Annotated in this window: 50 protein-coding genes, 3 tRNA genes and 3 pseudogenes (1 of these 56 only partly in view); 31 read left to right on the plus strand and 25 right to left on the minus strand. The window is 51.7% G+C overall.

Annotated elements, in window-relative coordinates; translation table 11 throughout:
- Positions 1–124 precede the first annotated feature (124 nt).
- On the minus strand, positions 125–1,129 hold the full coding sequence (amgK, locus tag HMPREF2954_RS00935; protein WP_045072200.1) for an N-acetylmuramate/N-acetylglucosamine kinase AmgK: 1,005 nt from the start codon (positions 1,127–1,129) through the stop codon (positions 125–127).
- A 69-nt stretch (positions 1,130–1,198) separates the two neighbouring features.
- Here amgK and HMPREF2954_RS00940 point away from each other — a divergent pair, with 69 nt between their 5' ends.
- The 5 genes from HMPREF2954_RS00940 to HMPREF2954_RS00965 all read left to right on the plus strand — a co-directional run bounded on the left by HMPREF2954_RS00940 (position 1,199) and on the right by HMPREF2954_RS00965 (position 7,813).
- On the plus strand, positions 1,199–3,607 hold the full coding sequence (locus tag HMPREF2954_RS00940; protein ID WP_197067768.1) for an LPS-assembly protein LptD: 2,409 nt from the start codon (positions 1,199–1,201) through the stop codon (positions 3,605–3,607).
- Positions 3,604–4,590 (plus strand): peptidylprolyl isomerase, encoded by a 987-nt coding sequence (locus HMPREF2954_RS00945; protein ID WP_070688963.1) that lies wholly within the window; start codon positions 3,604–3,606, stop codon positions 4,588–4,590. Before HMPREF2954_RS00940 ends, HMPREF2954_RS00945 begins: the two co-directional genes overlap by 4 nt.
- 716 nt (positions 4,591–5,306) lie before the next feature.
- On the plus strand, positions 5,307–5,807 hold the full coding sequence (locus HMPREF2954_RS00955) for a phosphatase PAP2 family protein (RefSeq protein ID WP_231574583.1): 501 nt from the start codon (positions 5,307–5,309) through the stop codon (positions 5,805–5,807).
- Positions 5,807–6,757 (plus strand): YheT family hydrolase, encoded by a 951-nt coding sequence (locus tag HMPREF2954_RS00960; protein WP_045072194.1) that lies wholly within the window; start codon positions 5,807–5,809, stop codon positions 6,755–6,757. Before HMPREF2954_RS00955 ends, HMPREF2954_RS00960 begins: the two co-directional genes overlap by 1 nt.
- An 81-nt stretch (positions 6,758–6,838) precedes the next feature.
- A complete protein-coding gene (locus tag HMPREF2954_RS00965; RefSeq protein ID WP_045072193.1) occupies positions 6,839–7,813 on the plus strand; it encodes a S49 family peptidase in 975 nt (324 codons plus the stop codon).
- 387 nt (positions 7,814–8,200) lie between these two features.
- On the opposite strand, the gene dnaJ is transcribed toward HMPREF2954_RS00965, so the two are convergent.
- Entirely contained in the window at positions 8,201–9,337 is a 1,137-nt protein-coding gene (dnaJ, locus tag HMPREF2954_RS00970; RefSeq protein ID WP_003761069.1) for a molecular chaperone DnaJ, read from the minus strand.
- Positions 9,338–9,538: 201 nt separating this feature from the next.
- Here dnaJ and leuS point away from each other — a divergent pair, with 201 nt between their 5' ends.
- The 7 genes and pseudogenes from leuS (at position 9,539) to HMPREF2954_RS00995 (ending at position 15,378) form a co-directional block, all read left to right on the plus strand.
- Positions 9,539–12,169 carry a leucine--tRNA ligase gene (gene leuS, locus HMPREF2954_RS00975; protein ID WP_045072208.1) on the plus strand — a complete coding sequence of 877 codons (2,631 nt, stop codon included), beginning with the start codon at positions 9,539–9,541 and terminating at the stop codon, positions 12,167–12,169.
- A 293-nt stretch (positions 12,170–12,462) separates the two neighbouring features.
- The gene (locus tag HMPREF2954_RS00980; RefSeq protein ID WP_045072191.1) at positions 12,463–13,254 is read left to right on the plus strand and encodes a DpnI domain-containing protein; all 792 of its coding nucleotides are present in this window, start codon (positions 12,463–12,465) and stop codon (positions 13,252–13,254) included.
- A pseudogene (locus HMPREF2954_RS13185) lies at positions 13,203–13,391 on the plus strand (DNA adenine methylase); the annotation flags it as partial. The gene HMPREF2954_RS00980 and the pseudogene HMPREF2954_RS13185, both read left to right, overlap by 52 nt.
- Positions 13,384–13,503, plus strand: a pseudogene (locus HMPREF2954_RS12085) (site-specific DNA-methyltransferase); the annotation flags it as partial. The pseudogenes HMPREF2954_RS13185 and HMPREF2954_RS12085, both read left to right, overlap by 8 nt.
- Before the next feature lie 170 nt (positions 13,504–13,673).
- The gene (locus HMPREF2954_RS00990) at positions 13,674–13,979 is read left to right on the plus strand and encodes a hypothetical protein (RefSeq protein ID WP_045072190.1); all 306 of its coding nucleotides are present in this window, start codon (positions 13,674–13,676) and stop codon (positions 13,977–13,979) included.
- 24 nt (positions 13,980–14,003) lie between these two features.
- Positions 14,004–14,317 (plus strand): annotated as a pseudogene (locus HMPREF2954_RS13190) (hypothetical protein); the annotation flags it as partial.
- 149 nt (positions 14,318–14,466) lie between these two features.
- Positions 14,467–15,378 (plus strand): helix-turn-helix transcriptional regulator, encoded by a 912-nt coding sequence (locus HMPREF2954_RS00995; RefSeq protein ID WP_045072189.1) that lies wholly within the window; start codon positions 14,467–14,469, stop codon positions 15,376–15,378.
- 427 nt (positions 15,379–15,805) lie between these two features.
- Here the strand turns inward: HMPREF2954_RS00995 and adhE are convergent, their stop codons facing one another.
- The 3 genes from adhE to gltS all read right to left on the minus strand — a co-directional run bounded on the left by adhE (position 15,806) and on the right by gltS (position 21,162).
- Positions 15,806–18,421, minus strand: a complete 2,616-nt coding sequence (gene adhE, locus HMPREF2954_RS01000) for a bifunctional acetaldehyde-CoA/alcohol dehydrogenase (RefSeq protein WP_070688964.1) — start codon at positions 18,419–18,421, stop codon at positions 15,806–15,808.
- 388 nt (positions 18,422–18,809) lie between these two features.
- Positions 18,810–19,817, minus strand: a complete 1,008-nt coding sequence (locus HMPREF2954_RS01005; RefSeq protein ID WP_045072186.1) for a lysozyme inhibitor LprI family protein — start codon at positions 19,815–19,817, stop codon at positions 18,810–18,812.
- A 124-nt stretch (positions 19,818–19,941) separates the two neighbouring features.
- Complete coding sequence (gene gltS, locus HMPREF2954_RS01010; protein WP_045072184.1) at positions 19,942–21,162, minus strand: sodium/glutamate symporter; 1,221 nt, start codon at positions 21,160–21,162, stop codon at positions 19,942–19,944.
- 408 nt (positions 21,163–21,570) lie between these two features.
- Between gltS and HMPREF2954_RS01015 the strand changes: the two genes are divergently transcribed.
- Positions 21,571–22,521 carry a bile acid:sodium symporter family protein gene (locus tag HMPREF2954_RS01015; protein WP_009312770.1) on the plus strand — a complete coding sequence of 317 codons (951 nt, stop codon included), beginning with the start codon at positions 21,571–21,573 and terminating at the stop codon, positions 22,519–22,521.
- Between the two features lie 221 nt (positions 22,522–22,742).
- Here the strand turns inward: HMPREF2954_RS01015 and HMPREF2954_RS01020 are convergent, their stop codons facing one another.
- Together HMPREF2954_RS01020 and rpmE are read right to left on the minus strand one after the other, a co-directional pair.
- Entirely contained in the window at positions 22,743–24,395 is a 1,653-nt protein-coding gene (locus tag HMPREF2954_RS01020; RefSeq protein WP_070688965.1) for an ArnT family glycosyltransferase, read from the minus strand.
- Positions 24,396–24,564: 169 nt separating this feature from the next.
- Entirely contained in the window at positions 24,565–24,780 is a 216-nt protein-coding gene (gene rpmE, locus HMPREF2954_RS01025; protein ID WP_003741450.1) for a 50S ribosomal protein L31, read from the minus strand.
- Between the two features lie 282 nt (positions 24,781–25,062).
- Here rpmE and HMPREF2954_RS01030 point away from each other — a divergent pair, with 282 nt between their 5' ends.
- Entirely contained in the window at positions 25,063–25,578 is a 516-nt protein-coding gene (locus tag HMPREF2954_RS01030; protein WP_045072178.1) for an acyltransferase, read from the plus strand.
- Between the two features lie 85 nt (positions 25,579–25,663).
- Here the strand turns inward: HMPREF2954_RS01030 and cysS are convergent, their stop codons facing one another.
- The 4 genes from cysS to HMPREF2954_RS01050 all read right to left on the minus strand — a co-directional run bounded on the left by cysS (position 25,664) and on the right by HMPREF2954_RS01050 (position 30,082).
- Complete coding sequence (gene cysS, locus HMPREF2954_RS01035) at positions 25,664–27,085, minus strand: cysteine--tRNA ligase (protein WP_070688966.1); 1,422 nt, start codon at positions 27,083–27,085, stop codon at positions 25,664–25,666.
- A gap of 197 nt (positions 27,086–27,282) precedes the next feature.
- A complete protein-coding gene (locus HMPREF2954_RS01040; RefSeq protein WP_070688967.1) occupies positions 27,283–27,957 on the minus strand; it encodes a hypothetical protein in 675 nt (224 codons plus the stop codon).
- Positions 27,958–28,040: 83 nt separating this feature from the next.
- Complete coding sequence (gene obgE, locus HMPREF2954_RS01045) at positions 28,041–29,189, minus strand: GTPase ObgE (RefSeq protein ID WP_045072176.1); 1,149 nt, start codon at positions 29,187–29,189, stop codon at positions 28,041–28,043.
- A 194-nt stretch (positions 29,190–29,383) separates the two neighbouring features.
- Entirely contained in the window at positions 29,384–30,082 is a 699-nt protein-coding gene (locus tag HMPREF2954_RS01050; RefSeq protein ID WP_003760389.1) for a thiol:disulfide interchange protein DsbA/DsbL, read from the minus strand.
- A 199-nt stretch (positions 30,083–30,281) separates the two neighbouring features.
- On the opposite strand from HMPREF2954_RS01050, the gene murJ reads away from it, so the two are divergent.
- Positions 30,282–31,823, plus strand: coding sequence for a murein biosynthesis integral membrane protein MurJ (gene murJ / locus HMPREF2954_RS01055; RefSeq protein ID WP_045072173.1), 1,542 nt, complete (start codon positions 30,282–30,284; stop codon positions 31,821–31,823).
- A 76-nt stretch (positions 31,824–31,899) separates the two neighbouring features.
- Here the strand turns inward: murJ and HMPREF2954_RS01060 are convergent, their stop codons facing one another.
- Positions 31,900–32,904, minus strand: a complete 1,005-nt coding sequence (locus HMPREF2954_RS01060; protein ID WP_045072171.1) for a quinone-dependent dihydroorotate dehydrogenase — start codon at positions 32,902–32,904, stop codon at positions 31,900–31,902.
- Positions 32,905–33,056: 152 nt separating this feature from the next.
- Between HMPREF2954_RS01060 and HMPREF2954_RS01065 the strand changes: the two genes are divergently transcribed.
- Positions 33,057–33,710 carry an HAD-IA family hydrolase gene (locus HMPREF2954_RS01065; RefSeq protein ID WP_197067769.1) on the plus strand — a complete coding sequence of 218 codons (654 nt, stop codon included), beginning with the start codon at positions 33,057–33,059 and terminating at the stop codon, positions 33,708–33,710.
- Positions 33,711–33,813: 103 nt separating this feature from the next.
- Here the strand turns inward: HMPREF2954_RS01065 and HMPREF2954_RS01070 are convergent, their stop codons facing one another.
- Entirely contained in the window at positions 33,814–34,644 is an 831-nt protein-coding gene (locus tag HMPREF2954_RS01070) for an ATP-grasp domain-containing protein (protein ID WP_045072167.1), read from the minus strand.
- Positions 34,645–34,902: 258 nt separating this feature from the next.
- Between HMPREF2954_RS01070 and HMPREF2954_RS01075 the strand changes: the two genes are divergently transcribed.
- From HMPREF2954_RS01075 to HMPREF2954_RS01095, 5 genes are all read left to right on the plus strand, one after another.
- The gene (locus HMPREF2954_RS01075; RefSeq protein ID WP_045072166.1) at positions 34,903–36,018 is read left to right on the plus strand and encodes an ABC transporter substrate-binding protein; all 1,116 of its coding nucleotides are present in this window, start codon (positions 34,903–34,905) and stop codon (positions 36,016–36,018) included.
- 593 nt (positions 36,019–36,611) lie between these two features.
- Positions 36,612–37,658: a FecCD family ABC transporter permease gene (locus tag HMPREF2954_RS01080; RefSeq protein WP_003755728.1), complete on the plus strand. Its 1,047-nt coding sequence runs from the start codon at positions 36,612–36,614 to the stop codon at positions 37,656–37,658.
- A 70-nt stretch (positions 37,659–37,728) separates the two neighbouring features.
- Entirely contained in the window at positions 37,729–38,952 is a 1,224-nt protein-coding gene (locus HMPREF2954_RS01085; protein WP_045072164.1) for an ABC transporter substrate-binding protein, read from the plus strand.
- Positions 38,953–38,964: 12 nt separating this feature from the next.
- The gene (locus HMPREF2954_RS01090) at positions 38,965–39,732 is read left to right on the plus strand and encodes an ABC transporter ATP-binding protein (protein ID WP_003779566.1); all 768 of its coding nucleotides are present in this window, start codon (positions 38,965–38,967) and stop codon (positions 39,730–39,732) included.
- A 166-nt stretch (positions 39,733–39,898) separates the two neighbouring features.
- A complete protein-coding gene (locus tag HMPREF2954_RS01095) occupies positions 39,899–40,330 on the plus strand; it encodes a plastocyanin/azurin family copper-binding protein (RefSeq protein WP_003743313.1) in 432 nt (143 codons plus the stop codon).
- A gap of 79 nt (positions 40,331–40,409) precedes the next feature.
- Here HMPREF2954_RS01095 and HMPREF2954_RS01100 read toward each other — a convergent pair whose 3' ends face one another.
- Entirely contained in the window at positions 40,410–41,306 is an 897-nt protein-coding gene (locus HMPREF2954_RS01100; protein WP_003743316.1) for a LysR family transcriptional regulator, read from the minus strand.
- 123 nt (positions 41,307–41,429) lie between these two features.
- Between HMPREF2954_RS01100 and HMPREF2954_RS01105 the strand changes: the two genes are divergently transcribed.
- Together HMPREF2954_RS01105 and HMPREF2954_RS01110 are read left to right on the plus strand one after the other, a co-directional pair.
- A complete protein-coding gene (locus tag HMPREF2954_RS01105) occupies positions 41,430–41,831 on the plus strand; it encodes a DoxX family protein (protein ID WP_045072157.1) in 402 nt (133 codons plus the stop codon).
- A 96-nt stretch (positions 41,832–41,927) separates the two neighbouring features.
- Entirely contained in the window at positions 41,928–42,533 is a 606-nt protein-coding gene (locus HMPREF2954_RS01110) for a nitroreductase family protein (RefSeq protein ID WP_045072156.1), read from the plus strand.
- Positions 42,534–42,614: 81 nt separating this feature from the next.
- Here HMPREF2954_RS01110 and HMPREF2954_RS01115 read toward each other — a convergent pair whose 3' ends face one another.
- Positions 42,615–42,887 (minus strand): oxidative damage protection protein, encoded by a 273-nt coding sequence (locus tag HMPREF2954_RS01115; protein WP_029609564.1) that lies wholly within the window; start codon positions 42,885–42,887, stop codon positions 42,615–42,617.
- 220 nt (positions 42,888–43,107) lie between these two features.
- Between HMPREF2954_RS01115 and HMPREF2954_RS01120 the strand changes: the two genes are divergently transcribed.
- The 3 genes from HMPREF2954_RS01120 to HMPREF2954_RS01130 all read left to right on the plus strand — a co-directional run bounded on the left by HMPREF2954_RS01120 (position 43,108) and on the right by HMPREF2954_RS01130 (position 45,898).
- Positions 43,108–43,183: transfer RNA gene (locus tag HMPREF2954_RS01120), tRNA-Phe, on the plus strand.
- Between the two features lie 428 nt (positions 43,184–43,611).
- Positions 43,612–44,349 (plus strand): Slam-dependent surface lipoprotein, encoded by a 738-nt coding sequence (locus tag HMPREF2954_RS01125; protein WP_070688968.1) that lies wholly within the window; start codon positions 43,612–43,614, stop codon positions 44,347–44,349.
- A 109-nt stretch (positions 44,350–44,458) separates the two neighbouring features.
- On the plus strand, positions 44,459–45,898 hold the full coding sequence (locus HMPREF2954_RS01130) for a surface lipoprotein assembly modifier (RefSeq protein ID WP_045072153.1): 1,440 nt from the start codon (positions 44,459–44,461) through the stop codon (positions 45,896–45,898).
- A gap of 138 nt (positions 45,899–46,036) precedes the next feature.
- Here HMPREF2954_RS01130 and HMPREF2954_RS01135 read toward each other — a convergent pair whose 3' ends face one another.
- The 6 genes from HMPREF2954_RS01135 to HMPREF2954_RS01160 all read right to left on the minus strand — a co-directional run bounded on the left by HMPREF2954_RS01135 (position 46,037) and on the right by HMPREF2954_RS01160 (position 49,736).
- On the minus strand, positions 46,037–46,666 hold the full coding sequence (locus HMPREF2954_RS01135) for a DUF421 domain-containing protein (RefSeq protein ID WP_045072151.1): 630 nt from the start codon (positions 46,664–46,666) through the stop codon (positions 46,037–46,039).
- A gap of 12 nt (positions 46,667–46,678) precedes the next feature.
- Positions 46,679–47,128, minus strand: coding sequence for a DUF3290 family protein (locus tag HMPREF2954_RS01140; protein WP_045072149.1), 450 nt, complete (start codon positions 47,126–47,128; stop codon positions 46,679–46,681).
- Between the two features lie 96 nt (positions 47,129–47,224).
- The gene (locus tag HMPREF2954_RS01145; protein WP_045072146.1) at positions 47,225–47,440 is read right to left on the minus strand and encodes a hypothetical protein; all 216 of its coding nucleotides are present in this window, start codon (positions 47,438–47,440) and stop codon (positions 47,225–47,227) included.
- The gene (locus HMPREF2954_RS01150; RefSeq protein WP_003765071.1) at positions 47,433–47,648 is read right to left on the minus strand and encodes a DUF4177 domain-containing protein; all 216 of its coding nucleotides are present in this window, start codon (positions 47,646–47,648) and stop codon (positions 47,433–47,435) included. The genes HMPREF2954_RS01145 and HMPREF2954_RS01150 overlap by 8 nt, the downstream gene beginning before the upstream one ends.
- A 71-nt stretch (positions 47,649–47,719) precedes the next feature.
- Positions 47,720–49,063, minus strand: coding sequence for an argininosuccinate synthase (gene argG / locus HMPREF2954_RS01155; RefSeq protein WP_009175217.1), 1,344 nt, complete (start codon positions 49,061–49,063; stop codon positions 47,720–47,722).
- Between the two features lie 148 nt (positions 49,064–49,211).
- The gene (locus HMPREF2954_RS01160; protein ID WP_045072142.1) at positions 49,212–49,736 is read right to left on the minus strand and encodes a hypothetical protein; all 525 of its coding nucleotides are present in this window, start codon (positions 49,734–49,736) and stop codon (positions 49,212–49,214) included.
- 68 nt (positions 49,737–49,804) lie between these two features.
- Between HMPREF2954_RS01160 and HMPREF2954_RS01165 the strand changes: the two genes are divergently transcribed.
- Positions 49,805–50,617: a competence/damage-inducible protein A gene (locus HMPREF2954_RS01165; protein WP_045072140.1), complete on the plus strand. Its 813-nt coding sequence runs from the start codon at positions 49,805–49,807 to the stop codon at positions 50,615–50,617.
- A gap of 68 nt (positions 50,618–50,685) precedes the next feature.
- Here the strand turns inward: HMPREF2954_RS01165 and HMPREF2954_RS01170 are convergent, their stop codons facing one another.
- The 4 genes from HMPREF2954_RS01170 to HMPREF2954_RS01185 all read right to left on the minus strand — a co-directional run bounded on the left by HMPREF2954_RS01170 (position 50,686) and on the right by HMPREF2954_RS01185 (position 53,447).
- Positions 50,686–51,660 carry a glycosyltransferase gene (locus tag HMPREF2954_RS01170; RefSeq protein WP_080613679.1) on the minus strand — a complete coding sequence of 325 codons (975 nt, stop codon included), beginning with the start codon at positions 51,658–51,660 and terminating at the stop codon, positions 50,686–50,688.
- Positions 51,661–51,965: 305 nt separating this feature from the next.
- Positions 51,966–52,041: transfer RNA gene (locus HMPREF2954_RS01175), tRNA-Ala, on the minus strand.
- 6 nt (positions 52,042–52,047) lie between these two features.
- Positions 52,048–52,124: transfer RNA gene (locus HMPREF2954_RS01180), tRNA-Met, on the minus strand.
- A 165-nt stretch (positions 52,125–52,289) separates the two neighbouring features.
- The gene (locus HMPREF2954_RS01185) at positions 52,290–53,447 is read right to left on the minus strand and encodes a class I SAM-dependent methyltransferase (protein WP_045072138.1); all 1,158 of its coding nucleotides are present in this window, start codon (positions 53,445–53,447) and stop codon (positions 52,290–52,292) included.
- 352 nt (positions 53,448–53,799) lie between these two features.
- On the opposite strand from HMPREF2954_RS01185, the gene mraZ reads away from it, so the two are divergent.
- From mraZ to penA, 4 genes are all read left to right on the plus strand, one after another.
- Positions 53,800–54,255, plus strand: coding sequence for a division/cell wall cluster transcriptional repressor MraZ (mraZ, locus tag HMPREF2954_RS01190; protein ID WP_003761336.1), 456 nt, complete (start codon positions 53,800–53,802; stop codon positions 54,253–54,255).
- On the plus strand, positions 54,252–55,205 hold the full coding sequence (rsmH, locus tag HMPREF2954_RS01195; protein ID WP_045072134.1) for a 16S rRNA (cytosine(1402)-N(4))-methyltransferase RsmH: 954 nt from the start codon (positions 54,252–54,254) through the stop codon (positions 55,203–55,205). The genes mraZ and rsmH overlap by 4 nt, the downstream gene beginning before the upstream one ends.
- 55 nt (positions 55,206–55,260) lie before the next feature.
- Positions 55,261–55,524, plus strand: coding sequence for a cell division protein FtsL (gene ftsL, locus HMPREF2954_RS01200; protein ID WP_003761340.1), 264 nt, complete (start codon positions 55,261–55,263; stop codon positions 55,522–55,524).
- An 81-nt stretch (positions 55,525–55,605) separates the two neighbouring features.
- A protein-coding gene (gene penA / locus HMPREF2954_RS01205; protein WP_003776222.1) for a peptidoglycan D,D-transpeptidase PBP2 crosses the window boundary here: on the plus strand, positions 55,606–57,144 show its 5' portion. 210 nt of this gene lie beyond the right edge of the window; 1,539 of the gene's 1,749 nt are visible here — the first part of the coding sequence; its start codon is at positions 55,606–55,608; the stop codon falls past the right edge of the window.

Here is a 57,144-nt window from a genome sequence, read left to right on the forward strand (position 1 = left end):
ACCGGCCTTTTTCTGTTATGGAAAGTTGCACTTCGAATGCGAATCCTCCGTCGTCTGAAACCCCATTTCAGGATTTTCAGACGACCTCTTTCATCATCAAGAATGGCACAAAGCCCTCTGTCTTTTAAAACGTAAACCCGGTTTCCAATTCATCATCGCCGACCAGTTCGACCAACAGCGCGTAAAGTGGAGCAAGCTCGGTGTAGCGGCGGGAGGTGCGGCGCAGGTAGTTGAGGAAGCGCGGGATTTCGGGGCGGTATTTGTCTTTGTCGTCGCGGTAGTACAGGCGGGCGAAGATGCCGGCAACTTTCAGATGGCGTTGTACGCCCATCCATTCAAACCAGCGGTAAAACTCGTCAAACGCTGCGGGTACGGGCAATCCGGCGGCGCGGGCTTTTTCCCAGTAACGGATGACCAAGTCCAAGACGAATTCTTCTTCCCATTCGATGAAGGCGTCGCGCAGGAGGGAAACCAAGTCGTAGGAAATCGGGCCGTAGAGTGCGTCTTGGAAATCGAGTACGCCGGGTCGGCCGGTGGTGAGCATGAGGTTGCGGACGATGAAGTCGCGGTGGACGTACACCTGCGGCTGGGCAAGCAGCGGCGGCAGCAGGGTGTCTATGGTTTGCTGCCAAAGCTGGCGTTGTTTGAAGTTGAGTTCGCGTCCGAGCTCTTTGGCGACGAACCATTCGGGGAAAAGGTTGATTTCGCGCAGCATGATGTCGCGGTCGTACTCGGGCAATTCGCCCGCGCGGCTGGCTTTTTGCAACCCGACCAGTTCGTCTATGGCTTCAAGCAGTAGGACTTTGTGTGCCTCCGCGCCTTGTTCTTGCTGCATGGCGGTCAGGAAAGTGGTGCTGCCCAAGTCGTTGAGCACCATAAATCCCTGCGCTTCGTCCACATGCAATACTTGGGGAACGTTAAGCATATTGAAAAGTTTTTGCACTTTTAGGTAAGGAGCGACGCTCATTTTATCGGGCGGCGCGTCCATGCAGATGACGGTCTTGCCGTCGGCAAAAGCAGCGCGGAAGTAGCGTCGGAAGTCGGCATCGGCGGCGGCGAAGCTCAATTCGAAGTTTTGTTCGGGATAGACGGCGCGAAGCCAATTTTGTAATTCGGTTTGTCGTTGCATAGCGGTGTCGCGGATTTTCAGGTTAAAATAACCGCTATTCTAACTGGCAAACCGATTTAAGGGGCGATTTTGGCTCGTTTATTTTCACTCAAACCATTGGTTTTGGCGTTAAGCGTCGGCTTCGGCGCGGGAGGGGCATATGCGCAAAATGCATCTTTGCCGCAACCTGCCGATTACGAGCCGGTAAGGGCCACCCCGCCTGCGGTTCAAAGCGGGGAAAACCGTCGTCCTGCCGATCAGGATAAATTGTCCTTGGGCGATACCTGCCTGTTTTGCCAGCATCAGGCTTCGGAAGCAAACAAGCAGCCTGAAATCAAACGCAGCGGCGAAGACCCCCTGCCGCAGGACTACACCCGCGTGATTGCGGACAAGGTTGCCGGACAGTCTAAAGTCGCCGTCCGCGCCGAAGGCGACGTCATCATCGAGCGCAATCAGGAAGTGTTGAACGCCGATTGGGCGGATTACGACCAAACCAGCGATACCGTCAGGGCGGGCGACCGCTTTACGCTGTATCAGGACGGCTCGACCGTCAGCGGCGATACTTTGGTGTACAACCTGAAAGACAATACCGGCTCGAGCGAATACGTCCGCGTCGATGCCGAAAAAGACGGCCGCCGCCTCCAAAGCGTCAGCGAAAAGGCGGAAATGAAAGGCAAAGGGCTGTACAAGCTCATCAATACCAAATTCAATACCTGCTCGCCCGGCGATGCGAGTTGGTTCATCAAAGCGAAAAGCATCGAAACCGATCAGGAAACGGGCATAGGCGTGGCAAAAGACGCATCGCTGGTGTTCGGCGGCGTTCCCGTACTTTATACGCCTTGGGCGGATTTCCCGCTCAACGGCCATCGCAAGAGCGGTCTGTTGGTGCCGACCTTGTCAACCGGTTCGGACGGTTTGGAACTCGCCCTTCCCTATTATTTCAACCTCGCCCCCAACTTGGACGCTACCTTCCGCCCCGGCATCATCAGCTCGCGCGGCGTGCAGCTTGGCGGACAGGTTCGCTATCTCGAGCCGAAATTTAACGGCGTCATCGACGGCGATTGGATGCCGCACGATAAAAAACGCCACGAAAACAACCGCTATCAAATCAAGTTTGACCACAACCACCAACTGACCGACAAACTCAGCGGCGGTATCAGCTTCAATCAGGTTTCAGACGACAATTACTACCGCGACTTCTACGGACGCGAGGACATTGCCAGCAACGTCAACCTCAACCGCCAACTGTGGCTGAACTACGGCGACAATATCTGGGGCGGCTCTTTTGACGGCGCGCTGAACGTACAAAAATACCAAACCCTTGCCAACCAAAACGGTTACAAAGACGAACCTTACGCCATCATGCCGCGTCTGACCGGACGTTGGCAGAAAACCATGGGCAAAGCGAATATCAACGTATTCAGCCAGTTCACCCGTTTCGTACACGACAGCAAACAAGACGGCAGCCGTACCGTGCTGTATCCCAGCGTCCGCTGGGATTTCAACAACCAATGGGGCTATATCCGTCCGAAAATCGGCGTACACGCGACTTATTACGACTTAGGCTCGTTCGGCAACCAATCCGGCCGCCGCGTCAGCCGCGTATTGCCGATATTCAACGTCGATACCGGCATAACCTTCGAGCGCAACGCCAATTTGTTCGGCAAAGCCTATCTGCAAACCCTCGAACCGCGCCTGTTCTACAACTACATCCCGACCAAGTCGCAAAACGACTTACCTAATTTCGACACCTCGGAAAACAGCTTCTCTTACAACCAGCTTTTCCGTGAAAATCTGTACGTCGGCAACGACCGCATCAACTCCGCCAACAGCCTGACTGCCGCCGCGCAAACCCGTTTTCTCAATCCGAACAACGGTGCCGAGCTATTCCGCGCTGGTATCGGACAAAAGTTTTATTTCAAAAACGACAACGTATTGCTGGACGGCAACGTCAGCCGCTACGAACGCAGCCAATCCGACTGGGTCGGCTTCGCACACGGCAAACTGAGTGACAGCTTTCATGTAGGTTTCGATCTGCACTACAACCAAAATCAAAGCCGTGCCGAAAGCTATGCCGCGACCGTCCGCTACAATCCCGAGCCGGGCAAAGTGTTGAGCGCGCGTTACAAATACGGGCGCAACGAACGCATTTACCTGCAATCCGACGGCAACTATTTCTACGATAAAATCCGCCAAGTCGATTTGGCGGCACAATGGCCTATCCGTAAAAACCTTTACGCAGTTGCACGTTACAACTACGAAATTCAAGCCAAGAAACCTCTTGAAATGCTGGTAGGAGCTGAATATAAAAGCAATTGCGGCTGCTGGAGCGCAAGCCTTGTCGGACAACGCTACGTGACCGGCGAAAACAGCCGCAAAAACGCCGTATTCTTCAATCTCCAACTCAAAGACCTGAGCAATCTCGACAACAATCCATTTGAAAAACTGCGCTTGGCCATTCCCGGCTACAGCAAAACCAACGAGGTAGTTACCCCATGAACGTCAAACCCCTGATTCTTGCCGCCGCACTCGGTCTGGCATTGAACGCACACGCAGCCCCTAAGGCCAAAACAGTAAAAAAATCCGTCAAACCCGTCGCTGTTCAGACGACCGATACCGAAACCCGTTCTGACGGCGTACATCTGAGCGACGGCATTGCCGCCATCGCCGACAACGAAGTGATTACCCGCCGCCAACTGGCGCAGGCAGTCGAACGGGCGCGCCGAACCATCCCTAAAGGCACACAAATCGGCGATAACGAATTGCGCGAACAAGTTCTGGCGCAACTCATCAACCAATCCTTGATTGTCCAAGCGGGCAAACGCAAGAATATTCAAGCAGATAACGCAGAAGTCGAGGCGGTCGTTGCCGCCAATCCTTCACTGAAAACCCCGTCTGCATCTACCCGCCGTGAAATTGCGGACAGTATTATCGCGGAAAAAGTGCACCAGCAGGCAATCATGCAGCACAGCCGCGTCAGCGATGCCGAAGTTGCACGTACCATCGAACAGGCGAAACAGCAAGGCATCGCCCTGCCCGAAGGCGAGCCGCTGCGCCAATACAATGCGCAACACATTCTGATTAAAGCCGACAACGACAACGCGGCGGCAGGCGCGGAAAGTACCATCCGCAAGATCTATGCACAAGCCCGCAGCGGCGCGGACTTCGCCGGTTTGGCGCGCCAATACTCGCAAGACGGCAGCGCGAGCAGCGGCGGTGATTTGGGCTGGTTCGCCGACGGCATGATGGTTGCGCCGTTTGAAGAAGCCGTCCACAAACTCAAACCCGGCCAAGTCAGCCCACCCGTACGCACACAATTCGGCTGGCACATCATTAAGCTGAACGATGTCCGTGACGCCGGCACGCCCGAAGAGCGTCAACACAACACCATACGTCAATATCTGTCGCGCCAAAAAGTCGAACAGGCGGAAATCAACCTGCTGCGCGAACTGCACGAAGGTGCGCACATCGACATACGCTAAGGCGGATGCAGACGTCGTCTGAAAGTTTTTCAGACGACGTTTTGTTTTGCAGCAAGCGGCATCCATCCGAAATCAAACCGACCCTAATAATATAGCGAGGGAAAGAAAAAACCGTTTTCGTCGTTACCGTCGCATCCAATAAAATATGAATGATAGTTGCCGATTAAAAAGGTCGTCTGAAAAACAAAATGTTTTTCAGACGACCTTTTACGGAACGGCATACGGACGGATTACCAATCCGCTCCGCCTGCCCACAGTATGCCGATGGCGGCGACGGATGCCAGGCCGACAGCCACAATCGCCTCTAAAAACAATACTGACACAGACATAATAACCTCCGAATGTTGAATGAAATTATTATCGGAACCATCCGCCTGCCCTGACGGGAAACGATACGGATGCCGTTTGGTTTGTACGGTCAGAATAACACCCTCTCGCGGTATCCTTATTCGGTTTACCTGATTTTCCAGAGAGAAAAAAGCAATAATTATCAAAAATTAATGCCAAAGACTATCAATTAGTCCTTCTTGATTGAGAACGCGGCTTGTTTGTCGGATATTTGATTCAAACCTGATTTTTTTCACTGATTTATGCCTGATTTTTTTCTTTTTTTCCGCCGTTTTGTACAAACTGCCATTGTGGTATTTTTGCCTCTTTCTGTTTATATCGCCGTCCATCTGGCAAATGGCGGGAGTTTTGCATTCGAACGTCCGTTGATGTTTGTCATTCACGAACAGACAGGACAATGGTTTTTTCCGATTGCGCTGTTGCTTCATTATCTGGGTAAAACCGCCGTCGCCGTACCGCTGGTCTGTTTGGCGGCGGTATGCCTGTGGCGGTTTGGCAAACTGCGGGCAGCGGTATTCGTGCCTTTGGCGGCATTGTTGCCGACTTTGAATATGCTTTGGATAAAGGCATGGATACAGCGTCCGCGCCCGTTGCTTTGGCCTCGCGCCGTCGAAGAGGTCAATTTTTCGTTTCCAAGCGGACATAGTACGTTTTCCGCCGCAGTCGCAGTGATGCTGATTCTATTGTGTTATCGGACTGCATACCTCCGTACCGCTTTTGCCGTCGGCATCTTGTTTGCCTTGTTGACGGGGTTTTCACGGGTTTATTTAGGCGTACATTATCCGACGGATGTTTGGGCGGGATGGACGAATGGGACGCTGACGGCGCTATTGGTTTATTATGTTGTTTTCAAGAAGGATTTCGAATAATGGAAACCTTATGCCCGAATACGCCCTTATGGCTGCGCAACGGTCATGCGGACACAATATTTGCCAAATTCATTCAACGCCCCGCACCTGCCTACCGCCGCGAGCTGCTGCCGGACAGTACGGGACGAACTTTGGTTGCCTGTGATTTTGTCGATGCTGCCGATCCCGATGCACCTTTAGTAGTTTTGTTTCACGGATTGGAGGGCAGCAGCCGCAGCCATTACGCCGTTGAATTGATGCGCGCGGTCATTGAAAAAGGCTGGAACGGCGTGGTAGTGCATTTCCGCAGTTGCGGCGGCGTGGAGAATACCGCGCCTGTGTTTTATCATTTGGGCGATACGCGGGAAATCGGCTTTATGCTGGAAATGCTGTCTGAACGCTACCGCAGGATTTATGCTGCGGGCGTGTCTTTGGGCGGCAATGCGCTGGCAAAATATTTGGGCGAATACGGCAGTCTGGGCATGGCTGCTGTCCCTTACGCCGCTGCCGCCGTCTCTGCGCCGGTGGATGCGGCAGCGGCAGGCACGCGCTTTGATAAGGGAATGTCAAAACTGCTCTACACCCGCTATTTTTTAAAATCTTTATTGCCCAAAGCCGCCGCAACAGGTTTTCAGGCGACCTCGTTGAAAGAATGCAAAACGCTGGGGGATTTTGACGACAGGTTTACCGCGCCGCTGCACGGTTTCGCCGACCGGCATGATTATTACCGCCGCGCTTCGTGCAAGCCTTGGCTGAAAACCGTACGCACGCCGCTTTTGCTGCTCAACGCCGTCAACGACCCGTTTCTACCGCCGAAAGCCTTGCCGACGGTAGAAGAGGTTTCGTCCGCCGTTACGCTGCTGCAACCCCAATACGGCGGACACGCTGCGTTCGTCAGCCGCGACAAAGGTCGTCTGAACCTGCAATGGCTGCCGCAAACCCTGCTGGCGTATTTTGAGGCATTCGAGTAAACGGAAGGTTTTTCAGCCGGAAGTTTTGTTATAAAATGCCCCGAACCTGATTTAGGATTTATTTAGAAACAAAGGAAAATTATGCAAGAAACCAACGGATACCCCGATAAACGTCCGGACGGCCCGGAAGGCCGCTGGGAACGGGACGTGTTGCGCGACGTACTGCTTGCCGCCTATAAAGAGCAGCGGCGCGCCCGTTTTTGGCGCAACTTCTGGCGGATTATCGGCGTCCTGCTGATTGCCGCATTATGGTTCGGTTCGGACGACGGCACGGCCGGACAAGGGCTGGCCACAGGTAAAGAGCATACGGCAGTCATCACATTGGAAGGCGAAATAGGCGGCGGCATGGACGATCAGGTCAAAATGCTGCGCGACAGCATGGAGGCGGCCTACAACAATCCGAATGCAAAAGGCATCGTCATCCGCGCCAACAGCCCCGGCGGTTCGCCCGTTATCTCCAATACCGCTTTTAACGAGATACGTCGTTTAAAAAGCGAACATAAAAACATTCCCGTCTATGTTGTTGCTGAGGATATGTGCGCCTCCGGCTGCTACTACATCGCTGCTGCCGCGGACAAAATTTATGCCAACCCCTCCAGCATTGTCGGCAGTATCGGCGTGATCGGCGGCGGTTTCGACGTAACCGGACTGATGGAAAAATTAGGTATCAAACGTCGTCTGAAAACCGCAGGCAGTAATAAAGGCATGGGCGACCCTTTTACCCCCGAAACGCCCGAACAGGGGAAAATCTGGGAAGGTATACTGTCAGATACCCATCAAGAATTCATCAAGGCCGTCAAGCTCGGGCGTGGTGAAAAATTGAAGGACAAAGAGTATCCTGACGTATTCAGTGGTCGTATTTATGTAGGCCTTGAAGCAAAAAAAGTCGGACTGATTGACGACTTCGGCAGCGTTTACAGCATCGCCCGCGATGTCGTCAAAGCCCCTGAGCTGGTCAGTTATATGCCCGAAGACGATTTCAGAAAAATTCTGAGCCGTCGCTTTGGTGCGCAAGTCAAAGCTGAAGTGGAAAAAACATTGTCGAAAATGTGGTAAGGCAATACAAACAAAATGTCGTCTGAAAAGCTTTCAGACGACGTTTTGTTTTGGAGGATATTGATTCTGCGGAAAATGAAGAGAGGAATATCGTAATAGCGGTAAGCGGGTATTTACATCCATTTAGAACCGAATTCCTTCATTCGTAGCATGGGCTTTGCCCACGGAAGAGCTGCCCGAATATCGCGTAGCAGATCAACGTTAAACCGGTATCATGTTGTCTCGTCGTAGTCAAAGAACAATTCCCAAAGGTAACTATGCATCAAGTGTATTGGTTGCAAATTATCCGTTCTATTTTTGGCTTTCTTTAAAACAGGTTGGAGAAAGGTCGTCTGAAAGCCGACAATATCAGCTTTCAGACGACCTTTTGCTGTTTTCAAACCCGAATCAGTCAAACAGTTCGCCGACTTTGTCCCAGAACGATTTTTTACGCGGGGTTTGGCTGCGGTCAAGGCCGGTGGAGATTTTTTCGAACTCTTCCAGCAACTCTTTCTGGCGGTCGGTCAGGTTGACCGGCGTTTCCACCACAACGTGGCAGTACAAATCGCCCGTCGCGCTGGAGCGTAGGGATTTGATGCCTTTGCCTTTGACGCGCATACGGCGGCCGGTTTGCGTTTCTTTCGGGATGTTCAGTTTGACTTTGCCGTCCAAAGTCGGAACTTCGACTTCGCCGCCCAAGGCTGCGACGGCGAAACTGATGGGCAGCTCGCAATGCAAATCCAAGCCGTTGCGCTCGAAGATTTTGTGTTCTTTGACGCGGACGTTGACGTACAAATCGCCTGCGGGCGCACCGTGCGTACCCGGTTCGCCTTCGCCGCTCAAGCGGATGCGTTGACCGTCGTCGATGCCGGCGGGAATATTGACCTCAACGGTTTTGCTGGTTTTGGTGCGGCCTTCGCCACGGCATTTGACGCACGGATCTTTGATTTCCTTGCCTGTGCCGTGGCAGGTCGGACAGGTCTGCTGCATTTGGAAAATGGCTTGGCGGACGTGTACCGTACCGGAACCGTGACAGGTCGAACAAGTTGATGCGGACGTACCGGGTTTTGCGCCGCTGCCGTGGCAGACATCACATTCTTCGTAGGTCGGGATGTTGATGCGTTTTTTGATGCCTTTGGCGGCATCTTCCAGCGTGATTTCGACGCCGACCTGCAAATCCGCGCCTTGATAGTTTTGCTGGCGGCCGCCGCCCCCGCCTCCGCCGAACATTTGGCTGAAGATGTCGGAAAAGTCGAAGCCTTGCGCGCCGCCGAACCCGCCAAAACCGCCGAATCCGCCCGCGCCGCCGCCCATGCCCTGTTCGAACGCGGCATGGCCGTATTGGTCGTACATGGCGCGTTTTTCTTTGTCGGACAAGGTGTCGTAGGCTTTTTGAACTTCTTTAAATTTTTCTTCCGCTTCTTTGTCGCCGGGATTGCGGTCGGGGTGGTATTTCATCGCCAGCTTGCGGTAGGCTTTTTTGATTTCGTCGTCGCTCGCACCGCGCGCCACGCCGAGTGTTGCATAAAAATCTTGGTTGCTCATGATAGTAATGGTTGTTGAATATGTGTAAAAACTAGACCGGATATATGGGTGGGGTGGGGAAAACTCAAGTGTCTGAATAAAAGGTCGTCTGAAAAATACCGTTCTGTTTTCAGACGACCTTTGTCAAACCGACCTAACGACAACCTGCTATAATCCCTCCTTTATTTTTCCTAACGTTTTCAAGCGAAAAACAGAATGACCATGCAAGAACATTACCAGCCCGCCGCCATCGAGCCTGCGGCGCAGAAAAAATGGGATGACGCCCGTATTTTCAACGTCTCCGAAGACGCTTCCAAACCCAAATACTACTGTCTCTCCATGTTCCCCTACCCCAGCGGCAAGCTGCACATGGGGCATGTGCGCAACTACACCATCGGCGACGTATTGAGCCGCTTCAAACTCTTAAACGGCTTCAACGTCATGCAGCCTATGGGTTGGGACGCGTTCGGCATGCCGGCGGAAAATGCGGCGATGAAAAACAACGTCGCCCCCGCTGCTTGGACCTACGACAACATCGAATACATGAAAACCCAGCTCAAAAGCCTGGGTTTTGCGATTGACTGGGAGCGCGAAGTCGCCACCTGCAAACCCGAATACTACCGCTGGGAACAATGGCTGTTTACCAAGCTGTTTGAAAAAGGCATCGTCTATCGCAAAAACGGCACGGTGAACTGGGACCCGGTCGACCAAACCGTCCTTGCCAACGAGCAAGTCATCGACGGGCGCGGCTGGCGTTCGGGCGCGTTGATCGAAAAACGCGAAATTCCGATGTATTACTTCAAAATCACCGATTACGCCGAAGAGCTGCTCAACGACTTGGACAAGCTGGAACACTGGCCGGAACAAGTCAAAACCATGCAACGCAACTGGATCGGCAAATCTCGCGGTATGACCGTGCGCTTCGCCGTTTCAGACGACAGCAAACAAGGTTTGGAAGGCGATTACGCGAAATTCCTGCAAGTTTATACCACCCGTCCCGACACGCTGATGGGCGCAACTTATGTTGCCGTTGCCGCCGAGCATCCGCTGGCAACCGCCGCAGCCGCCGACAAACCCGAATTGCAGGCATTTATCGCCGAATGCAAAGCCGGTTCGGTTGCCGAAGCCGATATGGCGACGATGGAGAAAAAAGGCGTGCCGACCGGTCGTTTTGTCATTAATCCTCTCAGCGGCGACAAGCTGGAAGTGTGGATTGCCAACTATGTATTGTGGGGCTACGGCGACGGCGCGGTAATGGCGGTTCCGGCGCACGACGAACGCGATTTCGAGTTCGCCACCAAATACAGCCTGCCGAAAAAACAGGTCATTGCCGTCGGCGACAACGCATTTGACGCAAACCAATGGCAAGAATGGTACGGCGACAAAGAAAACGGCGTATTGGTCAACAGCGGCGACTTGGACGGCATGAATTTTCAGACGGCATTCGACGCCATCGCCGCCAAGCTGCAAAGCCAAGACGCAGGCGAACCGAAAACCCAATACCGCCTGCGCGACTGGGGTATTTCGCGCCAACGCTACTGGGGCTGCCCGATTCCCATCGTCCATTGCGAAAAATGCGGCGACGTACCCGTCCCCGCCGACCAACTGCCCGTCGTCCTGCCTGAAAACGTCGTACCCGACGGCATGGGTTCGCCACTGGCAAAAATGCCCGGGTTTTACGAAACCACCTGTCCATGTTGCGGCGGCGCGGCGAAACGCGAAACCGACACCATGGACACCTTCATGGAATCGAGCTGGTATTTCTTCCGCTATATGTCGCCCAAGTTCGCAGAAGGCATGGTATCGACTGAAGCCGCGAAATACTGGGGCGCGGTCGACCAATACATCGGCGGTATCGAACACGCGATTCTGCACCTCTTGTACGCGCGCTTCTTCACCAAACTGATGCGCGACGAAGGCTTGGTCAGCGTGGACGAACCGTTTGAACGCCTGCTCACGCAAGGCATGGTCGTCTGCGAAACCTACTACCGCGAAAACGCCAACGGCAGCAAAGACTGGATCAACCCCGCCGATGTCGAATTGACTTTCGACGACAAAGGCCGCCCCGTTTCCGCCGTCCTCAAAGCCGACGGACTGCCCGTCGTCATCAGCGGCACGGAAAAAATGTCCAAGTCCAAAAACAACGGCGTCGATCCGCAAGAGCTGATTAACGCCTACGGCGCGGACACCGCCCGTCTGTTCATGATGTTCGCCGCACCGCCCGAACAGTCCCTCGAATGGAGCGACAGCGGCGTCGAAGGCGCACACCGCTTCCTGCGCCGCCTGTGGCGCACCGTTTACGAATACCTGAAACAAGGCGAAGCAGTCAAAGCGTTTGCAGGCAACCAAGACGGTTTGTCTAAAGAACTCAAAGACCTGCGCCACAAACTGCACGCCACCACCGCAAAAGTCAGCGACGACTACGGCCGCCGCCAGCAGTTCAACACCGCCATCGCCGCCGTGATGGAATTGCTCAACCAATACGACAAAACCGACACCGGCAGCGAACAAGGCCGCGCCGTCGCTCAAGAAGTATTGGAAACCGCCGTACGCCTGTTGTGGCCCATCGTGCCGCACATCTGCGAAACCCTGTGGAGCGAATTGAACGGCGCGAAACTGTGGGAAGCAGGCTGGCCGACCGTCGATGAAGCCGCCTTGGTCAAATCCGAAATCGAAGTGATGGTTCAAGTCAACGGCAAACTACGCGGCAAAATCACCGTCGCCGCCGACGCCTCCAAAGCCGACCTCGAAGCCGCCGCACTCGCCACCGAAGGCGCGGTGAAATTCATGGAAGGCAAGCCTGCCAAGAAAATCATCGTCGTACCGGGCAGACTGGTGAACATCGTGGTGTAAAGCCGATCGGCATTGATTGCTGTAATTAGGAAAGGTCGTCTGAAAACTTGGAAACAGGGTTTTCAGACGACCTTTTTAAGGTAGATTGGGTTGTCTGCATTACAGACCTCAAATATAGTGGATTAACTTTAAACCAGGACGGCGTTGCCTCGCCCTAGCTCAAAGAGAACGATTCTCTAAGGTGCTGAAGCACCAAGTGAATCGGTTCCGTACTATATGTACTGTCTGCGGCTTCGTCGGTCTTGTCCTGATTTAAATTTAATCCACCATAACTTAATCTCAAAATCCAAAACATGAATTTATTTTTCGATACCGAATTGGGAAAGCAGCAAAATAAAGCAACCCACAAAATCCGTGTAATGAGCGAGGCTTGGCTAGAAAAAAACGGCTACTGCCCCTGTTGCGGAAGCAAGCCGATGCAGAGATTTACCAATAACAAACCTGTTGCAGACCTCTTTTGTCCAAACTGTCACGAGCAATATGAATTAAAGAGTAAAAATCAAAAAACTATAGGTAACAGTGTGCCTGACGGTGCATATCACACCATGTTGGAGCGCATCCAGTCAGATACCAACCCCAACTTTTTCTTTCTTGCATATAAAAAAGCGGATTATTCCATACAGCAATTGGTGCTCGTACCTAAACATTTCATAACACCGGACATGATTATTCCCAGAAATAAAGGCATTAAAAACCGACCACACCACATCATGTGCTCCATTAATCTTGTACCTTTACCTGAAAGCGGCAAAATATTCTTAATAGACAATTCCCGCATTATCGAACCCGAAATTGTTCTGAAAAAATGGCAATCCAATCTATTTTTACGCAACCAAAATGCGGAACGCAAAGGCTGGCTTTTGGCTATTATGAAATGTATCGACCAACTCCCCAAAGAATTCACATTGTCGCAAATGTATGAATTTGAAAACAAACTATCTATCCAATTTCCCCAAAACAACCATATCAAAGACAAAATCCGCCAACAGTTGCAAATTTTGCGTGATCAAAATATGATCGAATTCATTGGTCGCGGACTTTACAGAAAAATCAACAAATTGCCCCCAACTCCCAAGGCGTTTTGATTTCAAATCATGATATTGAATTCACAAGGGATATTTATTCTTCTGCCATTCTGAAAACAGTTGAAGTACAACGCAATATCGCTGCAAAGGGCAGCAGCCGTAAGAAGGTTGGAGAATTGCTGGCAATTTATGAGTGATTTCGACAAACCGGCTGAAGAAGCCGCCATTTATCAAAACCGTTTGAAAAAAATCGTTTCAGACGACCTTGTCCTCTACAACGAAAATTCCCTTAACGCCATGCAAAAGATAAATGCCGGTTATGAAGTTTGGTTCAATGAAAATTGAAGGCTTATTGTTTCAAAAATATGAGTTTTACCGATTTTTGGAAAGACCAGAATACAATATTAATTGGAAAGACCATCTATCTAGATGAAATTTGACCCCTTAACGAACGTTTTTAAACAAAATCGAGAAAACATATGGACTGGTTTCAGATCATCATCAACTGCATCGTGTTTATTGGCACTGCCGTTGTCGTTATCGTCGGTCTCTGGCTTGCATACGCCATTCCGGTAATGCTCCTTTGGTTTGTTGCCGGTTTTTTCTACAACATCATCCGTTTTTTCCTACCATTCCTGCCAAGCAGCGACGAAATTGCAGATAATTTATTCAAGTCATCACCTAGAAAAAGTTCTTACAGCGGCAAAACTGAAATACAGAAACAATACGAATTGAACGAACACATCAGGCAGCAGCAAATGAATGCTCAACGAAACCAACGGTAAAAAAGCCCCTTGTACCAACCGGACAAAAGATTACTATCCGACAATGGTTTATTTATCATCATCCGTGATACCTTATTTATTATTGAAATCAAATTCCAACAAACCCCTAGTTCAGTAGATGAGAAATTACAAACTTGCGACTTTAAGAGAAAACAATATACAAAATTGGTTACTCTTTAGGTTGGCGGGTTGAATATGTCTATGTTTTAAATGACTGGTATAACAAACCAGAATATAAGGATGTTTTAGATTATATTATCTGTGTTAACTGTCATTACCAATTTAATACGATTCCCTTAAGGTGGTTTGGACTACCTGATGGTGAAATGAATGAATAAATACCATATTTAAAACACAGCCGTTCAAGGTCGTCTGAATATCATTTCAGACGACCTTTCACCAATCCCCGCCGTTTTCCGTCTTTCTGCCATTGTGATAAAGTAGCCCGACCTTTTGTTCAAAATACGCGGATTCCGCCACACAGCTTATGGAAACATCCTGTCTTAACAGCCAACAGCTCGTCAACATGGTTCAACAGGGCGAAGGAGGCGACTATTTGGACGGCAGCTACCGTTTTGAAACCTTGTGCAGCGGCATTTCCCTGCACGGCGGCAGCCTGACCGCGCGCAAAACATTCCAAAGCACGCGCCTGTCGGAGCCATACATCGCGTTTGTCCTGCTGCTCGAAGGCAGTTTGGATTTCGGCATCAATCGCAAACGTTACCGTATTGAGGCTGAAGGCGGACATGTCCTATTGATTGCGTGCGACGAGGAAATCTTATTCAGCCGTTATTTGTATGAAGGCGGGCATACGGCGAAACTGACGCTCAAGGGGCTAGACCGCTGGCTGGCGCGCCCGCAATATGCGGGTTTGCTGCAGGCGGTTTATCGGGAAAAAGTCAGACATTGGCCGCTGGACAGTAGTTTGCGCCGCCTTGCTTTAAGCAGCTTGAAGGGGGCGGAGCACGGCGGATTGGCGGACGACTTACAGCGTGAAGCGGACGTGTTGCAACTTTTGGCTGGACTATGGACGGATTTTCTCAACCGCTATCCCTATACCGAAACCGCCGCCGAACCGCCTCATCCTTCGGAAAGTTTCATCCGTCTGCTCAACCAGGCATTCGATGCGGGTGCGCACCAAGTATCTGCACTTGCCGACGCGCTGTATATCAGCGAGCGGACGCTGCAACGCCGCCTGAAAGAATCGTTCGGTACGACGGCGAGCGAGTGGCTGCGGCACAAGCATATGCAATATGCGCTGTATGCTTTGGGTACGGACAGCGTCAGCATAGGCGAAACAGCCTACCGTTGCGGCTACGCCCATGTTTCAAGCTTTACCAAGGCATTTCGCGAATATTTCGGCTGCACGCCGGCGGAGTTGAGAAAACGAGGCGAGTGATAGGGCAATAGTGAAAGGTCGTCTGAAAACCATGTTTCAGGTTTTCAGACGACCTTTGTTCATATGAACCTATTAGATGCTTGACGGCGTTCGGAGCGGAAAGATTTGAGGTATAGTGGATTAACTTTAAACCAGTACGGCGTTGCTTTGCCGTACTATCTGTACTGTCTGCGGCTTCGTCGTCTTGTCCTGATTTAAATTTAATCCACCATACTTCAAATCGTAGCGTGGGCTATGCCCGCGAAATACAAAATCTTGTCGAGACTATTCCGCCTTATGTGTTCCGTAGGCAAAGCCCACTCTACGGCTGCTAAAAATAAGTGAAGCATTCATAAGCGGGGGACTACATAAAAACAGAGGTCGTCTGAAAACCCGAAATACGGTTTTCAGACGACCTTTTTCTTACGCTTTATGGTTTACACGAACCTTATTCGCCGTAATAGGCTTTGGTCAAGATTTCTTCCATGTCGGCGACCAATGCGAGACGCGGGTTGGCGGGGGTGCATTGGTCTTCGAAGGACAGCATTGCCAGTTCTTTGCGGCCGTCGATAAAGGTTTTTTCGTCTATGCCTTGTTCTTTGAACGACATTTTGATGCCGACGTTGACTGCCAGTTCATGACAGGCGCGGGCGAAGGATTCTACGCCTTCGGCCGGGGTGGCGCATGGCAGGCCTAAGGTACGGGCGATTTCCTGATATTTCAGGTCGGCTTTGTAGTAGTTGTACTTCGGCCAGGTGGCGGTTTTCTGCGGGCGCGTGCCGTTGTAGCGGATGACGTGCGGCAGCAGGATGGCGTTGGCGCGGCCGTGCGGAACGTGGTATTTGCCGCCGATTTTGTGCGCCATTGAGTGGTTGATGCCGAGGAATGCGTTGGAGAATGCCATGCCTGCGATGGTGGAAGCGTTGTGCATGTGTTCGCGCGCTTCGGGGTCGGATGCGCCGTGTTTGTAGGAGCGTTCGAGGTATTGGAACACAAGTTTGATGGCTTGCAGGGCGAGGCCGTCGGTAAAGTCGTTGGCGAGCACGGAAACGTATGCTTCTACGGCGTGGGTCAGTACGTCCAGACCGGTGTCGGCGGTTACGCCGGCGGGGACGGTCATGGTAAACGCGGGATCGACGATGGCGATGGTCGGGGTCAGCGAGTAGTCGGCGATGGGGTATTTTTTGTCGCCGTCGCTGATGACGGTAAACGGCGTGACTTCGGAGCCTGTGCCCGATGTGGTGGGGATGCCGATGAATTTGGCTTTGCGGCCCAACTCGGGGAAGCGGAAGGCGCGTTTGCGGATGTCCATGAATTTTTGGACGAGGTCTTCAAAATCGACTTGGGGCTGTTCGTAGAAGAGCCACATGGCTTTTGCCGCGTCCATCGGCGAGCCGCCGCCCAGCGCGATGATGGTGTCGGGCTGGAAGCTGCGCATCAAATCCGTGCCTTTATAGACGGTTTGGACACTCGGATCGGCCTCGACATCGGTGAAAAGCTGGATGGTTACTTTGTTTTTGCGTTGGTGGAGCTGGTGGGTCACTTTATCGACGAAGCCCAAATCGACCATCGAACGGTCGGTCACAATCATGACTTTTTCACAGTCTTTCATGTCTTGCAGATATTGGATGGAATCGCGCTCGGAATAGATTTTGGCGGGTACTTTGAACCATTGCATGTTGTTTCTCCGACGGCCTACTTTTTTGATGTTTAACAGGTTGACTGCGCTGACGTTGCCGCCGACGGAGTTTTTGCCGTAAGAGCCGCAGCCCAAGGTCAGGGACGGCAGGAAGGCGTTGTAAACGTCGCCGATGCCGCCGAAGGTGGAGGGCGAGTTCCAAATCACGCGCAGGGCTTTGACGCGGGTGCCGAAGGTTTTTGCCAATTCATGGTCGGCGGTATGGATGGCGGCGGAGTGTCCCAAGCCGTCGAAGGCGACCATTTGTTCGGCAAACTGCAAGCCTTGTTCGGTGGAATCTGCTTTGAGCATTGCCAGTACGGGCGAGAGTTTTTCGCGGGTCAGCGGTTCGTTGGGGCCGACTTCGCGGCATTCGGCGATGATGATGTTGGTTTTTTCAGGCACTTTAAACCCAGCCTGTTCGGCAATCCACGCCGCCGGTTTGCCCACAACGGCGGAATTGAGTTTCGCGCCGCCGCAGTTCGCGCAATTTGCCGTAACGCCGAAGATGAAGTCTTCGAGCATGGCTTTTTCTTTTTTGTTGGCGAAGTACACGCCGTAGGATTTGAACTCTTCGACCAACTCTTTATAAATCTCTTTGTCGGCGATGACGGCTTGTTCGCTGGCGCAAATCATGCCGTTGTCGAACGCCTTGGACATCACGATGTCGTGTGCCGCCTGCTGGATGTTTGCCGTTTTTTCGACATAGGCAGGTACGTTGCCCGCCCCGACGCCGAGCGCGGGTTTCCCGCAGGAATAAGCAGCTTCCACCATCGCATTGCCGCCGGTCGCCAAAATCGTCGCCACACCCGGATGCTTCATCAGCGCGGAAGTACCTTCCATAGACGGTTTTTCAATCCACTGGATACAGTTTTCCGGCGCGCCGGCGGCAATCGCGGCATCGCGCACGATTTGGGCGGCGTGGGCGGAACACTGCTGGGCGGAAGGGTGGAACGAGAAAATAATCGGATTGCGGGTTTTTAGCGCAATCAGGGATTTGAAAATGGTGGTGGAAGTCGGATTGGTGGTCGGCACGATACCGCAGACGACCCCGACCGGATCGGCGATTTCGGTAATGCCGGTTACATCGTCTTCACTGATGACGCCCACGGTTTTCAAATCGCGCAGGCGGCGCACGACGTTTTCGCAGGCAAACAGGTTTTTGGTCGCCTTATCTTCAAATACACCGCGTCCCGTTTCTTCAACCGCGTGCATGGCGAGTACACCATGTTTGTCCAGCGCGGCAATGGAGGCTTTGGCAACGATATAATCAATCTGCTCCTGATTCAGCTTGCGAAACTCGTCCAACGAGCGCAAACCCTTTTCAACCAAACTGTTGACCTCGGCTACGGCGGGGCTGACGACATTGTCGGCTGATGCGTTCATGGTGTATCTCCTTGATATAAGGTGGCAATAAAGACGATAAATTTTCACTACGATTACTATAAGTAATTTTGTTACATTTCTCTTTGACTTACATCACAAACCATGCATGCTGTTTTCAGACGACCTCTTTCAGGATTTTTCTGTTTTTAATACATTGAAATAAAATCATTTTAACGAGTTTGACAAAAGGGGCCGCCGAGTTTCCCCCTTTGCCATATCGCTATTGTTTTACCTGCTGCAATTCATATGGAAACGAAATTCGTCGGATTTTGTATCAAAATTACAAATGAATCAGACAAAGCTAAATAAAGAAAAAAGGAAAAAGGTCGTCTGAAACCTTGAAGTCAAAGTTTCAGACGACCTTTTGATGATTGGAAGAAAAATCCGTCTAGTCAATCGAATAGCCGCGAAGGTATTGCGTGCGTTCGCGCGTCATGCGGGTGTCGCATTGGAGCTTGAGGTATTCGGCATGAGCAGGGCTGTCAGCCTGGGCAGCAGCCTGTTGGCAGTTTTGGATCTTGTTCTGAATCCAGGCACGCTGTTCGGTGAGCAGTTCTTTTTGAACAGTATGTTCCATTCCGTCCCATATTCTTTGAATTTCGGAATCTGCATTGCGGTTTTGGCTGCGTGCATTGTCCAGATCGCTTTGCGAGAACGACGGCTCTTCGCGTTTCGCTTCTGTATCAGGATGCAGGATTTCGGTTTCCAATCCTGCTGCCTGCGGCACGCCCGATGCTTGGCTGGCAGCATTGTTTTCCAGAATATCTTCCGGAGAAACGACAGGCGGCTCATCGTGTTTGCTTTTTAACAACTTCATAGCATCTTCTTTGCTGACTGCCTTGCCGTCAATCATCACAATACTTTTAACACCGTAGGGCAGCAGCAGCGAGGACAGCGTGCGTGCCGTCATGGAGACAGTGTTGTCTTCCAAAACGGCGTTGCCGTCTTTATCAGGCGTATAACGTACGGAAGTTGAAAGCGTATTGTCGGCAAATTTCAAATTGCTGCCTGTCAGCTTTTGTTCCAGTATTTCGGCTAAAGTCGTTTCGCTGTAAATCAAAGGGCTATTATCTTCCGCTGCATTAAGGACATCGGCAGGAACTCGGATGCTTAAATCCGCACCGCATATGGTTTTGTTGTCTTCATCAATTTGTTGGGCATTGTTTAAGCCGATTTCCAGTTCGGAACCGGCAGCAATGACTTTGTCCGCATCGACAAATTGGCGGCTGTCGTTGCGGGCAAATGCGCGCGCTTCCTGGCGGATAATGTTTTGGATTTGTGTTTTGATGCTTTGGATGGCGGCGGGATGATTGCATTCCAAAGCCTGCTTGGGCTCATCCTTGCCGCACGCGGCCAATATCAGGACGAGCGGCAAAGCCAGCAGTTTTTTGTTCATAAATATCTCCTTGATGCGGTTGCAGACCAGACCGGACTGCTTTTCAGACGACCATCATAACAAAAGCACTTGCAGCAAGTAAATGTTGCAAGTGCTTTTTCAACGAACCGTTATAAATGCTTACTTATTTGGTGATGACATTTACAAAACCGGAAAGGATTGCCGCGTTAATCAAGTCCACGAAGAACGCGCCGACCATAGGCACAATCAAGAAGGCTTTGTGCGAAGGACCGAAGGTCTGCGTGATGGATTGCATATTGGCAACGGCGGTCGGCGTTGCGCCCAAGCCGAAGCCGCAGTGTCCTGCCGCCAAAACTGCTGCATCGTAGTCGCGCCCCATAAAAACGTAGGTGGCGAATGTCGCGTACAGAATCATCACGACGGTTTGTACGGCGAGAATGATGGTTACAGGACCCGCCAGACCGGTCAGTTCCCACAATTTCAGGTTCAAAAGCGCCATTGCAAGGAAAAGCGACAGGGAGGCATTGCCGAATACGTCGATGGCGCGGTCGAACATATTGACTTTAAACGCAGAAGTCAGAATGTTGCGGATGACGACACCGGCAAACAGACACCATACGAATTTCGGCAAGTCATACAGATATTCTTTGTCGAAGCCGTCCACAATTTCGGCAAATGCCAAACACGCTGCAAACATGGCAAGCGTTTCGACGGCGGATTCGGCGGTAATCAGGCGGGTGCGCTTCGCTTGTTCGAACACGTCGTCGGCATGTTCGTCTGAATTTGCCTTTTGTCCGCTTTGATCGATGGGTTTGCGTCCCATTTTGTTGATCAGACGGCGCGCAACCGGGCCGCCGATCAGGCCGCCGAATACCAAACCGAACGTGGCGGAAGCCATACCCAATCCGGTAGCACCGACCAAGCCGAATTTGTTTTCAAAGTCAGGACCCCATGCGCCTGCGGTACCGTGTCCGCCGGTCAGGGTAATAGAGCCGGTAATCAGACCGATAAGCGGATCCAGTCCTAAAACCTTCGCCAAGCCGACGCCGACAAAGTTCTGCACGATGATAAACGCCCCTACGACGGCGGTGAAAATCACCAACGGCAGACCGCCCGCTTTCAGGCGGGAAAAGTCCGCGCTCAAACCGATAGAAGTGAAGAAAATCAGCATGAATGCATCTTGCAGCGGTTTTTCAAATTTGAAGCTCACGCCGTAGGCTTGATGCAGTGCAAACAGGACAATCGCAGCAATCAAGCCGCCTGCCACAGGCTCGGGAATGTTGAAATCGCGCAGGAATTTGACTTTGTTTACCAAAACCTTACCAATCAACAAAACCAATGTGGCGGCAATCAACGTGTAGTAACTGTTAAATTCCCATTCCATAATTGTTTTACCTCTCAAAATCTCAAAAATGTTTTTCTTAAATCCGCTTTGCGGAATCAAACTGTTGGATATTAGGGGATGGGTTAAAGATTGTCAAAGAATAGTTAGGATTTCAGGCATTTTTATACGGAATACTAAGCAAATAAATGAAATATTTTTTTAATCATGGCATTACTTTTGACTACTTATTGATTGTTTGTGAATGGTTTATAGGTGTCAATTAAACATTGTTGACAATATATAAATCGGTTTCTAGAAAAACGTCGTTATCAAAAACAGTACTTTCTTAGTGTTCAGACGACCTTTGGCACACGTCTGTCCATCATTGCCAGGATGATACAGAAAAGTTAATATCCGTTAAATTATGGCAATCGCTGTCATACATAACAACCTACAAAGGAGCAAACTATGAACTTTCTGACTGCCGTCAGCCGGCAAATGACCCGATTCACCGCACTGATTATCGTCCTTGCCTCTATCGTCGCCTTTATCGAACCCGCTACCTTTTCATGGGTGAAAGGCGACACGCAAGTCGTCGTACTCGGCATCATTATGCTCGGCATGGGCATGACTCTAGGCAAAGAAGACTATCAAATTTTGGCTAAACGCCCGCTCGATATTTTCATCGGCGCAGTTGCCCAATACACCATTATGCCGCTGCTCGCCATCGGTATCGCCAAAGCCTTCAACCTTTCGCCCGGATTGACGCTGGGTCTGGTTTTGGTCGGTACTTGCCCGGGCGGGGTTTCGTCCAACATCATGAGTTTCCTTGCCAAAGGCGATGTTGCCTTCTCAGTCGGCATGACCACCGTCTCTACCGTCCTCGCCCCCGTTATGACGCCGCTGTGGATGACTTACCTCGTGGGACAAACCGTCGAAATGGACGGCTGGGGCATGTTCAAGTTTATGTTGCTCGTTACCCTGTTGCCTGTCGTTATCGGTTCTGCCGCTAATATGTTGCTGCACAAAAAACACTGGTTTGAAGATGTTCGCGCCATCATGCCCGCCGTTGCCGTTGCCGCCTTTGCCTGCATTGTTGGCGGTGTTGCCGCCGTCCACGGCCACCGTTTTGCCGAATCTGCCTTAGTTATGGTGCTCGCCATTGCCGCACACAATATCGGCGGCTACATCCTCGGCTATTACAGCGGCGCGCTAACCGGTATGAACACCGCCAAAAAACGTACCATCGCTATCGAAGTCGGCGTACAAAACGCCGGTCTCGCCACGGGTCTGAGCGCCAAATTCTTCCCGGGTAACGCCGAATCCGCCGTCGCCACCGCCGTCGCCTGCGTCTGGCACTCCGTATCGGGAACCGTCTTGGGCAACTTATTCGCTTGGTGGGATAGGCGTAAGCAATAAGCTGCGGTGGTAATTGAGACAATAAGAAGGTCGTCTGAAAAACAGGGTAGGGTTTCCCAACCTTGCTTTTCAGACGACCTTTAGATTTTCATATTGCCGTGGATTCGGTTCTTTCAATATCTATTGGTACGGCCCGATGGTTTGGACACCAGGTTCAAAATTTTCAGCTTAATTAGGGTATTTCCACTGAACCGGCAATTTTGCTTTTCAGACGACCTTTTTTACTCTTCTCTTTTTAAAAGTGCGAAGCCTTCCACTTTGTTCCTTGGGCGTGCGCCCTGCCAGATTTTCGTCCAGCCCGGCGGCGCATCGATATTTTTAGGCTGCTGCACCAGACGGTAGCGGCAGGCAGCATCGTCGATATGGAGTGTCAAGTCGCTGTATTGCGCCCAAGCGATACGGGCGCGGTGGTCTTCGTTGGCGATGCTGATACATTCGAGGTCGTCTGAAAGCCGTTGTTTCAGTTCGGGGGAGAGGGCGGCTTCCATTTGGAGGACGACGGGCGCGTGGCTTTTGGCGGCGTCGAGCCACGGCAGGAACAGGGTCATCAGCAATGCCCACGCCAGCGTAACGCCTGCCGCCCAGTTGGTCACTGCCTGTCTGCCGCGGATGTTTTTGCGGGTAATCGCCCACAGCCACAGCGGGGTAAACAGCAGGGCGACCGCCATCGGTATCGGGTCGACGTCAGGCGTGTAATACGGGCTGAAATAGGCGGCGCGTTCGGCGAGTTTGGCAGGCCAGCCGTAGTTCATGGCGAAGAAGCCTGTCCATAGGAAGATGGCGAAAAGACCGAACGCCATGATGCCGAACCAGTTGATAAACGCCGCCGCGCCGCGCCGCAGTCCGTCCAGTTGCGCCGCGCCGAGCAGGGCGAGCGGGGGCAGCAGCCAAACGAGGTTGTCTTGCAGGCGTTGCGGGTTGACGGTAAGAATGCTGAGGACGATGAGGAACCACGAAATGCACAATACGCTCCAGTTTTTTTCGCGGATGCGGGGGCGGCTTAACGTCCATGCGGCGAGCGGCCACGCGGGCAGCGTGAACCAGAGCAGGTTTTTCAGGTAATAGAACAGGCTGAAGGTCGTCTGAAAACCACCCAAACCACCGAATGCGCCGAGCGAGTGATGTTGCAGCCAGATGGAAAAGAGTTCGGGCTGCGTTCTGGAGAAGATGAGCGGGTAAACCGTCAACAGCGGCAGTCCGATGGCAAACGCGCCGACCAGCGTCAGGTAATAACGTTTGACGCGCCATTGCGCATCGAGCAACAGGGCGGGTGCTAAAAACATCAGCGCGGCGGTCATCAGATAGCCCGATGAAAGCGACAGCAACGCCCAGCCGCAGCCCAGTAGCAGTGAGGCGGTAATGACGCGGCGTTGCGCCAATGAAAAGCCGCACAATATCATGCCCGATGCGGCAAAGGCGGCGGAAGCGGGGTTGAGGAAGTGCGCGACCGAGAGCAGTCCGATGCTGCCGATCAGGATAAGGACGACGCTGCGTCCGTGGTGTCTGCCCAAAAAGTTGAATCCGGCAAAACCGCAGGCGGTCAGTCCGATAATCGTAAAGAAAACGCCCGCAAAACGCGCGGCATCATAAGCGTCCGCCGCCCAAGGCGACAATAGGTGCTTGAACGCCGCCGCCACCCACAAATAGACGGGTGGAATCTGAAAATCCGGCTGTCCCAACACATGGGCAACCAACGGCGTCGCGCCTGCGTCTAAGGCTTCGACGGCGGTAAAGACGGTGGGTTCGGCGGGATTCCACAAGTCGTGCGAAAACACGCCCGGCCACAGCCAGGCAAATGCCATCAGCAGCAAGAGCCAGGGTTTTTCATGGGTTTTGGCAGGTTGTCGCGAATCGGGCGAGGTGTAAGTGAGCATAGCTTTGAGGGGGTTGAATGTATTTTCGTGTAGTTTAGCAAAGATTCGGCGGTAGGTCGTCTGAAAGGAGGGGTTTGGTTTTTAATCTGGCGAAAATGCATTTTCAGACGACGTATAAAGCAAAAAAGACTGCATAAAATGCAGTCTTTTTATTTCAGTAGAGCGGCGATTAGCGTTTGAACAGATTGCCGAATTTGTTGTTGAATTTGTCCACGCGACCGGTGGTGTCGACGATTTTTTGAGTGCCGGTGTAGAACGGGTGGCACAAAGAGCAAACCTCGATGTTGAAGTTGTCTTTTTCCAGCGCGGATTTGGTGACGAATTTGTTACCGCAAGAGCAGGTAACGTTGATTTCGTGGTAATTAGGGTGGATACCTTGTTTCATTTTGTTTCCTTTCGGTTAAGCGGGCATAGGGGATGTACCTATGCTTCAGACAAGAGTCGGATTCTCGCTGTTTTTTTCTGTTCCGTCAAGAGGATATTGCCCGAGAGAGGTTGGTCGGCGTTGCTTTTGTGTTCTTGAAATGATGATTGGGATAATAAGATACTGAATTATTTATCATATTGTTTATTTTGGTAATTTTTTGAGAATTTTTGCTTTATTCTTGAACTTTGTGCAAAATAGGGGTCTGATGACAATATATTTGAAATGAGGAACCGTATAGGGATGAAGGCAAGAGTAAATGGTTTGATTCTGCGAGTAATCGGCGGTTTACTGCCGCCGTCTTATTGCAGCGTTTTGGGTACGCCTGCTAAAAAAGTCCGTGGTTTTTTGGCAAAGAGAGTGTCGCCGCATATCGGCAAAAACGTCAATATTGAAAAAGGTGCGTATGTCATGCCGGATACGGTGATCGGTGATAACTCGGGGGTCGGTGTCAATTGCGAAATATGCTACGGTCTGACGATAGGAAATAATGTCATGATGGGGCCGGAATGTTTGTTTTATTCCAATAATCACAAGTTTAATCGTGAGACTTTGAAATATGAGGGCTATACGGAAATCAATCCGATTGTGATTGAGGATGATGTTTGGATCGGACGGCGCGCGATTATTATGGGCGGGGTCCGGGTAGGTAAAGGGGCAGTCATCGGCGCAGGGGCTGTGGTAACCAAAGATGTGCCGCCGTATTGCGTCGCCGCTGGGAATCCTGCGGTTATCAAGAAGAACCTGATAGAAGATTAAGTACACACATCACGGTTTCCAACCAAATATATATAAAGGTCGTCTGAAAATGTTTTCAGACGACCTTTTTTCGTATCAAAGCAAATTAGCCGCGCCGCCAAGTCGTACCGCCGGCGTTGTCTTCCAGAATGATTTTGTGTTCGTTCAGAAGGTCGCGGATGCGGTCGGACTCTGCCCAGTTTTTATCGGCGCGAGCCTGTTTGCGTCGGGCAATTAAGTCTTCGATTTCTTCGTTGGAGAGGCCGTCTGAAACCGCACCGCCTTGCAGAAACTCGGTCGGATCGCGTTGCAGCAGGCCGATGATACCGCCCAAGGCTTTCAGGCAGCCGGCGAGGTGTACATCATTGGTTTTGTTCACTTCGCCTGCCAGTTCAAACAACACGGCAACGGCTTCGACCGTACCGAAATCGTCGTTCATGGCGGCGTAGAAGCGGCGGGTGTAGTCATTGGCGTTTTCGGACAATTCGAACGCGGCGGCAGGGGTGTTTTTCAAGGTGGTGTACAGGCGTGTCAGTGCGCCTTTTGCGTCGTCTAAATGCGCGTCGGAGTAGTTCAGCGGGCTGCGATAGTGGGCGCGCAGGATGAAGAAGCGCACGACTTCCGGGTCGTATTGTTTCAACACTTCGCGGATGGTGAAGAAGTTGCCCAGCGATTTGGACATTTTTTCGCCGTCCACGCGGATAAAGCCATTGTGCAGCCAGTATTTGACGTGGCTGGCAATGCTTTGCCCGTGGTGGGTTTGCGCGTGGTCATGGCCGCAGGTATGCCCTGTCGCGCCGACACTTTGGGCAATTTCGTTTTCGTGGTGCGGGAACTGCAAATCCGCGCCGCCGCCGTGAATATCGAAAGTATCGCCGAACAGGTCTTCGCTCATGGCGGAGCATTCGATATGCCAACCCGGACGGCCGTTGCCCCACGGGCTTTCCCATGCCGGCTCGCCTGCTTTGGCCGCTTTCCACAACACAAAATCAAGCGGATCGCGTTTGAAACCGTCCACTTCCACGCGCTCGCCTGCGCGCAGATCGTCCAACGATTTGCCCGATAATTGCCCGTAAGCGGAAAACTCGCGCACGGCGTAGTAAACGTCGCCGTTTGCGGCAGGGTATGCCTTGCCGTTTTGAATCAGGGTTTCAATCATGGCAATCATTTGCGGAATGTTTTCCGTCGCCTTCGGCTCGATGTCGGGACGCAACACGCCCAGTGCATCGGCATCTTCGTGCATAGCCTGAATGAAACGCGCGGTCAGTTCGCCGATGGTTTCGCCGTTTTCAGCCGCACGAGCGATGATTTTGTCGTCAATATCGGTGATGTTGCGCACATAAGTGAGCGGATAACCGCACTCGCGCAGCCAGCGGGCAATCATGTCAAACACCACCATCACGCGGGCATGGCCTAAATGGCAATAATCGTAAACAGTCATGCCGCAAACGTACATACGCACGTTTTTAGGGTCGATGGGGGTGAAGGGTTCTTTTTGGCGGGTCAGGGTGTTGTAGATGGTGGTCATGGGTTTTCACTAAGAGGTGTCGTTAGTATATGAGATCGTCTGAAAAGACGTGAGATAACTATTTATGATGTGAATAAAATATAACTTAATGATTTCAGAATGGGTTTATAGTCATTTTGTGTATTTCGTTTGTTTCTCACTCAGTCTTTTGTGCTCAGTCAAATTAGAAATTGCAGGATAATCTTGCATACTCATATTCAGATTCTCCGTATTTCAAGTTCAATACTAAATGCATCTTTTAAATCAATGCCTCTTTGCTGCGCTTGTTCAGCAGTGATGCCGGCTGCAGGAAGCCCAGTTTCACTATCAAACCAAGTGGCAATTGGATAATCCGCTTTCCTGTGGTAATAAACCAATTTTGCTGTTGCACCTTTTTTTGTCAGATTTTTCCATACGGTATCGTCAATATTTGCTGAAAAATAGGTACTTTTTTTATTGTTATCAGCTTTGAATCCTAAAGAGATGCCAATGTTTTCCCACAAACACACTCCCTGACCAAAATAGTCTTCATTCAAAGGCCTGTCGGTATAAAATTCCCCTTGATAAACTGTATCGCTGATTTTTTTTAAGGTAAATTCAGGTTGGTAAACTGCATACGCGGTTGCGCCAGCTGCACGGTTGGTGGTAATCATACAATTCTTTGCATCATAGTTTTCTACCAGTCTGGAAATTTCAAATTTTCCTGGTGCATTTTTAAACGTAACCGTCAATTCGTATTTTTGATGCTTTTTCGGATTCTCCGTTACAACAGGGTCACTTTCTGCTTTGGGCAGTCCGTGAAAGTCATAAGCTGAATCAAACATTTTTCCATCCTCCAAGTTGCAGGCTGATAGCAGAATTGCTGAGCCTATTAAGGTTAATACTTTTTTCATTCCAAAATCCTTTCTGGGTTCGTAATTTTATTAAAAAATTACATCTTCGGATAGTCTAAACCAAATTTAGACTACTAAAAAAATTATTCAGCCTTAAGAATTTCCGTATTTGTTTTAGGTTGTTTTTCTGCTGTTTCTATTTCAACCTGCTCCGCTTCTGCTTTCTCGGCTTCAATGCGTTTTTTCTCAGTCAGGTATTGGTTGATTTGGTGTACCAATTCCTGCGTGCCTTGGTGGGTCAGCGCGCTGATTTGGAAGAGACGCGGGGTTTCCATGTCGAATTGGAAGCGGTCATCTGGTTTGGGGTAATCCCAGCCGATGGCTTCGAGGAAGGCGGCGGTGCGTGCTTGGGCTTCTTCTTCGTCGAGCATGTCGAGTTTGTTCAGCACGAGCCAGCGTGGTTTATCGTAGAGTTCTTCGTCGTATTTGCGCAGTTCGTTGATGATGGCGAGGGCTTCTTCGGCGGGGTTGACGGTTTCGTCGAAGGGCGCCAAATCGACGACGTGCAGCAGCAGGCCGGTACGTGATAAGTGTTTGAGGAAACGATGGCCGAGGCCTGCGCCTTCTGCCGCGCCTTCAATCAGGCCGGGGATGTCTGCCATGACGAAGCTGTGGTTTTCGTCGATGCGCACGACGCCTAAATTCGGATGCAGGGTGGTGAAGGGGTAGTTGGCGATTTTGGGGCGCGCGGCGGATACGGCGGTAATCAGGGTGGATTTACCGGCGTTGGGCATGCCTAATAAGCCGACATCGGCGAGGACTTTGAGTTCGAGTTGCAGGGAACGGGTTTCTCCTTCTTCTCCGGGCGTGGATTGTTTGGGGGCGCGGTTGACGGACGATTTGAAGTGGATATTGCCCAAACCGCCTTTGCCGCCTTTGGCGAGACAGACGCGCTGGCCGTGGTGGGTGAGGTCGGCGACGATTTCGTCGGTGTCGAGGTCGCGGATAAGGGTGCCGACGGGCATTTTGAGGACGATGTCGTCCGCCCCTGCGCCGTAGCGGTCGGAGCCGTGGCCTTTTTCGCCGTTTTTGGCTTGGTAGCGTTTGACGAAGCGGTATTCAACGAGGGTGTTGGTGTTTTCGTCGGCTTCTGCCCAGACGCTGCCGCCTTTGCCGCCGTCGCCGCCGTCGGGGCCGCCGCGCGGTACGAATTTTTCGCGGCGGAAACTGGTTGCGCCATTACCGCCTTTGCCTGCGGCGACTTCGATTTTTGCTTCGTCGATGAATTTCATGGTGTTCTCTTGTATTTTGGGTTTCAGACGACCTTTTGTGCGGAGGTCGTCTGAAAAAATGGGAATGGGGGATATTATAAGGGATATGGGGGATGTGCGCCCGTTTCTCTGTCCCGCTTGTTTTTTTGCCTGATGTTTTGTGAAAACAGCCGTCCTGAAATCGCGGTTTCGGACGGCTGTTTGCTTTTTTGGGATTATTTGGCAGTTTTTTGTTCTTCGCGTACTCTGTCTGCAAGCAGGTCTATGGTTTTCATACCTGATTCCCAGTCAGCAAATTCGACTTTGTATTTGCCACCGACAATGACGGTAGGCGTGCCGTCAATTTTGTAGGTGTTGGTCAGCTCTGCCATTTTGTCTGCGCGGGTTTGGCTTTCGGGGGATTCGTAGGCGGCGAGGACTTTTTTGCCGTCAAAAGCGGTTTGCTCGTTCAACCATTTTTTGAGAGTTTCAGGGTCTTGCAGTTTGACTTTCTGATTAACCATAGCATCAAAGATATGGCTGTTTGCAATGTCTTTGGTGTCTGCGACCGCCATATCGACGGCGGCAGCAAGGCGCGCCAACGGTTTCATCTCATCGCCCCAAACAACGTGTTCAGTACGAAGGTAGGTGTCGTCTTTGAAGGTTTTGACGTGTTTGCTCAAAACGGGCTCGAGGTGGGCGCAGTGCGGACAGAAGTAGCCGAAAAATTCGAGGACTTCGACTTTGCCTGCCTGCTGTTGGGGAATAGGCGTGCTGAGAGTGGTGTAGTTAAGCCCTTCAACCAAAGCGACAGGCGCAGCGGAGGCTGCTGAAGCCGCAGGCGCACTGTCGGCAGGAACGCTGGTTTGGACTTTGTTGTCGCAGGCGGTCAGGGCCAGCAGAGCAGCAGCGAGGGTAAGGGTTTTCAGTTTCATGTTTACTCCGTGATAGTTTGGTTAAATGGGAGATTTTATTGCATTTTGGCGGTTTGATATATGGTTTGATGTGAAAAAGACAGTTTCATGTAGGGAAATGATGGTGTTGAAAGAGGTCGTCTGAAAAAGTGTTCTGTTCGATTCTGTCGTACAATACGCGCTTTCAGACGACGTCTGGACTTTTGAAGGAATAAAACGGATGAATTTGTTAGGGGCTTTGGCCAAGGTCGGTAGCTTAACGATGGTGTCGCGCATACTTGGATTTGTGCGCGATACGGTAATTGCCCGAGCGTTTGGTGCAGGTATGGCGACCGACGCATTTTTTGTGGCGTTCAAACTGCCGAACCTGTTGCGCCGCGTATTTGCGGAAGGGGCGTTTGCTCAGGCTTTTGTGCCGATTTTGGCGGAATATAAGGAAACGCGTTCGAAAGAAGCGACGGAGGCGTTTATCCGCCATGTGGCGGGGATGCTGTCGTTTGTCCTGGTTATCGTTACCGCGCTGGGTATTCTTGCCGCGCCTTGGGTGATTTGGGCTTCCGCGCCCGGCTTTGCCAAGGATGCGGACAAATTCCAGCTTTCTATCGATTTGCTGCGGATTACGTTTCCTTATATCTTATTGATTTCGTTGTCTTCTTTTGTTGGTTCGATACTGAATTCTTATCATAAGTTCAGCATTCCCGCGTTTACGCCGACGTTTTTGAATATTTCTTTTATCGTCTTTTCGCTGTATTTCATACCGTATTTTGATCCGCCCGTTACCGCGTTGGCTTGGGCAGTTTTTGTCGGCGGGATTTTGCAGCTCGGTTTCCAACTGCCTTGGCTGGCGAAACTGGGTTTTTTGAAACTGCCTAAGCTGAATTTTCAAGATAGGGCGGTCAACCGCGTGATGAAACAGATGGCGCCTGCGATTTTGGGCGTGAGCGTGGCGCAGATTTCTTTGGTGATCAACACGATTTTCGCTTCTTATCTGCAATCGGGCAGCGTTTCGTGGATGTATTACGCCGACCGCCTGATGGAGCTGCCCAGCGGCGTTTTGGGTGCGGCGCTCGGTACGATTTTGCTGCCGACTTTGTCCAAGCATGCAGCCAATCAGAATACAGAGCAGTTTTCCGGACTGCTCGACTGGGGTTTGCGCCTGTGTATGCTGCTGACCCTGCCGGCAGCGGTCGGGTTGGCGGTATTGTCGTTCCCGCTGGTGGCGACGCTGTTTATGTACCGCGAATTTACGCTGTTTGACGCGCAGATGACGCAACATGCGCTGATTGCCTATTCTTTCGGTTTAATCGGCTTAATCATGATTAAAGTGTTGGCACCCGGTTTCTATGCACGGCAAAACATTAAAACGCCCGTCAAAATCGCCATCTTTACGCTCGTCTGCACACAGTTGATGAACCTCGCCTTTATCAGTTCTCTGAAACACGTCGGGCTTTCGCTTGCCATCGGCCTAGGCGCGTGTATCAATGCGGGATTGCTGTTTTATCTGTTACGCAAACACGGTATTTACCGACCGGGTAAAGGGTGGGGGAGTTTCCTGGGTAAAATGCTGCTGTCGCTTGTCGTGATGGGCAGCGGGCTGTGGGCGGCGCAGGCTTACCTGCCGTTTGAGTGGGTGCATGTCGGCGGTTTGCGCAAAGCAGGGCAGTTGTGCATCCTGATTGCGATAGGCGGCGGTTTATATTTTGTTTCGCTGGCCGCGTTGGGTTTCAGACCGAGAGATTTCAAACGGGTGGAAACGCATTAAATCGGAAGTATGGGGAAGGTCGTCTGAAAACTTTAAATATGGGTTTTCAGACGACCTTTTGTGTTGGAAATCGCGCTTATTTCAACGCTGCCAGACAATCCTTCACTAATGCCGGACCTTTATAAATCATGCCGCTGTACACTTGGACGGCGGTTGCGCCGAGACGGATTTTTTCGGCGGCGTCCTTGCCGTTCATAATGCCGCCTACGCCGATAATCGGCAGCTCGCCGTCGATGTGTTCCGCCAACATTTTTAGCACTTGGTTGCTTTTTTCGCGCACAGGCAGACCGCTTAGGCCGCCCTGCTCGCCTGCGAGCGGATGACTGCCAAGGCTTGATTTGTCGATGGTGGTGTTGGTGGCGATGATGCCGTCCATTTCGACGGATTTGACAACGTGGGCGATGTCTTCGATTTGCGCTTCATCCAAATCGGGGGCGATTTTGACGGCGAGCGGGACGTATTTTCCGTGCGCAGCGGCAAGCTGCGCCTGTTTGTTTTTCAGGGCTTCGAGCAGCGCACTCAGCTCGTCGCCGCCTTGCAGTGCGCGGAGGTTTTTGGTGTTGGGCGAGGAAATATTGACGGTAATGTAACTTGCGTGTGCGTAGGCTTTTTCGAGGCAGATTAGATAGTCGTCGGCGGCGTTTTCGATGGGGGTTACGGCGTTTTTGCCGATGTTGATGCCCAACACGCCTTGATAACGGCTTTTTTCGATGTTTTGAATCATGGCGTCGATGCCGTGGTTGTTGAAGCCCATGCGGTTGATGATGCCTTGGTGTTCGGGAACGCGGAAGAGGCGCGGCTGCGGATTGCCGGGCTGCGGTTTGGGCGTTACCGTGCCGATTTCGAGGAAGCCGAAGCCGAGCGCGCCCAATGCGTCTATGTATTCGCCGTTTTTATCGAGTCCGGCAGCCAGTCCGACGGGATTGGGCAGGGTGATGCCCATGAGTTTGACGGGCTTGGTGCGGTTGTCGAAAATCGGAAGCAGGCCGAGTTTGTATACTTTGTTGAGCGCGTCGAGGGTGAAATGGTGGGCTTTTTCGGCATCGATTTTGAACAGCAGGCTGCGGGCTAGGGAATACATGGGTTTCTTTCGGATGATTGGCAAACCGCCGTATTTTACCCGAAACTGCCGTATTTTCCTGCCGGCCAAACAAATCTTCAAAGGAAATGCCGTTTTGAACCGTCTTAAAATCCGCTATACAATCATATTGATAACGTCGTCTGAAAGGATTTCTGATGAAGCCTGAACTGATTATTTTCGACTGGGACGGAACGCTTGCCGATACGACTCGCCCGATTATCCGTACGTTCCAACAAAGTTTTGCCGACTGCGGTCTAAAAGCCCCCGATGCGGATGCCATCCGCGCCTTAATCGGTTACAGCCTGCCCGAAATCATCTTCCGCCTTGCGCCTAATGCGGGCGAACACCTGCGCGAAGAATTGGCAGAAACCTATGCCGCGCATTATCTGAATCCGAACAATCACAATATGACCTTGTTCCCCGAAGCCATCCCTTGTTTGAACACTTTAAAACAACAAGGCTTTTGGCTTGCCGTAGCGACAGGCAAAGGGCGTACGGGTTTGGACCGTTCTATTATGCAGACGGGTACGGCGGATTTTTGGATGGCAACCGCCTGCGCAAGCGAATATGCGTCCAAACCCGCGCCCGATATGGTTTTTGCCTTATGTTCCGAATTAGGGCTGGAGCCTTCGCAAACTTTGATTGTCGGCGATACGACCCACGATTTGGATATGGCGGCAAATGCGAAAGCCCCAGCCGTTGCCGTACCGACCGGCGCACATACCGCCGCGCAACTGGCAACGCGGCCGAATTTGGCAATCTTGAACGATTTGTCCGAGCTGCCCGGCTTTATCGCGCGTTTATAATGCGTGGTCTTCATTTCGTTTGCTGATTTTAAAAAAAGGTCGTCTGAAAACCCGCTACCTTTGTTTTCAGACGACCTTTTTGGAATGAGTCCTTTATTTGTCGTCAATCCGCGATAACGCGCTTCACCACCTGCGCCATATCGGCAACCGCATTTTCAGCGGTATGCAGGTAAAGGGCGGGTTCGACGAGTTCCAATTCGTTGAGCAGCAACCTGTCGCCGATCAGCGTCCCGTCTATGCGGGCGTATGCCGGTATTTGGGGCAGCATGTCCAATATCTGCCGTGCGGTTTCGATTGCTTTTTCCGGCGGCGCGGCGGGGCTGACGGCGACTCCGTAGGCGGAATTGGCGCGCCATTCGCCTTGGGGCGGCATACGCAGTACGGCATGGCTGAAATGCCCGTCAAAAAACACCAGCGAGGTTTCGCCCGCCGTTTCGATTTCGCGGATATAAGGCTGGACGATGACGCCTTGCGGATAATCCTCCGCCTTCAACGACACTTCTCCCGCCCTGATTTTCGCCACGCCGCGCCCGCTCTGCCCGATAACGGGTTTGACGACCGCTTCCCGCCAGCCCCGATTTTTTAAAATGTCTTCCAATTTTTCTTTTTCAGACGACGTCTGCACGCTCGGAATCACGTCCGCCCCCCATTCTGCCAAATCGCACAAATAACGTTTGTCCATGTTCCAACGCATCAGCCCGACGGGGTTGATAAACCTTTGCCCGCACGCTTCCGCTTCGGTCAGCCACTGCCCAAATGCTTCAGGCTCCGCCGCATAATCCCATGCGCACAAAGGCAGGATAAAGGCGGATTTCGGGCGGTTTTGCCAAGGCGCGAAGGCGGTGGGTATGCCGTTCCGTGTCAGCGCATCCGCCAACGGCAGCAGGTTGGACGGCGGCTCGGGGTAGGTGAGGTAGGTGGTAATCGTCAGCATGGCGGACTTTCGAAAAATGAAATGACATAATATTGACAAGGGGTTATGTCTTTGCTTGATATTTCAGACGACCTTTTATCGGGCAAACGGCAGGCGTCTTCTGAACAATAAACACCATCACGTTTGTAATAAAAACTTCCCTGAATAACGGAACTTTTCCGTTTATTTTAAATCTATTAGTCTCGCATATAAATAATAAAGATTCTTATTTATATATAAATTATATATAACATTATTTATTAAAAGGATTTTACTCTAATGAAACTTTCGCGCTTCTCCTCCCTTGCCCTTGCCGCCGCATTGGCATTCGGCACTGCCGCCGCCCATGCCAAACCGGTTCAAATTACCGATGTCAACGGCCGCAAAGTAACCGTCGACCTGCCCGCCAAACGCGTGGTTTTGGGCTTTTATTATCAAGACTACATGGCCATCGGCGGCAAGGACGCGCTGAATAATGTGGTCGGCTTCTCCAAAGCGGTTTGGGCCGACTGGGCGCCGCCGAGCTGGGCGGCGTTCAGCAAAGCCGTGCCTAAGCTGAACCAGCTTGCCGACGTGGGCGAGGTGGAAGTCGGCACGTTCTCCGTTGAAAAAGTATTGGCGTTGAAACCCGATTTGCTGATTCTGGCGGATTGGCAGTATAAGGCTCTGGGTTCAGACCTTGCCCGCATCAACAAAGCGGGCATTCCGATTGTGGTGTTGGACTACAACGCGCAAACGGTCGCCAAACACATCCAATCGACCAAACTTATCGGCACGCTGACCGGCCAGCAACAAAAGGCGGACAAATTGGCGGCGGACTACAAACGCATCGCCGATACCATCCAAGCGCGCGTGAAAAAAGCCAATCTGCCCAAGCCTAAAGTGTATGTCGAGTTCGGCAACAAAGGCCCTGCGGAACACAGCGTAACCTTCGGCAAGAGTATGTGGGGTTCGATGGCGACGCTGGTCGGCGGCAACAATATCGCCGCTTCTTCGGTCGAGTTCTACGGCCCGATCAATCCTGAAAAAGTCCTCGCCGCCAAACCCGACGTCATCGTGATTACCGGTCGCGAAACCGAATTGAAGAAAAGCCCGACCGCCATGGTGATGGGCTGGGGCATTCCGAAAGCCGAAGCGGAAAAACGCTTGGCCGGTTTTGCCAAACGCGCCGGCTGGGCGAACCTGCCTGCGATTAAAAACAACCGCCTCTACGCCGCCTACCACGCCAATTCGCGCACGCTTTCCGACGGCGCATCAATTCAATTTATGGCCAAAGCGATTTATCCGCAGTTGTTCAAAGACTTCAATCCTGAGAAAACTTATACCGACTTCTACCGCCAAAACCTGCCTGTCGTGCCGAACGGTACGTTCTACCTGTATCCGAAAGGGCAGTAAGGCTGGTTTGCGGGTTTCAGACGACCTTTTTATGCGGAAGGTCGTCTGAAAGTAGCATGGGTTTTATACAGAACCGTAGTGTGGGCTTTGCCCGCGGATAACGTTTGTGGAAATGATGGCAAACGGTATGGGATTCCCTGTTTTCGTGGGCAAAGCCCACGCTACGACTTCCTATCGTGCCGAACAGAGAGCTTCAGGTGGGTTTGACTGTTTTGCCCTCTCCCTAGCCCTCTCCCACGGGGAGAGGGAACAAATTGCAGGGAATCACAACAATGGTCGGATTTCAGTCATCCGATTCCCTCTCTCCGTGGGAAAGAGAACAAATTGCAGGGAATCGCAACAATAGTTGAATTTCAGTTATCCGATTCCCTCTCCGTGGGAGAGGGAGCAAATTGTAGAGAATCACAACAATGGTCGGACTTCAGTTATCTGATTCCCTCTCCCCGTGGGAGAGGGCTAGGGAGAGGGCAAAGCCGTTTTGGAACGCCGTTATCCCGATTTTCAAAAAAACCACCCTTCAAAACGGATACAGACAAAAGAGATTGTCGGGCATGGATGTCCGACCTTGTTCCTTAATTTCAAAGGCTTAAAAAATGAATGATTCGGTTGTCGCCGAGATTGTGAAAAACCAGCGCAAGTTGGAAGGCAAGCGTTGGTTGATTGTTTTGATGTTTTTAATCATCGCATCGGTCAGCTTCTTATTCGACATCGCCACCGGTCCGGCGATGACGGACACGCTGCCTGTCGGCGAAGTGGTCAATGTTTTGCTGGGCAAACCCGAAGTCGATGAAATGAACCGCCTGATTGTGATGGATCTGCGCCTGCCGATTGCGGTGATGGCGCTGGTGGTCGGTGCGGCTTTGGGTGTCGGCGGAGCGGAGATTCAGACGTTGTTGAATAATCCGATGGCCAGCCCTTATACGCTGGGTTTGGCGGCGGCGGCGGGTTTGGGCGCGTCGGTGGTGATTGCGTTCGGCGGTTTCGGGCTGCCTGAAACGGTCGCCGTTCCCATCGGCGCGTTTGTGATGACCATGCTGGCTTCGGGCATCTTGTTTCTGTTTGCCTCGGCACGCCGCTTCAATTCGGCGATGCTGGTGTTGGTCGGGATTGCGCTGTTGTTTCTGTTTCAGTCGATTTTGTCGCTGATTCAATTTATCGCCGCGCCTGAGATTTCACAGCAGATTTTGTTTTGGCTGTTTGGCAGTTTGAACAAAGCAACTTGGGAAACGGTCATCGTTACGGCGGCGGTTACGGCGGTATGCGTGCTGCTGCTTTCACGCGATGTGTGGAAGTTGACTGCGCTGCGCTTGGGCGAAGAACGCGCCGTCGGGCTGGGCATCAATCTGCAACTTTTGCGCCTGAAAACGCTGGTGCTGGTGGCGGTGATGACGGCGACGGCAATCAGTTTCGTCGGCGTAATCGGCTTTATCGGACTGGTCGCGCCGCATGTGGCGCGGATTCTGCTCGGTGAGGACCAACGCTTTTTCCTGCCCGGCGCGATGCTGACAGGGGCGGCGTTTTTATCGGTCGCCAGCGTGTTGTCCAAGGTGATTATCCCGGGTGCGCTGTTTCCGGTGGGGATTGTTACCGCGTTTGTCGGCGTACCGTTTTTCTTTTGGATTGTATTGTCCAAGCGGTAAGTTTTTTCGGACGGTCTTTTGTTGCGACGGGGTCGTCTGAAACTGTTTTTTTATTTTACAGAGAGAACCAATGAAACCTATTTGCCGTATTTTAACCGCTGCCTTGTTCAGTCTTGCCGTGCAGGGTGTTTGTGCCGAAGTGAAAACGCTTACCGACGTACGCGGGCGCGAAGTGCGGGTCGATGTGCCTGCCAAACGTGTGGTGCTGGGCTTTTATTATCCTGATTATATTGCCGTATCCGGTGTCGATAAATTTGACAATGTGGTCGGTATTTCGCGCGAATTTTGGGAGAAATTCAACTCCGGCAGTTGGTCGCTCTACCGCGCCAAAATCCCTTCGCTGCAAAACATCGGCGACATCGGCAATGTGAACGCCGGTACATTTTCGTTTGAGAAAACCTTGGCAATGAAACCCGATGTGGTGGTGTTGGCGGATTGGCAGTATGACGTGTTGAAAGAAGAAATGCCGCGTTTCGAAAAAGCCGGCATTCCGGTGGTTGTGGTCGATTTCAATGCGCAAACGGTCGAACGCCATACCGCCAGTGCCAAACTTTTCGGCGAAATCGCCGGTACGCCGGAGCGTGCAGGGCAGATTGCCGGCGAATACGCCCAAGGCATAGCCGACATTCAAAAACGCGTGGCCGAAGCGGGCAAGCCCAAGCCGAAAATCTATATCGAGTTCGGAGACAAGGGTCCTGCCGAACATAGCTTTACTTTCGGCAAAAATATGTGGGGTGCGATTGCCGATACAGTGGGCGGCGACAATATTGCCGCAGCCTTCATCAAAGACTGGGGGGCGATTAATCCCGAGCAGTTTCTTGCCGCCAAGCCCGACGTTGTGATTATTTCCGGCACCGAAGCCGGACTGAAGCAGCCGGCGGCAATGGCGATGGGCATCGGCATCGAAGCCGCCGAAGCGCAAAAACGCTTACAGGGTTTCATCCGGCGTGCCGGTTGGGCGGAAATTCCCGCTGTCCGAAACGGCCGTGTGTTCGGCATTTACCATTCTGCTTCGCGTTCGCTTTCCGATTTGGCATCCGCCCAATTTATCGCCAAAGCGTTGTATCCCGAAGCCTTTGCCGATGTGAATCCGGAAGAGACCTACCGTGAATTCCACCGTAAATACCTGCCGGTCGAGCCGAAGGGTACTTTCTTTATCCGTTTGGGTTGCGACGGTTTGGAAGACTGCAACAAACAAGCGGCTGCCGACACTGTTGCGGCATCAGCCGAAACCGTCGCCGAACCGTCACTATGGCAACGTATTAAAAACTGGTTTGCCGCCCTCTTTGCTTAAAGGTCGTCCAAAATGCTCCGACTGGAAAACGTACATATCCGACGCGGCGATTATGTGGTCGCCGACAGTATCGATTTGACGCTGGAACAAGGCAAAGTCTATTCCGTGCTCGGCCCGAACGGTACGGGCAAATCCTCGCTGATGAAAACGATTTTCGGCGAAGTGGCGCACAAAGGCACCATCCGCTACGGCGACGAAGCGTTGAGCAAAATCCACCTGCAAAGCTGGCGCAAACGCATAGGCTATATGCCGCAGGACACCGCCGCCGAAGCCTCGCTGACCGCACTGGAAGTCGTGTTGCTCGGCCGCATGGACGCGCTGCACATGCACGTCGGCGACGAACTGCTGCACGAAGCCGCAAGTATCATGGCGGAGCTAGGCATCGGCCATCTGGCGCACCGCGACGTCATGCGGCTTTCCGGCGGACAGCGGCAGCTCGTGATGTTTGCCCAAGTCATGCTGCGCCGTCCCGAAATCCTGATGCTGGACGAACCGGTCAGCGCGCTGGATATGCACCATCAGTTGAACCTCTTGGAGCGCGTGGTGCAATACACGCACGAACACAATCTGGTTACGCTGATGGTCTTGCACGATTTGAGCCTCGCCGCGCAATTTTCAGACGGCGTGATTCTGCTCGGCGAAGGCAAAGTACAGGCGCAGGGCGCGCCGCAGGATGTGTTGCAGGCGGACATGATAGGCAGGCTGTACAAAGTGGACATCGAACTTTTATACGACAGCAAAGGCCTGCCCGTTATCCGCCCGATGCGGCAGAGTGCGTAACTTAACCGCTCCTGAAATGTCGGATTTGAGCATCCGGCCTGCGGACTCCCTGCAACTTATCCCCTCGCCCGCGGGAGAGGGTTAGGGAGAGGGCGGTAAGCCCAAGGCTTACCTCTTCGACTCATCAACCCTCCCATATTTTTTATCCTTAGAAAGGACTCCCCCCATGAAAAAATCCCTCTTCCTCCTCATGCTGACCGCTTCCCTCGGCGCATACGCCGCCAACCACGAAGTCAAAATGCTCGACAACGGCAAAGACGGCAGCATGGTGTTCGAACCCGGCTACGTCAACGCCAAAGTCGGCGACACCGTAACCTTCAAAGCCGCCAACAAAGGCCACTGGGTGCAAAGCAAAGCCCTGCCCGACGGCGTTGCCGACTTCCTGTCCGAAGACGGCAAAGACTTCACCCTCAAACTCGACAAAGAAGGCGTATACGTCTATACCTGCCCGCCGCACCGCATGATGAACATGAGCGGCGTGATCCAGGTCGGCAAACCGGTGAACAAAGCCAAAGCGCAAGCCGTCGTGGACGAACTGGAAAACCGCGCCATGCAGAGCAAAGGCCGTCTGAAAAAATACATGCAGCAGGTCAAATAAACCGCCGCACAAACAAAAGGTCGTCTGAAACCGCTTTCCCGTTTTCAGACGACCTTTTGCCAATCTTCATCCCCAATCCTCATTCCCCTTCCGCCGAAATCTTCTCGTTCAGAAAATCGATAAAGCTGCGCACCTTCGCGCTCAAAAACGCCCTGTCCACATAAACCGCGTTTAATTGCTCGGTCCGCACCCGATATTCCGGCAGCAGGCTGACCAACCTGCCTTCCTTCAAATCCTGTCTGGCGGACCACAGCGGCTGATAGGCGATGCCCGCGCCCGCCCTGACCAATTCGCGTATCATCAGCGTATTGTCACTTTGAATCACCGGATTGAGCGTCAGAATACTTTTTTCGCCCGTTTCCCGATGGGTGATTTCCAAATTGCGCTGGTCGGTGTAGGTCGGCAGGATGGCGGGATGGCGCATGACCTCTTCGGGCGTTTGCGGTTTGCCGTGTTTCGCCAGATATTCGGGCGAGGCAAGCAGGACGAATTGGATTTGCGCCAGCGGCTTGACGATAAGCGAGGGTGACAAGGTTTTTGCCACGCGCAAGGCGAGGTCGAAGCCTTCGGCAATCAAATCGACGTGGCGGTTGTCGAGCACCAGATCGAGCGTGACTTCGGGATAGCGTTCGCGGTATTCCGCCAGCCAAGTGCCGATTAAATTGCCCGCAAACCAAAGCGGCATGGTTACGCGCAACATGCCCTGCGGCGTGTCCGCCCCGCCTGCCGCCTTTTGTGCCGCGGTGTCGAGCGTATCGAGCGCGTAGCTGCATTGGCGGTAGTATTCTTCGCCCGCTTCGGTCAGGTGGAGGTTGCGGCTGTTGCGGTGTAGCAGCTTGGCCTTAATCGAATTTTCCAGATGGCTGACGTGTTTGCTCGCCATCGCGGTGGAAATATCAAGCTGCTCGGCGGCGCGGGTGAAGCTGCCGCTTTGGACGACTTGGCGGAAAACTTTGAGGCTGAACAGGGTATCCATGTTTTCTTTTGGGGAAACGTTGTATCAATAAAAGAAGTATATATCTACTGGAAGTAATTATCTATACTGCACAGATAAGATTAGTTTTCATTTAAACCCCGCATTTTTGATAAGGAGAACCCCATGTCTGCAACCTGCGCCCGTATCCAACCTATTTTATTGTCCGTTTTGCGTATCGTAACCGCCTACCTCTTCCTCTTACACGGCACGTCGAAATTCTTCGGCTTCCCGACCGCCATGGGCAGCGGCTCGCCCGAAGGCTTGATGCTGGTGGCAGGCATTTTGGAAATCGTCGGCGGCATCATGCTGATTCTCGGACTGTTCACCCGTCCTGCTGCTTTCATCCTGTCCGGTCAGATGGCGGCTGCCTATTTCATGGCACACGCCTCCCAAGGTTCGGCACTGTTCCCGCTTGCCAACGGCGGCGAATCGGCAGTATTGTTCTGCTTCGTGTTCCTCTATCTGGCAGCAGCCGGCGGCGGCTCATTGGCATTGGACAACCTGTTCGGCAAAGACAAATCCTGATAGACCCAAAGGTCGTCTGAAAACAAGCAAAGCGGGTTTTACGAATAGATTTCCAAACCCGCCAACCGATTCAACATCAATCAAAGGAAAAACAACATGACTTATCAAACCTTGCAACAAGCGGCCGAAACCCGCCGCTCCATTTACGCGCTGAATAAAAACCTGCCTGTCAGCAACGAAGAAATCAGCGAAATCGTCAAACATGCCGTCTTACACACGCCTTCTTCCTTCAACTCGCAATCCACCCGCGTTGTCGTCCTTTTCGGCGAAGAACACGGCAAAGTGTGGCAATTCGTTGAAGACGCTTTGCGCGCCATCGTGCCTGCCGAACAGTTCGAGCCGACTGCGCAAAAATTAAATCTGTTCAAAGCAGGCGCGGCGACCATTTTGTTTTTTGAAGATCAAAACGTCGTCAAAGGTCTGCAAGAGCAGTTCCCTTCCTACGCCGCCAACTTCCCCGTTTGGGCGGACCATGCGAACGCGATGATGCAATACGCCCTCTGGACAACGCTTGCCGCCGCCGGCGTGGGCGCGAACCTGCAACACTACAACCCGCTACCCGACGCCGCCATCGCCAAAGAATGGAACCTGCCCGAAAGCTGGCTCTTGCGCGCGCAAATGGTCATCGGCGGCATCGAAGCGCCTGCCGGTGAAAAAGCTTTCGAACCGGTGGAAAACCGTTTGAAAGTGTTCGGCGCATAATTTGCCCGTCAACATTAAAAAAGGTCGTCTGAAAACCAATTTAGGTTTCAGACGACCTTTGCCATTCAAAACAGCTTGCGCTTATTCTTGCGGAGGGACATAGCCCTGAACAGCATCCGCCCCGTCTCCGAAGAAATACTGCTCCATCTGCTGCGCCAAATATTCGCGCGCGCGCGGGTCGGCAAGGCTTAGGCGGTTTTCGTTAATCAGCATGGTTTGATGACGCGTCCACGCATTCCAAGCCTCTTGGGACACATTTTCAAAAATACGCTTGCCCAGCTCGTTGGGCAGTGGCGGGAATTTCATACCTTCGGCCTCTTTGCCGAGTTTGACGCAGTGAACCATACGGGTCATGGCAGCTTCCTTCATGATGGTGTTTCAGACAGCGCGTATTTTATCGTATTGCCTATTTATAGGAAAGGCTGCGAAAAACGGGGAAAACCTGCTAAATACGCTGCTTTTTTAATCCAATATAAAACATATATTTATAAAAATAATATACGGCGCATCGAAATAAACCTTGCGTTAAAACGCCGTTTTTGGTTTAATGCACATCTCGCAACGAAACAGCGAAGGCCAGATAGCTCAGTTGGTAGAGCAACGGATTGAAAATCCGTGTGTCGGCGGTTCGATTCCGCCTCTGGCCACCAAAACAAACCGCCTCAGGCGGTTATTTTTTTGCCTATTTCCTAGATATTATTTCTCAATTTAAAAAGTCGTCTGAAACAAATTCTACGGGTTCTGCCGAAAGAAATGTTCAGACGACCTTTCCCCTTCTTTATGAATCATTTCAATTAATCCATCACCAAAACATCTCAATAAGGACTGATTAAATTGCGGAGTGCGGCAACACCAGCCGTGTTTACTATACTTCTTAACTAAAAACAAACATTCTTATCCTATTCTTATCTCATTCCAACGTTCTCCAAAACATCCGCTAATTCTCCTCTAACACTCCCCCTCTAGAATGATGTTCAGAAAAAGAAAAACAAGTCTCCTCACATAACGATAGTCTGCTCACACTGACACGGACGGAACATCATTTTCCCCACCATCGTTTTACCTCAAGGAGCGTACCATGAAACTGAATCTGCAAAAAACTACCGCTGCTGTTTTGGCTGTCCTGCTCAGCGCTGGCGTATTTGCTGCCAACAATGCTAACGCATTCGAGTATGGCTACAAAAACCACAAATATGGCAAAAAATGGGGTAAACCCGCATCCGAAGCCGAAGGCGAAAGAGTGATGAAAAACGCTGCCTACCGTTCGGGCGTGTACTACACCAACGTAAACCGCATTCCTGCCAGAGTAGACCGCAACGGCGTGAAAACCGTACAGGTTAACGACGCACGCACCCGTCAAAACCTCGGCCGCTATGCGTTCAATACCATCAAGAGCGGCGGCTCGGAAGTGTATTACGGCGAATGGGTCGGTAAAGAATACGCCAAAGGCACCAATCGCGGCGTTTTCTACTCAGGCGACAAACGCGCTACTTCTATGCCGGTATCAGGCGTAGCCAACTACGCAGTTAAAGGTATCAACAACTACACCGGCAACAACCCGATGGTGGGTACTTTGCGCGCAGACTTCGGTCAACGCGTCTTGGCGGGTTCTATGAAGAACAACGCGGTAAACATGGATGTCCATGCCCGCATCAAACCGTCTAGCGCATCGTTTGAAGGTTATGCCCGCGCCAACGGCCACTTCGGCAAAGCCGAAGGCCACTTCTTCGGTCACAACGCAAGCGCGCTGGCCGGTGTTGCCAAATTTAAAACCGACCGCAACTTGGATACGGCATACGGCGGTGTAAAACGCTAAAATCCGTAGTTAAGTAAAATGAAAGCCTGCTTCACGCAGGCTTTTTTAAACACCAGCCTGCCAACCTTCTCAAGGTCGTCTGAAAACCGCCGATCGGAAAGCCGACATCATGTACAAACCGTCTGCCTGCCTTATCCTGTTTCTCGCCGCCCCCGTCCTTGCCGCGCCACGCTCCGATTTTTCAGACAACCGTACCGCGCAACGCCTGTGGCAGGATACCCGTCAAACCATGCAGGAACAGGAACAAAAAGTGCGCGAATACCGCCTCGACATTCCCCCCGAAAACATCGGGCAGACAGCCGAAACCGATCCCGAAGCCGACCAAGGCGAAGCCCTGTTCAACGCCGTCAACCACAGCGACTGGCAGACCGTGCGTCCGCTGCTCGAGCGTTATACACAGCAAACCGAATACGACCCCGACATCGCCCTCTTTGCCCGCGCCTCGCTCGCCCGCGGCGAAGGCAGGTGGAAAGATGCCAAACAAGACTACGAAACCCTGCTGCAACGCCATCCCGACTTCACGCGTGGACGGCTCGATTACGCCCGCCTGCTCTTTGAAGGTCGTCTGAACCGCGAAGCCACTTCCGAATTTATGCGCCTTCAAAACGAAGACCTGCCCGAAGCCGTCAAAGAAAACATCGGCCATTTCCGCGACTCTCTAAACCAACGCCAAAGCTGGCAGGGCAGCCTTTCCGTCGGCGCCGTCCACAACAGCAACATCAACGAAGCCAGCGGCAAAACGTGGTGTAAAACCGAAATCGACGGCGAATGCTGGGAAGAATTTTCAGGCGACCAGCCCGTTTCCGCCAACGGCATCAAATACGAAGCCGCCGCCGTCCGCCGCTGGCAGATTAAAGGGCATCACGGCATCGCCGCCCGCGCGCTCGGCTACGGCCGTTTCTACCGCGACCATAAAGACTTCAACGAACACACGCTCAACCTCAGCGCAGGCTACCAGTTTGAAAACCACCGCCACACCTTCGCCCTCGCCCCGCTTGTCGAATGGAACGGCAGCGGCTGCAAAACCCTCAACCGCGCCTACGGCGTGCGCAGCGAGTGGAACCTCGACAAAGGCAGTTGGACGTGGAACACCGAAGCCGAGTGGAAACACCTCTCCTATTCCGACAAAACCCGCCTGCTCGACGGCAGCCTCTTCTCCGTTTACAACACCCTGTCCTATTTCCCGCGCAACGACCTCATGCTCTACGGCGGCATAGACTGGCAGCAGCGCAAAGCCAAAGAACCGGTGGACAGCTACCGCCTCATCTCCGCACGGCTGGGCGCGGCAAAAATGTTTGAAGCCGGCTTCGATGCCTCCGCCTCCGCCACCTTCGGCATCCGCAGCCACCGCGAAGAAAACGCCGTACTCGAACAACGCCGCCGCGACAAAGAACAAACCTACCGCCTCAGCATAGGTGCAGACCGCTGGAAATTCGCCGGCATGAAGCCCGTCCTCAGCTACAAACACCGCCGCGTCCACGGCAACACCGACTGGCTGTACAGCTACAAGCAAAACGAAGTCGGTCTGTCGCTGGTGAAATCGTTCTAACGCAGGACGCAGAAACGCAAAGGTCGTCTGAAATTCAGTTTTCAGACGACTTTTTTTCTTTTGACTCTATTCGAGCATTGGATTGAAGATTGGTTTATTGCAAACAACCTTACCCAAACACGGCTTTCATTTTCACAATCAAGGATACGGGTGTGCCACCAATTTCCCGTCGATGTATTCGCCGATATAGACTTTCGAGACATCAAGGTGGAGGCGGTCAAGTTCCTGTTGCAGCCACTCGTCGTCGCGTTTGATGATTTCTAAGATGTCGTGGTCGATTTGCCCGTCGGTAATCAGGGGGTAACGCAGGCTTTCGTCGCCGTATTGGATGACGGTGAGCTGCCCGTTTTGTTCCATGACGGCGCGTTTGACGGCGGCGATTTCGTAGATGCCGGCGGCACGGAGCTTAAACATCAGGTCGTGTGCGCTGATGCCGTTTTTCATACATTCTTCGGTTTGGATTTCGCCGTTGACGATGACCCAGACGGATTGACCGTCAATGATGGATTTGACCCAGCGGTTGTTGTTTTTGATGAACTTGAGGCTCAATACCAAAAGCGTCCACAGAACCATCACGAGGAAAAACTGTAAAAGCCCGACGCTGTCGCTGTAAATCACGCCGCCGATGATGCCGCCGAGAACATAGTTTTGCACTTGATCCATGGCGGAGGTGGGGGCGAGATTGCCTTTACCTAAGAGGTTGATTTGCAAAACCAAACCTAAAATACCCATAAGGAGTTTGAAGGCAAGGAGGGAGTATGCTTCCATGAGTGTGTCCTGTTATTCTTTGTCGATGAGTTCGATGTTGTTGTTGACCAAATTGATGGGGGTCAGGGTGTAGGCGGAGAAGTCTTGATTGAAATGGACTTCGTAGTATTGGTTTTTGATGCCGACGATCATGCCGTTGTATAGGTGCGTGCTGTTGACGCTGATGTCGCGTTTTTCCACTTTTTGGTTTTCAATCAGGGCATTGAGAAACCCGACCATGCGCGAGGTGTCGGCGGCAAAGTTTTGGCGTTCGCTGTATGAGAGGTATTGGATACCACTGATGAGGATGAGCAGCAGCAGGGCAATGATGCTCAGGTCGCGGTATTTGGTATCCATGCGGTGGCGCAGGTATTGCGACACGGCGAGCAGCAGGACGACGAGCGCGGCGAAAATGAGGACGTATTTCAAGTAGTCGTTGAAATACATATGGTTTTCAAGATAAAAGTGTGTGAAGAATTTCATGATTTCAAATGATTTGAGGAAATAGTGGGGGTCGTCTGAAAACGGTTTTTCAGACGACCTATTATGGTTTGGATGCAGGTTTTGTCCGGAGCCGCATCAGTTGATAAACCCGTCGTCTTTCATTTTCTTTTCGGAAAAATACTGACTGAACACCAGCAAGGCAGCGAGGATGATGACAAACAACCCCGCCATGGTCAGAGTAATTTTGAAGAATAATTCTGCCTCGATAAAAGAAAACCAAAGTTGCAGAATCAGCAGCAACACCCAGCCGACGAACAGCCCGAGACAGGCATAAACGCCTAGCTTAAACACGTTCCCGCTCCAAAATGACGACGTAGGCTTCACGTCTGAAAAATAAGAGCATACGGCGTTGGTCTTTTTCCATGGTTACGACACGCCAACCTTCGGGAGTTTGGCTGTTGAGGAACGCGCTGAATTTGACGGGATTGACTTTGGCTGCGCCGAAAAACAGGCTGGACAGCAGGTTTTCCTGATAAATGACGACTTTGTATTCTTTCATGGGATTCCTTTTATAAGGGATCATCTTTTCAGACGACCCCTCAAGTTGCTAATGATGCAGGGCAACAAACCTTATTTCTTATTGCCCAACTGCGGCAATACCGAACCTTCGCCCAGCGACAACAAGCCGCTTTGCGAGTAGATACCCAGTTTGGCGCGGGTGTCGGTGATGTCGAGGTTGCGCATGGTGAGCTGGCCGATACGGTCGAGCGGGGTGAACGCGGCATCTTCGACTTTTTCCATGCTCAGGCGTTCGGGTTGGTAGGTCAGGTTGGGCGATTCGGTGTTCAGAATCGAGTAGTCGTTGCCGCGGCGCAGTTCGAGGGTGACTTCGCCGGTAATGGCTTTGGCGACCCAGCGTTGGGCGGTTTCGCGCAACATGAGGGCTTGGCTGTCAAACCAGCGGCCTTGGTAGAGCAGGCGGCCGAGGCGTAAGCCGTTGATGCGGTATTGTTCGATGGTGTCTTCGTTGTGGATGCCGGTTACTAAACGCTCGTAGGCGATGTGGAACAACGCCATGCCCGGGGCTTCGTAGATGCCGCGCGATTTGGCTTCGATGATGCGGTTTTCGATTTGGTCGCTCATGCCCAAGCCGTGGCGGCCGCCGATGCGGTTGGCTTCGAGGAAGAGTTCGACGGGGTCGGCGTATTCTTTGCCGTTCAATGCAACGGGCACGCCCTCTTCAAAGCGCACGCTGACTTCTTCGGGTTTAACTTCGACGTTTTCGTCCCAGAAGGCAACGCCCATGATGGGTTTGACGATTTTGATGCCGCTGTTGAGGAATTCCAAATCTTTGGCTTCATGCGTCGCGCCGAGCATATTGGAATCGGTGGAATAGGCTTTTTCAACCGACATTTTGTAGTTGAAGCCGTTGGCAATCAGAAATTCGCTCATTTCGTGGCGGCCGCCGAGTTCGTCGATAAATTGTTGGTCGAGCCAGGGTTTGTAAATTTTCAGCGCGGGATTGGTCAAGAGGCCGTAACGGTAGAAACGCTCGATGTCGTTGCCTTTGTAGGTGCTGCCGTCGCCCCAGATGTTGACGTCGTCTTCTTTCATGGCGGAAACGAGCATGGTGCCGGTAACGGCGCGGCCCAGAGGCGTGGTGTTGAAATAGGCGATGCCGCCGGTGGAAACGTGGAACGCGCCGCATTGGATGGCGGCGATGCCCTCATGTGCCAACTGCGCGCGGCAGTCGATTAAGCGGGCGTTTTCCGCACCGTATTCCATCGCTTTTTTGGGAATGGCGTTGTAGTCGTCTTCGTCGGGCTGACCGAGGTTGGCGGTGTAGGCGTAAGGCAGAGCGCCTTTGAGTTTCATCCACAACAGCGCGGCGGAGGTATCGAGGCCGCCGGAGAAGGCAATGCCGACTTTTTGACCGATGGGGAGGTGTTGCAGGATAGTATTGTTTTGGCTCATGGGGGAATCCTTTGGACTAAAAATAAATGGGCGCAACCGCCCCTTTTCGTAAAATTAGGTTTATTATCTAATAAATATTGCCGACAATCCAGCCGAGTAAACCAAATAGGTCGTCTGAAAACGGATTTCGGTTTTCAGACGACCTATGTCAATCTTGATTTAAAAAACAGCATTTTGCATACAGCTCCGACAAGGTCGCCGAGCCGATATCGCCGAAATCCTGCAAGCCTGTGCATTCGGCAATCCGATGGCGGATGTAATTTACGGACTCCGGGGGTAAAGCCGGCAGACGAGTAAACGACTGTACTGCGGTATATACCGTCAGCGGCGTATCGTACGGCTGCTTGGGGACGAGCGCAATCCGGTAGATATTAATGATTCTGCTTCGTTTCGTATCAGTAAATACCGCCACGCCGCAAAAACCCTCTAAAGGCAGTGTTTGCGTGCCTTCGCGGCTGATTTTCCAAATCCCTTCTTCTGAAAATACGATTTCGCGGCTGCGTTTATAAAAATCACGCCACAGCGACCATGCGGAAAAGGCAAAGAGCGTTAAGCCCAGTGCAATGCCCCAGCCTTGTTCCATCAGTATCAAACCCAAGCCGAAGACGGCAAAGAAGACACTTTCCAAACAGTCAAGCCAGTTTTTCGGTTGTTTCAAACGATATTCGTGCATGGTTTTCCTTTTGTTTAACCCTTTGGAAGCGTCCGGACATTTTCAGACGACCTCCGAGAAGAAAGATTATGAAAGACCGACAGCATTTGTTCAACCTCATCATCATCGGCGACGAAATCCTGCACGGCAGCCGCCAAGACAAGCATTTCGCCTTTTTCAAATCCCTGCTGGAATCGCGCGGGCTGAAGCTCAATCAGGTGCAATACCTGCCCGACGAACCCGATTTGTTGGTCAGACAACTGCGCCGCAGCTTTTCAGACGGCCTGCCGACCTTCGTTACCGGCGGCATCGGTTCCACGCCCGACGACCATACCCGCCAAGCTGCCGCCGCCGCGTTGGATTTGCCCATCGTCCGCCATCCCGAAGCCGCCAAGTTCATCGAAGCCGTTACCCTTAAACGCGGCGAACCGCTTGACGCCCCAGAACACGCCCAACGCCTGAAAATGGCGGATTTTCCCGCAGGCGCGAAACTTGTGCCCAACCCGTTCAACAACATCGCCGGTTTTTCCATCCGCGAACATTATTTCTTCCCCGGCTTCCCCGTGATGGCGCACCCGATGGCGGAATGGGTTTTGGATACTTATTACGCCGACCGTTTCAACCAAACCGAGCACGGCAGCCGCAGCGTGTATGTGTTCGGACAGCCCGAATCGCGCGTCGCCCCGATTATGGAATACGTCGAACGCACCTACCCGGGCGTGCGCTCTTACAGCCTGCCCAGCGTCGGCTGGCAGAATGCGGACGGAACGGCGGTCAAACCGCATATCGAGTTCGGCATCAAAGCGGAAGGCGGGGCGTGCCGCGATTTGGACAAAGCATGGGACGAAGTATTGCAGCGTTTGAAGGATTTGGGCGCAGAGTTGAAAGATACGCCTAATTGAAGCGCAGGATGAAATAAAAAGGTCGTCTGAAAACCTGTATTGGTTTTCAGACGACCTTTTTGAGTCTGTCAATCTTTTGCCATGATCTTGGAAGCCGCCAGAAGCTTTAACAGCAAACGGCTGCGGAATACATGGCACAAAAGGCGTACGTCGCGTCGGCGGTTGAATTTGCTGGGATAGCCCGCCATTCGGAAATCGTAGCCGTTTTCTTCCAGCCTGCGGAACAGTTCGTCCGTAGAAACACCGCTTTTAAGCATCGAAACCAAATGGATGAATTGGAAGGAATCCCGTATTTCCAATAACCTGCGGGCAACTTTGGGCGGCTGTCCCGGTGTAGCGAGCAGGCGCGTATATTCCCTTACTGCCAAACCGATGTCGTCGAGGTATTTCTTCGTCTGCTCGGGCGTACGCTTGCTGCGCATAGCGGATTCGGGGTTATCGACATAATCATAAACAACGGTATTGCTGGCAATGACGGTTTTGCATTGCAAAAAATACTCGGTCAAAAATACGCCGTCTTCCAAATATTTCATGCCTTCGATAAATTTCAGACCTGCTTTTTCCAACAGGTTGCGTTTGTAGATATACGCCCAAACGCACGACCAAAACGGATAGCGGTCCATATAATCCGCTAAACCGATAACCTCATCCTCATTGGCAGGATAGCGCGCATCAACATTGAATTGGAGTATATCCGCATCGGAACGTTTCATTTTTTCAACCAAATCTGTCATAAGCGGCGGATCAACATTGTCGTCGTGATCCATAAACATCACATATTCCCCGCGCACTTTGGACAAACCGATATTGCGCGCCCTACTGACTCCGCCGTTGGGCGTATCAATCAACTGCGCCTGCAATTCGGGATGTTCATTGAAAAACTGCCTGAACTGAGCCGATGTATCATCGGTAGAACCGTCGTTTACAACAATAAATTCTATCCCTTCGATAGCCTTATGCAGACCTGCAAAATGACGGCACAAACCTGCCGCAAATTTTCCGCCATTATAGACTGGGACGATGAGTGAAACAGTTATCGACATAAATCTGCATCCTGCTGAGTAGGTTAACCGATTAAAGATAGACATTCACGGCGCATTTAAGTTTCAAGTTTAATATTAAAGACACTAATAATTTTACCCGGGTATTTAAAAAGGGATCGGTTTTGTTTGAAAGTATGATAAAGCAGCAGATGGTTTAGGATGGAGAGTTTGAAAATGTAGGTATTTGTGAATGAATATATCCTCAGGATAAAGGAGGCTCAATTCTATTGTATGTTTATCCATTTGACTATATAACAAATATGCAAGATAAAAAAGACCTTGTTTTAAACAAGGTCTTTTTTATCTGGTGGAGGTAAGCGGGATCGAACCGCTGACCTCTTGCATGCCATGCAAGCGCTCTACCAACTGAGCTATACCCCCGAAATTTGGTGGCGAATCAGGGACTCGAACCCCGGACACAAGGATTATGATTCCTCTGCTCTAACCGACTGAGCTAATTCGCCGTTTCGTGAAGTCGCTATTATATGTTGTTTTGAGTTTTTGGCAAGTTTTATTTTGTACTTTATGTTTTGTTTTTGTTTTTTAATGGAATAAAACATGGATGAGGTCGTCTGAAACGGTGTTTCAGACGGCCTGTGTGTTTGGAGGATGGTTTGAGGTGGGGGATTTCAAAGTTTGTGGCAGATGTCGCCGAAGCGGAAACCTGTCCAGTCGATGCCGATGTTTTTGCCAAAGGCGATGACTTTGAAGAGTTCCCCCATTTCGTGCTGGTCGGTCAGTTTTTGTACGGAGGTGCTGGTACGGAGGTAGTCTGCCGTGCCTGGAGGGGCGGTTTGTGCCAATAGGTCGGTAATGCCTAGGTTGAATAGGAAATGGGACTGGGGCAGGTAGCCGATGAGGTCTAGCCCGCCGTCGGTGCCTGCTTGGGCAATATCGGTAAAGTTGACGTGTGCGGTCAGATCAGTCAGACCGATATGGAAAAACGGGTCGTGAACGGTGTGGTGGCGGTAGTGGGCGATGAGCGTGCCTTCGTCACGTTGCGGGTGGTAATACTGGGCGGCGTCAAAACCGTAGTCGATAAATATCATGCCGCCGCGTGTGATTTTTTGCGCGAGGGTGAGAATAAAGGCGTATTGGGCGGGGTGTAGCTCGCTGGTGTAGGGGTGTTCGGTTTCGGGAAAATAGGTGGCGGCTAAACGCAGGAGGTCGGGTTGTTTCAAAGATTGCGGGCTTTGTTCAAGCTGTCCGTCGGGGTTGATGGAGACGCCGATGTGTTGAAAGGTGTTTTGGGTGCGGCGGATGATTTCAATGGGCATAGCATCTAGGACTTCATTGCCGATGATGATGCCGTCGAAAGATTCGGGCAGTTCGGTCAGGTGGATGACTTTTTGTGCCAGTTGTGGGGTGGTGTGTTCGGCGATGAATTGGCGTTGGCGTTCGGCAAGCTCTGGTGAGAGTTCGATGATGTAGTAATGCTTGAGGTCGTCTGAAAGGCTCTTTAATAAGGTGGCGGCGAGATGTCCCGTACCTGCGCCGAATTCGTAGATGTTGCCGGCGGTTTGCGGGAGTAGTTCGGCAAGTTGTCGGGCGAGGGTTTGTCCGAATAATGGGGTGAGGGTGGGGGCAGTGATGAAATCGCCGTCTGTGCCGATTTTGTGGCTGCCTCCGGTGTAGTAGCCGTATTCGGGTGTGTAGAGTGCAAGCTCCATAAATCGTGAGAAAGGAATCCAATTATTTTGGGCTTTTATTTCCTGTGTGATGATTTCGAATAGTTTGGAACTTGAGGCTTGCGCGGCAGGGGAGGGGAGGGGGAGGTGTGCCTTCATAACTGTTAGATAATGTAAAATTTATGAATTTATTTGTCTATTATAACGTGAACGGAAAAGGGGCGTTTTTTCATTTTTTTATACTATATGTTGTGTCTAAATAATATTTGCAATACTACATATTGTGTTTTTAAAAACCAAATCGGGTAAAATGGGTGGTTCGGCTTGTTTGTTTGTTTGGTTAAAATACTGTTTTTTAATGATTTTGTTGTTGCATATGTACTGGGATTTTAGAGTAGGGCGATTTGACCGAGGCGTTAAAATTTTTTATAGTGTGGGCTAGTGGGGCGATGTGGGTAAAAGTGTTTGCATTGCCCAAAAAATTCCGATTTAAACCGATTAGGACGAAATTGTGTTTGGTGGCGCTCACGAATTGAGTATTGACAGCAAAGGGCGGTTGGCAATTCCTGCCAAGTTCCGCGATATTTTGCTGCGCCATTATACGCCGTCGATTGTGGTTACTTTGGATTCCCGTCAAAAATTGCTGATGTATCCGGAGGCTGAATGGGCAAAGGTTGCCGAGCAGCTTTTGCACCTGAAAACGGCAGGAAATCCGATGTTGCAGCGTTATCAAAATCTTCTGCTGCACAATGCGGATACGCTGGAATGGGACAGCGCCGGCCGCGTACTGATTCCTGCCAATCTGCGCAAACGGGTGGATTTTGAAAAAGACGTTACCTTGGTCGGTCGCGCCAATCGTTTGGAATTGTGGGGCCGTGATCAATGGGAAGCTGAAATGACTCAGGCTTTGGATGATGATCCTGAAGAGTTGGCATTCCAATTAAGTCAGACGGATTTGCAATTGTGAGTAATGCTGAATATCAACATATCACCGTTTTGTTAAACGAGGCGGTTGATGCTCTGGCGGTTCGTGAAGACGGTATTTATGTAGATGGGACGTTCGGCAGGGGAGGGCACTCCCGATTGATTTTGTCCCGTCTGGGCAGTCAAGGTCGTCTGATTGTGTTTGATAAAGACCCGCAAGCGATTGAGGCGGCGCAAAAGCTGGCCGAGCAGGATGGGCGCGTTACGGTAGTCCATGACGGGTTTTCCAGTTTTCAGACGACCCTGGATAAGCTGGGTATTGAAGAAATAGATGGTGCGTTGTTTGATTTGGGGATTTCGTCCCCGCAGATAGATGATGGCGCACGGGGTTTCAGTTTCCGTTTTGATGCCCCTTTGGATATGCGCATGGATCCGACGCGGGGAATGTCCGCTGCAGAATGGATTGCAACAGCATCGGAACAGGATTTGCACGAGGTTATCAAGAATTATGGTGAAGAGCGGTTTAGTCGCCAGATTGCGCGCGCCATTGTTGCGCAACGGACAGAAAGTCCGATCGATACAACCCGCAAGCTGGCGCAGCTCGTGGCACAAAACGTCCGTACTCGTGAGCGGGGGCAAGACCCTGCGACGCGCACCTTCCAGGCAGTTCGCATCTTTATTAACCGCGAGCTCGAAGAGGTAGGGGCGGTTCTGCCGCAAGTGATGAGTCGTCTGAAACAGGGCGGGCGTTTGGCGGTTATCGCGTTTCATTCGCTTGAAGACCGCATCGTGAAACAGTTTGTCAAAAAATATTCGCAACATCCTCCTTTGCCGCGCTGGGCGGCAGTAAAAGAAGCGGATTTGCCTCTGCCGCCGTTAAAGGCGGTGGGAAAGGCGATAAAGCCGGGTGTTGAGGAAACCGCCTCCAATCCGCGGGCGCGCAGCGCAGTTTTACGCGTGGCAGAGCGGACGGGCGGTGAGATTGCAGAATAAGCATTATGTGGGGCAGGTGTCCTCGGAACAAACAGATTGAGGTCGTCTGAAAATAATGAATAAATTAAATATCCTTTTGTTGGTCTTGGTATCGGTATCTGCTTTTGCGGTGGTCACTGTGCAAGACCAATCGCGTTTGCACTTCATCGCTTTGGATAAAGCGCAAAAGCAGGAAATCAAGCTTGATCAGGACTATGCACGCTTGAAATTGGATCAGGCGCGGCTGGCGAACCACAAGCTGATTAAGGTGGCGGCTGAGAAGCAACGCCTCAAACCGCCCGGCGCGGATAATACCGTGATGGTGGAACGAAAAAAATAATATAGCCGGCTTATCCGGCACTGCAAATTGGTGCCGTCGGATAAAGACACGGTTCGGGTGATTATGAATTGAGATGTTAAGATGTTGATTAAAAACGAATATAAACCGAGCATGCTGCCCAAGGCAGCCAAAGCTAAAAAACCCATCACCAGTGATGGGCGGATTTCTTTGGTGTTGTGGCTGATTGCGGCTGCGTTTGTCGGACTGCTGGCTCGCGGCATCTATTTGCAAACCACGCAGCATGAATTTTTGAAAAATCAGGGCGATCAGCGTTTTGTCCGTACCCTGACTTTACCTGCGTCGCGCGGCATGATTACGGACCGTAACGGCGCGACTTTGGCGTTGAGTGCACCGACTGAATCTTTGTATGCCATGCCTTCCGGTATGGAAGAAATGCCGACTGCCGAACAGATGGCTAAGTTGGCGGCTATTGTTGAGCTGCCTGTTGAGGCATTGCAGGAAAAATTGGCGAAAAAAGATAAAGATTTTATTTATCTGAAGCGTCAACTCAGCCAAGAAAAAGCGGAAGAAATTAAAGCTTTGGGCATTAAAGGCTTGGCATTCCAAAAAGAGCTGAAACGCCATTATCCGATGGGCAACCTGTTCGCACACGTTATCGGTTTCACCAATATCGACGGCAAAGGACAGGAAGGCTTGGAATTGTCGCGAGAAGACAGTCTGCATGGTGCGGACGGTGCGAAAGTGGTTTTGCGCGACAATAAAGGCAATATCGTCGATAGTTTGGATTCTCCGCGCAACAGCGATCCGAAAAACGGGCAGGACATGGTTTTGTCTTTGGATCAACGTATTCAAACACTTGCCTATGATGAGCTGAATAAAGCAGTGGCTTATCACAAAGCCAAAGCAGGTACGGTGGTAGTATTGGATGCGCAAACCGGCGAAATCTTGGCTTTAGTTAACAGCCCTGCCTATGATCCCAACCAACCAGGCAGCGCCGATAGCGAACAGCGCCGCAATCGAGCCGTTACCGATATGATTGAGCCGGGTTCTGCCATGAAGCCGTTTACGATTGCCAAAGCATTGGATTCCGGCAAAGTCGGTGTGGCTGATCGTTTTAACACCATGCCTTATAAAATCGGTCCCGCTACCGTGCGCGATACCCATGTGTATCCTACTTTGGATGTGCGCGGCATTATGCAAAAATCTTCCAACGTCGGTACCAGCAAACTGTCTGCAAAATTCACACCTAAAGAAATGTATGATTTTTATCATGATTTGGGTGTGGGCGTGCGGATGCACTCCGGTTTCCCAGGTGAGACGGCCGGTCTTTTGAGAAGCTGGCGCAGATGGCAGCCGATTGAACAGGCAACCATGTCTTTCGGTTACGGCTTGCAATTGAGCCTGCTGCAATTGGCGCGTGCTTATACCATGTTGACACACGACGGCGAATTGTTGCCGGTCAGCTTCGAGAAACAGGCGGTTGCGCCCAAAGGCAAACGCGTCATTAAAGCTTCGACCGCGCGTGAAGTGCGTGATTTGATGGTTTCTGTAACCGAGCCCGGCGGTACGGGTACGGCGGGTGCGGTAGATGGTTTCGACGTCGGCGCGAAAACCGGTACGGCGCGTAAGTTGGTCAACGGACGTTACGTTGATAACAAA

Origin of the sequence: Neisseria sp. HMSC067H09, assembly GCF_001814135.1 — a bacterium.
Taxonomy (GTDB): domain Bacteria; phylum Pseudomonadota; class Gammaproteobacteria; order Burkholderiales; family Neisseriaceae; genus Neisseria.

Bases quoted from the DNA above. Each gene is read 5' to 3' on its own strand.
- HMPREF2954_RS00995 (WP_045072189.1), top strand. From the start codon at position 14,467: ATGGAAACATCCTGTCTTAACAGCCAACAGCTCGTCAACATGGTTCAA.
- HMPREF2954_RS01075 (WP_045072166.1), top strand. From the start codon at position 34,903: ATGAAACTTTCGCGCTTCTCCTCCCTTGCCCTTGCCGCCGCATTGGCA.
- HMPREF2954_RS01105 (WP_045072157.1), top strand. From the start codon at position 41,430: ATGTCTGCAACCTGCGCCCGTATCCAACCTATTTTATTGTCCGTTTTG.
- argG (WP_009175217.1), bottom strand. From the start codon at position 49,063: ATGAGCCAAAACAATACTATCCTGCAACACCTCCCCATCGGTCAAAAA.
- HMPREF2954_RS01135 (WP_045072151.1), bottom strand. From the start codon at position 46,666: ATGGAAGCATACTCCCTCCTTGCCTTCAAACTCCTTATGGGTATTTTA.
- HMPREF2954_RS00990 (WP_045072190.1), top strand. From the start codon at position 13,674: ATGGACTGGTTTCAGATCATCATCAACTGCATCGTGTTTATTGGCACT.
- amgK (WP_045072200.1), bottom strand. From the start codon at position 1,129: ATGCAACGACAAACCGAATTACAAAATTGGCTTCGCGCCGTCTATCCC.
- HMPREF2954_RS01150 (WP_003765071.1), bottom strand. From the start codon at position 47,648: ATGAAAGAATACAAAGTCGTCATTTATCAGGAAAACCTGCTGTCCAGC.
- HMPREF2954_RS01140 (WP_045072149.1), bottom strand. From the start codon at position 47,128: ATGAAATTCTTCACACACTTTTATCTTGAAAACCATATGTATTTCAAC.
- ftsL (WP_003761340.1), top strand. From the start codon at position 55,261: ATGAATAAATTAAATATCCTTTTGTTGGTCTTGGTATCGGTATCTGCT.
- HMPREF2954_RS00980 (WP_045072191.1), top strand. From the start codon at position 12,463: ATGAATTTATTTTTCGATACCGAATTGGGAAAGCAGCAAAATAAAGCA.
- HMPREF2954_RS01070 (WP_045072167.1), bottom strand. From the start codon at position 34,644: ATGCTGACGATTACCACCTACCTCACCTACCCCGAGCCGCCGTCCAAC.
- HMPREF2954_RS01050 (WP_003760389.1), bottom strand. From the start codon at position 30,082: ATGAAACTGAAAACCCTTACCCTCGCTGCTGCTCTGCTGGCCCTGACC.
- HMPREF2954_RS01090 (WP_003779566.1), top strand. From the start codon at position 38,965: ATGCTCCGACTGGAAAACGTACATATCCGACGCGGCGATTATGTGGTC.
- HMPREF2954_RS01060 (WP_045072171.1), bottom strand. From the start codon at position 32,904: ATGTATTCCCTAGCCCGCAGCCTGCTGTTCAAAATCGATGCCGAAAAA.
- cysS (WP_070688966.1), bottom strand. From the start codon at position 27,085: ATGACCACCATCTACAACACCCTGACCCGCCAAAAAGAACCCTTCACC.
- HMPREF2954_RS01185 (WP_045072138.1), bottom strand. From the start codon at position 53,447: ATGAAGGCACACCTCCCCCTCCCCTCCCCTGCCGCGCAAGCCTCAAGT.
- HMPREF2954_RS01040 (WP_070688967.1), bottom strand. From the start codon at position 27,957: ATGAAAAAAGTATTAACCTTAATAGGCTCAGCAATTCTGCTATCAGCC.
- HMPREF2954_RS01125 (WP_070688968.1), top strand. From the start codon at position 43,612: ATGAAACTGAATCTGCAAAAAACTACCGCTGCTGTTTTGGCTGTCCTG.
- murJ (WP_045072173.1), top strand. From the start codon at position 30,282: ATGAATTTGTTAGGGGCTTTGGCCAAGGTCGGTAGCTTAACGATGGTG.
- HMPREF2954_RS01115 (WP_029609564.1), bottom strand. From the start codon at position 42,887: ATGACCCGTATGGTTCACTGCGTCAAACTCGGCAAAGAGGCCGAAGGT.
- HMPREF2954_RS01020 (WP_070688965.1), bottom strand. From the start codon at position 24,395: ATGCTCACTTACACCTCGCCCGATTCGCGACAACCTGCCAAAACCCAT.
- HMPREF2954_RS01100 (WP_003743316.1), bottom strand. From the start codon at position 41,306: ATGGATACCCTGTTCAGCCTCAAAGTTTTCCGCCAAGTCGTCCAAAGC.
- HMPREF2954_RS01080 (WP_003755728.1), top strand. From the start codon at position 36,612: ATGAATGATTCGGTTGTCGCCGAGATTGTGAAAAACCAGCGCAAGTTG.
- HMPREF2954_RS01110 (WP_045072156.1), top strand. From the start codon at position 41,928: ATGACTTATCAAACCTTGCAACAAGCGGCCGAAACCCGCCGCTCCATT.
- HMPREF2954_RS01160 (WP_045072142.1), bottom strand. From the start codon at position 49,736: ATGCACGAATATCGTTTGAAACAACCGAAAAACTGGCTTGACTGTTTG.
- HMPREF2954_RS01095 (WP_003743313.1), top strand. From the start codon at position 39,899: ATGAAAAAATCCCTCTTCCTCCTCATGCTGACCGCTTCCCTCGGCGCA.
- HMPREF2954_RS01005 (WP_045072186.1), bottom strand. From the start codon at position 19,817: ATGAACAAAAAACTGCTGGCTTTGCCGCTCGTCCTGATATTGGCCGCG.
- HMPREF2954_RS01130 (WP_045072153.1), top strand. From the start codon at position 44,459: ATGTACAAACCGTCTGCCTGCCTTATCCTGTTTCTCGCCGCCCCCGTC.
- HMPREF2954_RS00945 (WP_070688963.1), top strand. From the start codon at position 3,604: ATGAACGTCAAACCCCTGATTCTTGCCGCCGCACTCGGTCTGGCATTG.
- dnaJ (WP_003761069.1), bottom strand. From the start codon at position 9,337: ATGAGCAACCAAGATTTTTATGCAACACTCGGCGTGGCGCGCGGTGCG.
- HMPREF2954_RS01165 (WP_045072140.1), top strand. From the start codon at position 49,805: ATGAAAGACCGACAGCATTTGTTCAACCTCATCATCATCGGCGACGAA.
- HMPREF2954_RS01085 (WP_045072164.1), top strand. From the start codon at position 37,729: ATGAAACCTATTTGCCGTATTTTAACCGCTGCCTTGTTCAGTCTTGCC.
- adhE (WP_070688964.1), bottom strand. From the start codon at position 18,421: ATGAACGCATCAGCCGACAATGTCGTCAGCCCCGCCGTAGCCGAGGTC.
- gltS (WP_045072184.1), bottom strand. From the start codon at position 21,162: ATGGAATGGGAATTTAACAGTTACTACACGTTGATTGCCGCCACATTG.
- rpmE (WP_003741450.1), bottom strand. From the start codon at position 24,780: ATGAAACAAGGTATCCACCCTAATTACCACGAAATCAACGTTACCTGC.
- HMPREF2954_RS01170 (WP_080613679.1), bottom strand. From the start codon at position 51,660: ATGTCGATAACTGTTTCACTCATCGTCCCAGTCTATAATGGCGGAAAA.
- HMPREF2954_RS01015 (WP_009312770.1), top strand. From the start codon at position 21,571: ATGAACTTTCTGACTGCCGTCAGCCGGCAAATGACCCGATTCACCGCA.
- HMPREF2954_RS00960 (WP_045072194.1), top strand. From the start codon at position 5,807: ATGGAAACCTTATGCCCGAATACGCCCTTATGGCTGCGCAACGGTCAT.
- leuS (WP_045072208.1), top strand. From the start codon at position 9,539: ATGCAAGAACATTACCAGCCCGCCGCCATCGAGCCTGCGGCGCAGAAA.
- HMPREF2954_RS01030 (WP_045072178.1), top strand. From the start codon at position 25,063: ATGAAGGCAAGAGTAAATGGTTTGATTCTGCGAGTAATCGGCGGTTTA.
- obgE (WP_045072176.1), bottom strand. From the start codon at position 29,189: ATGAAATTCATCGACGAAGCAAAAATCGAAGTCGCCGCAGGCAAAGGC.
- HMPREF2954_RS00965 (WP_045072193.1), top strand. From the start codon at position 6,839: ATGCAAGAAACCAACGGATACCCCGATAAACGTCCGGACGGCCCGGAA.
- HMPREF2954_RS00955 (WP_231574583.1), top strand. From the start codon at position 5,307: ATGTTTGTCATTCACGAACAGACAGGACAATGGTTTTTTCCGATTGCG.